50 protein-coding genes are annotated in these 48,177 nt (G+C 62.9%); 17 read left to right on the forward strand and 33 right to left on the reverse strand.

Annotated elements, in window-relative coordinates; translation table 11 throughout:
• The coding region (locus A477_RS22490) for an SLC13 family permease (protein WP_286130201.1) at positions 1-394 on the reverse strand (394 nt) is incomplete at its 3' end.
• Positions 395-510: 116 nt separating this feature from the next.
• Between A477_RS22490 and A477_RS0118585 the strand changes: the two genes are divergently transcribed.
• From A477_RS0118585 to A477_RS0118595, 3 genes are all read left to right on the forward strand, one after another.
• Positions 511-1,131 (forward strand): DM13 domain-containing protein, encoded by a 621-nt coding sequence (locus A477_RS0118585; protein ID WP_044569179.1) that lies wholly within the window; start codon positions 511-513, stop codon positions 1,129-1,131.
• 100 nt (positions 1,132-1,231) lie between these two features.
• Entirely contained in the window at positions 1,232-2,080 is an 849-nt protein-coding gene (locus tag A477_RS0118590; protein WP_017200396.1) for a fumarylacetoacetate hydrolase family protein, read from the forward strand.
• Between the two features lie 18 nt (positions 2,081-2,098).
• A complete protein-coding gene (locus A477_RS0118595) occupies positions 2,099-2,584 on the forward strand; it encodes a GtrA family protein (RefSeq protein WP_017200397.1) in 486 nt (161 codons plus the stop codon).
• An 18-nt stretch (positions 2,585-2,602) separates the two neighbouring features.
• On the opposite strand, the gene A477_RS0118600 is transcribed toward A477_RS0118595, so the two are convergent.
• The 6 genes from A477_RS0118600 to A477_RS0118625 form a co-directional block, all read right to left on the reverse strand.
• Entirely contained in the window at positions 2,603-3,769 is a 1,167-nt protein-coding gene (locus tag A477_RS0118600; protein ID WP_017200398.1) for a cysteine desulfurase family protein, read from the reverse strand.
• Between the two features lie 13 nt (positions 3,770-3,782).
• Positions 3,783-4,661 (reverse strand): carboxylating nicotinate-nucleotide diphosphorylase, encoded by an 879-nt coding sequence (gene nadC / locus A477_RS0118605; protein WP_017200399.1) that lies wholly within the window; start codon positions 4,659-4,661, stop codon positions 3,783-3,785.
• Positions 4,654-6,477: an L-aspartate oxidase gene (locus A477_RS0118610; RefSeq protein WP_017200400.1), complete on the reverse strand. Its 1,824-nt coding sequence runs from the start codon at positions 6,475-6,477 to the stop codon at positions 4,654-4,656. Before A477_RS0118610 ends, nadC begins: the two co-directional genes overlap by 8 nt.
• Positions 6,478-6,534: 57 nt before the next feature.
• Positions 6,535-7,842 (reverse strand): quinolinate synthase NadA, encoded by a 1,308-nt coding sequence (gene nadA / locus A477_RS0118615; RefSeq protein WP_017200401.1) that lies wholly within the window; start codon positions 7,840-7,842, stop codon positions 6,535-6,537.
• On the reverse strand, positions 7,839-8,558 hold the full coding sequence (locus A477_RS0118620; protein ID WP_017200402.1) for an NUDIX hydrolase: 720 nt from the start codon (positions 8,556-8,558) through the stop codon (positions 7,839-7,841). The genes nadA and A477_RS0118620 overlap by 4 nt, the downstream gene beginning before the upstream one ends.
• Positions 8,559-8,670: 112 nt before the next feature.
• On the reverse strand, positions 8,671-9,144 hold the full coding sequence (locus A477_RS0118625) for an Lrp/AsnC family transcriptional regulator (protein ID WP_017200403.1): 474 nt from the start codon (positions 9,142-9,144) through the stop codon (positions 8,671-8,673).
• A 174-nt stretch (positions 9,145-9,318) separates the two neighbouring features.
• On the opposite strand from A477_RS0118625, the gene A477_RS0118630 reads away from it, so the two are divergent.
• From A477_RS0118630 to A477_RS0118650, 5 genes are all read left to right on the forward strand, one after another.
• Entirely contained in the window at positions 9,319-10,704 is a 1,386-nt protein-coding gene (locus A477_RS0118630; protein ID WP_017200404.1) for an amino acid permease, read from the forward strand.
• Positions 10,705-10,842: 138 nt separating this feature from the next.
• On the forward strand, positions 10,843-11,895 hold the full coding sequence (locus A477_RS0118635) for a thiamine pyrophosphate-dependent enzyme (protein WP_044569181.1): 1,053 nt from the start codon (positions 10,843-10,845) through the stop codon (positions 11,893-11,895).
• On the forward strand, positions 11,888-12,973 hold the full coding sequence (locus tag A477_RS0118640) for an alpha-ketoacid dehydrogenase subunit beta (protein WP_017200406.1): 1,086 nt from the start codon (positions 11,888-11,890) through the stop codon (positions 12,971-12,973). The genes A477_RS0118635 and A477_RS0118640 overlap by 8 nt, the downstream gene beginning before the upstream one ends.
• Positions 12,966-13,295, forward strand: a complete 330-nt coding sequence (locus A477_RS0118645) for a biotin/lipoyl-containing protein (protein ID WP_017200407.1) — start codon at positions 12,966-12,968, stop codon at positions 13,293-13,295. The genes A477_RS0118640 and A477_RS0118645 overlap by 8 nt, the downstream gene beginning before the upstream one ends.
• Before the next feature lies 1 nt (position 13,296).
• Positions 13,297-14,127, forward strand: coding sequence for an alpha/beta fold hydrolase (locus tag A477_RS0118650; protein WP_017200408.1), 831 nt, complete (start codon positions 13,297-13,299; stop codon positions 14,125-14,127).
• A 3-nt stretch (positions 14,128-14,130) separates the two neighbouring features.
• On the opposite strand, the gene A477_RS0118655 is transcribed toward A477_RS0118650, so the two are convergent.
• A complete protein-coding gene (locus tag A477_RS0118655; RefSeq protein WP_017200409.1) occupies positions 14,131-14,544 on the reverse strand; it encodes a winged helix DNA-binding protein in 414 nt (137 codons plus the stop codon).
• Positions 14,545-14,630: 86 nt separating this feature from the next.
• Here A477_RS0118655 and A477_RS0118660 point away from each other — a divergent pair, with 86 nt between their 5' ends.
• Positions 14,631-15,299, forward strand: coding sequence for a phosphoribosyltransferase (locus A477_RS0118660; protein WP_044569183.1), 669 nt, complete (start codon positions 14,631-14,633; stop codon positions 15,297-15,299).
• 95 nt (positions 15,300-15,394) lie between these two features.
• On the opposite strand, the gene A477_RS0118665 is transcribed toward A477_RS0118660, so the two are convergent.
• Positions 15,395-16,729 (reverse strand): MFS transporter, encoded by a 1,335-nt coding sequence (locus A477_RS0118665; protein ID WP_017200411.1) that lies wholly within the window; start codon positions 16,727-16,729, stop codon positions 15,395-15,397.
• A gap of 129 nt (positions 16,730-16,858) precedes the next feature.
• Here A477_RS0118665 and A477_RS0118670 point away from each other — a divergent pair, with 129 nt between their 5' ends.
• On the forward strand, positions 16,859-17,605 hold the full coding sequence (locus A477_RS0118670; protein WP_017200412.1) for a helix-turn-helix domain-containing protein: 747 nt from the start codon (positions 16,859-16,861) through the stop codon (positions 17,603-17,605).
• 137 nt (positions 17,606-17,742) lie between these two features.
• Positions 17,743-18,543 carry a MoaF C-terminal domain-containing protein gene (locus A477_RS0118675; RefSeq protein ID WP_017200413.1) on the forward strand — a complete coding sequence of 267 codons (801 nt, stop codon included), beginning with the start codon at positions 17,743-17,745 and terminating at the stop codon, positions 18,541-18,543.
• A 68-nt stretch (positions 18,544-18,611) separates the two neighbouring features.
• Here the strand turns inward: A477_RS0118675 and A477_RS0118680 are convergent, their stop codons facing one another.
• Positions 18,612-20,087: an APC family permease gene (locus A477_RS0118680; protein WP_017200414.1), complete on the reverse strand. Its 1,476-nt coding sequence runs from the start codon at positions 20,085-20,087 to the stop codon at positions 18,612-18,614.
• A 235-nt stretch (positions 20,088-20,322) separates the two neighbouring features.
• Here A477_RS0118680 and A477_RS0118685 point away from each other — a divergent pair, with 235 nt between their 5' ends.
• Entirely contained in the window at positions 20,323-21,297 is a 975-nt protein-coding gene (locus A477_RS0118685; protein WP_017200415.1) for an AraC-like ligand-binding domain-containing protein, read from the forward strand.
• 42 nt (positions 21,298-21,339) lie between these two features.
• Here A477_RS0118685 and A477_RS0118690 read toward each other — a convergent pair whose 3' ends face one another.
• From A477_RS0118690 to A477_RS0118715, 7 genes are read right to left on the reverse strand one after another with little or no spacing between them, the layout of a single operon-like run.
• Positions 21,340-22,932 (reverse strand): sulfatase family protein, encoded by a 1,593-nt coding sequence (locus A477_RS0118690; RefSeq protein ID WP_237715836.1) that lies wholly within the window; start codon positions 22,930-22,932, stop codon positions 21,340-21,342.
• Positions 22,933-22,946: 14 nt separating this feature from the next.
• On the reverse strand, positions 22,947-23,801 hold the full coding sequence (locus tag A477_RS0118695; protein WP_017200417.1) for an ABC transporter ATP-binding protein: 855 nt from the start codon (positions 23,799-23,801) through the stop codon (positions 22,947-22,949).
• On the reverse strand, positions 23,798-24,577 hold the full coding sequence (locus tag A477_RS0118700) for an ABC transporter permease (RefSeq protein ID WP_017200418.1): 780 nt from the start codon (positions 24,575-24,577) through the stop codon (positions 23,798-23,800). The genes A477_RS0118695 and A477_RS0118700 overlap by 4 nt, the downstream gene beginning before the upstream one ends.
• Positions 24,577-25,350, reverse strand: coding sequence for an ABC transporter permease (locus A477_RS0118705; RefSeq protein ID WP_017200419.1), 774 nt, complete (start codon positions 25,348-25,350; stop codon positions 24,577-24,579). Before A477_RS0118705 ends, A477_RS0118700 begins: the two co-directional genes overlap by 1 nt.
• Positions 25,351-25,377: 27 nt before the next feature.
• On the reverse strand, positions 25,378-25,968 hold the full coding sequence (locus A477_RS23900) for an ABC transporter substrate-binding protein (protein ID WP_353579777.1): 591 nt from the start codon (positions 25,966-25,968) through the stop codon (positions 25,378-25,380).
• 10 nt (positions 25,969-25,978) lie between these two features.
• Complete coding sequence (locus A477_RS23905) at positions 25,979-26,371, reverse strand: ABC transporter substrate-binding protein (RefSeq protein WP_017200421.1); 393 nt, start codon at positions 26,369-26,371, stop codon at positions 25,979-25,981.
• 44 nt (positions 26,372-26,415) lie between these two features.
• The gene (locus A477_RS0118715) at positions 26,416-28,116 is read right to left on the reverse strand and encodes an amidohydrolase (RefSeq protein WP_017200422.1); all 1,701 of its coding nucleotides are present in this window, start codon (positions 28,114-28,116) and stop codon (positions 26,416-26,418) included.
• A gap of 248 nt (positions 28,117-28,364) precedes the next feature.
• Here A477_RS0118715 and A477_RS0118720 point away from each other — a divergent pair, with 248 nt between their 5' ends.
• Complete coding sequence (locus A477_RS0118720) at positions 28,365-28,976, forward strand: TetR/AcrR family transcriptional regulator (protein ID WP_017200423.1); 612 nt, start codon at positions 28,365-28,367, stop codon at positions 28,974-28,976.
• On the opposite strand, the gene A477_RS0118725 is transcribed toward A477_RS0118720, so the two are convergent.
• The 6 genes from A477_RS0118725 to A477_RS0118750 all read right to left on the reverse strand — a co-directional run bounded on the left by A477_RS0118725 (position 28,967) and on the right by A477_RS0118750 (position 36,489).
• Positions 28,967-30,346, reverse strand: coding sequence for an MFS transporter (locus A477_RS0118725; protein WP_017200424.1), 1,380 nt, complete (start codon positions 30,344-30,346; stop codon positions 28,967-28,969). The two genes, A477_RS0118720 and A477_RS0118725, sit on opposite strands and share 10 nt — an antisense overlap.
• Before the next feature lie 86 nt (positions 30,347-30,432).
• Entirely contained in the window at positions 30,433-33,444 is a 3,012-nt protein-coding gene (locus tag A477_RS0118730; protein WP_017200425.1) for an AAA family ATPase, read from the reverse strand.
• A complete protein-coding gene (locus tag A477_RS0118735; RefSeq protein ID WP_017200426.1) occupies positions 33,441-34,643 on the reverse strand; it encodes an exonuclease SbcCD subunit D in 1,203 nt (400 codons plus the stop codon). Before A477_RS0118735 ends, A477_RS0118730 begins: the two co-directional genes overlap by 4 nt.
• A 68-nt stretch (positions 34,644-34,711) precedes the next feature.
• Positions 34,712-35,644, reverse strand: a complete 933-nt coding sequence (locus A477_RS0118740; protein ID WP_017200427.1) for an MIP/aquaporin family protein — start codon at positions 35,642-35,644, stop codon at positions 34,712-34,714.
• Positions 35,645-35,785: 141 nt separating this feature from the next.
• Entirely contained in the window at positions 35,786-36,130 is a 345-nt protein-coding gene (locus A477_RS0118745; RefSeq protein WP_017200428.1) for a DUF202 domain-containing protein, read from the reverse strand.
• A 2-nt stretch (positions 36,131-36,132) separates the two neighbouring features.
• Positions 36,133-36,489: a YidH family protein gene (locus tag A477_RS0118750; RefSeq protein ID WP_175538584.1), complete on the reverse strand. Its 357-nt coding sequence runs from the start codon at positions 36,487-36,489 to the stop codon at positions 36,133-36,135.
• Positions 36,490-36,570: 81 nt separating this feature from the next.
• Here A477_RS0118750 and A477_RS0118755 point away from each other — a divergent pair, with 81 nt between their 5' ends.
• Positions 36,571-37,641: an ADP-ribosylglycohydrolase family protein gene (locus A477_RS0118755; protein WP_017200430.1), complete on the forward strand. Its 1,071-nt coding sequence runs from the start codon at positions 36,571-36,573 to the stop codon at positions 37,639-37,641.
• 28 nt (positions 37,642-37,669) lie between these two features.
• Here the strand turns inward: A477_RS0118755 and A477_RS0118760 are convergent, their stop codons facing one another.
• The 4 genes from A477_RS0118760 to A477_RS0118775 form a co-directional block, all read right to left on the reverse strand.
• Positions 37,670-38,680: a 3'-5' exonuclease gene (locus A477_RS0118760; RefSeq protein ID WP_017200431.1), complete on the reverse strand. Its 1,011-nt coding sequence runs from the start codon at positions 38,678-38,680 to the stop codon at positions 37,670-37,672.
• Positions 38,681-38,776: 96 nt separating this feature from the next.
• Positions 38,777-39,463: a hypothetical protein gene (locus A477_RS0118765; protein WP_017200432.1), complete on the reverse strand. Its 687-nt coding sequence runs from the start codon at positions 39,461-39,463 to the stop codon at positions 38,777-38,779.
• Positions 39,460-40,395 (reverse strand): ABC transporter ATP-binding protein, encoded by a 936-nt coding sequence (locus A477_RS0118770; protein ID WP_017200433.1) that lies wholly within the window; start codon positions 40,393-40,395, stop codon positions 39,460-39,462. Before A477_RS0118770 ends, A477_RS0118765 begins: the two co-directional genes overlap by 4 nt.
• On the reverse strand, positions 40,392-40,793 hold the full coding sequence (locus A477_RS0118775) for a GntR family transcriptional regulator (RefSeq protein WP_237715837.1): 402 nt from the start codon (positions 40,791-40,793) through the stop codon (positions 40,392-40,394). Before A477_RS0118775 ends, A477_RS0118770 begins: the two co-directional genes overlap by 4 nt.
• A gap of 130 nt (positions 40,794-40,923) precedes the next feature.
• Between A477_RS0118775 and A477_RS0118780 the strand changes: the two genes are divergently transcribed.
• Positions 40,924-41,685: a DedA family protein gene (locus A477_RS0118780; protein WP_192812027.1), complete on the forward strand. Its 762-nt coding sequence runs from the start codon at positions 40,924-40,926 to the stop codon at positions 41,683-41,685.
• A 73-nt stretch (positions 41,686-41,758) separates the two neighbouring features.
• Here the strand turns inward: A477_RS0118780 and rdgB are convergent, their stop codons facing one another.
• From rdgB to clpS, 6 genes are all read right to left on the reverse strand, one after another.
• The gene (rdgB, locus tag A477_RS0118785) at positions 41,759-42,421 is read right to left on the reverse strand and encodes an RdgB/HAM1 family non-canonical purine NTP pyrophosphatase (RefSeq protein WP_017200435.1); all 663 of its coding nucleotides are present in this window, start codon (positions 42,419-42,421) and stop codon (positions 41,759-41,761) included.
• A complete protein-coding gene (gene rph, locus A477_RS0118790) occupies positions 42,418-43,176 on the reverse strand; it encodes a ribonuclease PH (RefSeq protein WP_011775233.1) in 759 nt (252 codons plus the stop codon). The genes rdgB and rph overlap by 4 nt, the downstream gene beginning before the upstream one ends.
• An 84-nt stretch (positions 43,177-43,260) precedes the next feature.
• On the reverse strand, positions 43,261-44,058 hold the full coding sequence (locus A477_RS0118795) for an MBL fold metallo-hydrolase (protein ID WP_017200436.1): 798 nt from the start codon (positions 44,056-44,058) through the stop codon (positions 43,261-43,263).
• Positions 44,055-45,125 carry a glutamate racemase gene (gene murI, locus A477_RS0118800; protein WP_017200437.1) on the reverse strand — a complete coding sequence of 357 codons (1,071 nt, stop codon included), beginning with the start codon at positions 45,123-45,125 and terminating at the stop codon, positions 44,055-44,057. Before murI ends, A477_RS0118795 begins: the two co-directional genes overlap by 4 nt.
• 84 nt (positions 45,126-45,209) lie before the next feature.
• A complete protein-coding gene (locus tag A477_RS0118805; protein WP_017200438.1) occupies positions 45,210-45,776 on the reverse strand; it encodes a DUF2017 domain-containing protein in 567 nt (188 codons plus the stop codon).
• The gene (gene clpS / locus A477_RS0118810) at positions 45,769-46,131 is read right to left on the reverse strand and encodes an ATP-dependent Clp protease adapter ClpS (RefSeq protein WP_011775237.1); all 363 of its coding nucleotides are present in this window, start codon (positions 46,129-46,131) and stop codon (positions 45,769-45,771) included. Before clpS ends, A477_RS0118805 begins: the two co-directional genes overlap by 8 nt.
• Before the next feature lie 37 nt (positions 46,132-46,168).
• On the opposite strand from clpS, the gene A477_RS0118815 reads away from it, so the two are divergent.
• Both A477_RS0118815 and A477_RS0118820 read left to right on the forward strand, forming a co-directional pair.
• Positions 46,169-47,497 carry a nicotinate phosphoribosyltransferase gene (locus tag A477_RS0118815; protein WP_026005761.1) on the forward strand — a complete coding sequence of 443 codons (1,329 nt, stop codon included), beginning with the start codon at positions 46,169-46,171 and terminating at the stop codon, positions 47,495-47,497.
• Complete coding sequence (locus A477_RS0118820; protein ID WP_017200440.1) at positions 47,497-48,123, forward strand: isochorismatase family protein; 627 nt, start codon at positions 47,497-47,499, stop codon at positions 48,121-48,123. The genes A477_RS0118815 and A477_RS0118820 overlap by 1 nt, the downstream gene beginning before the upstream one ends.
• Positions 48,124-48,177 lie beyond the last annotated feature (54 nt).

A 48,177-nucleotide genomic window follows, 5' to 3' on the forward strand; every position in this document is an offset into this window, starting at 1 on the left:
GCGGGGGGGGGGGGGGGGGGAGCCACACCGTGGTCAGGGCAAAGGGCAGGACAGGCAGGCCCGCTTGGCGGGCAACGGTGACCACCACCGGGGTGAGGAGCACCGCCGTCGTATCCAGCGACAGGAACACCGTGCTCAAGGTGGCAAACGAGGCCAAAAGCAACCATAGGAGGATGCTGCGTCCACGCCCCCAACCGCGCAGATGACGGGCTATCCACTGGAAGGCGCCGGCCTCACTGACGAGTTCTGTCACCACGGTCATGGCAACCACAAAGCCAAGGATGGGTGCCACCCGGTCTACCAGCACCGCCACTTCCTGCCAGGGCAGGACACCCGTGGCCACGGTAATCCCACCAGCCACCAGGAGGACCAACCCAATGATCGCCAAACGCATGGAACGGATTCTAAGCCCGGGCCCTGTGTCCCTCCTCCGCGCCACGGGGGCAACGTGTCATCGGATCGTAAGCAATGGAGCACCCACAACGGTCCTGCGAAGCCTAGCCTTGGAGCATGAACTCACTGTGGAGCATGAACCGATTCCGGAGACTGGTCCGGGCCCACAGGATGCTTGCCGCCGTGGCAGGTTTGGCGATCCTTTCAGCCGTGGTGGTGGGGGCAGCGCTGTTCCAACCGTGGCGCCTCTTCACCAGCAGCAGCCTCAACGAAGCGCTGCCCGCTGCACCGTTTGCCGCGAGCTCGGGACCTGCCGACAAACCCGCGGCCCAAGGCTCACCACCGTCCACGGAGTCCGGACCCGCGGCGCCGATTCCTACATCGCCCGTCCCTGCAGCTCCGGTGATTCTTAGCTCGGGTTCTTTCCAATCCCAGGAGCATGAGACCACCGGCACGGCCCATCTGGTGAAACTCGCCGATGGTAGCCATCTTCTGCGGCTCGAGAATCTGGCCAGCAGCGACGGTCCCGACGTCAAAGTCTGGTTGAGCAGCCTGGAAGCCGGTGGCGACTGGTTCAAGTACCGTTCGGGGCGATATGTGGATCTGGGTGCGATCAAAGCCACGCACGGTAACCACAACTACGCCATCCCTGCCGGGACCGACGTCGCCGGACTGACGTCCGTGGTCCTATGGTGTGACCGCTTCAGCGTTGCGTTCGGATCGGCCCCACTCACCTGACGCGTTGTGAGGCCCGCTCTGCGCGCTTTGGGCGAGTCTTGGGGCGTAAAGCGGGCCTCGTAACGCCGGGGAAGGCTTACGGAGGACGTAGGATGTCATCATGACTTCGCCGCTTCCCCGTCGCATCGCCCGTGTTCGCCCCACCTCGCCGCACGCACCGGACGAGCAGTTCTTCGTAGCCAACGACGCCAGGGATTTCGACTCGGCCGCCGGAACCCAGTGGACCGTGGTGGTCTCCCCTTTCCCGGGATCGAGGGCGAACGCCAACAGCCCTGCCAGGGAGGGGTGGGGGCTTGGCGATGTGGTCAGCCAGGATTCGTTCGCTTTCCTGGCCCCCTCGGTGCCGGTCAACGTCTTGGGCATGGCCCACAACACCGGGCAGCCCGGCAGGGACCTGCCGCCCCAGGCCTTCCACAAAGCAGCATCGAGCGTCATTGGACCCGGCGAAGCAATCCAGCTGAGCTCCACCGTGGGTTACGTGGACCCGGAAGCTGAACTGACCGTCGTCGTCGCGCGTGCCGCGCGAGGTTTGACCCTGGAAACGGCGAGGTCGGCAATCCTTGGCTACACCATCGGCAATGATGTCTCCGCCCGAGACCTCCAGAAGACCGACGAACTCTGGATCAGCGCCAAAAGCCAGGACACGTTCACGCCCGTCGGCCCGTGGATAGTCACGGACCTGGATGCCTCGAACCTTGAAATTGGTATCGTCCACAACGGCCACGCCCTCAGGACCGCCGGCTCAGCTGATCTCGGCTGGAACGTGGCCGAGATCATGGTGTATCTGACCTCGTTCATGACCCTCCAACCCGGCGACCTTGTGCTCTCAGGGTTCCCCGCAGAGTGTGCGCGAATCCAACCCGGCGACACCGTGGTGTGCAGGGTGGAAGGAATCGGCGAGCTTCACAACCCCGTCACAGGTGCTTCCTGGGAGGACCTGCCCGCATAGTGTGTCAGGCTTAACCCCATGGAGATATCAGCGGAGGCCACTGACCTGCGCCCGTCTCCCCGTCACAAGCCACTACGCCAGCTTCATCGTGGCGTCCTGAAGTACCCGGTGGTCCGGCAAATGATCCGCTTCACCGGGGTTGGCGTCGTATGCACGGCGAGTTCCCTGGCCATCTATGCCTTGCTGCGTCCTTGGATTGATCCCCAACTGGCCAACGCTGTGGCCCTGATCCTGACGTCGCTGATGAACACGGCCCTGAACCGCAGGCTGACGTTCAAAATCACGGGCCACAGGAAGCGCACGCAAGATCACCTCAGTGGCGTGGTGGTCATTGCAATTGCGCTGATCATCACCGGGGGAAGCCTTGGCGTGCTGCATCTCCTCCGGCCCGAAGCCACTGTGGCCGAGGAGCTCTGGACCACTACATTGTCCGGGTTCGTGGCCACGGCCGTGCGGTTCACCCTGTTGCGGCACTGGATTTTCCGGCGAGCCAGGCACGTATAGCGAGCCCGGCCACCGGCTCTAGCCCGGCTGCGGTGCCGCCAGATTCCGAACACGTCCGACGGCGGTTTCCACGGCAACGGCTGCCTGTTCCAGTTCGGCGTTCGTGACAGTTGCCGTGAAGCTGAAACGCACCGCAGTCTGCGCCGTTTCAGGGGCGATGCCGACGGCAACCAGCACCGGCGAGGGCGCGTCCGATCCTGCCGCGCAGGCTGAGCCACTTGAACACACCACACCAAGCCGCTCAAGCTCCAGCAGTACCGACTCGCCGCTGGTGCCCGGGAAGCAGAAAGAAGCCACTGAAGGCAGCCGTTGGCTACGGTGACCGGTGAGCAAGGCATCCGGTACGGTGGCGAGGATCTGATCGATGAATTGATTCCGCAGAGCGGAAACCCGCGCAGCCTGTTCGGGTTGCTCAGCGTGGGAGAGCCTGAGCGCCGTGGACAGCGCCACGGCTCCGCCCACGTTCTCTGTGCCCGAGCGCCTTGCCCTCTCCTGGCCCCCACCATGAATCAGGGGTTCCATCCGCAGGCGGCCTTTGGTGAACAGGACTCCGGATCCCTTCGGCGCACCAAGTTTGTGTCCGGACATGCTCAGTGCATCCACGCCAAGTGCCTTGACGTCCAGCGGCAACCATCCGGCGGCTTGCACCGCATCAGTGTGGAAAGGCACGCCGTGCTCCCGCGATACCGCCGCCAAGGCAGCAATCGGTTGGACGGTTCCGATCTCGTTGTTCGCGTACATGATGCTGACCAAAGCGGTTTGGGGCCTTATCGTCGCCCGCAGGTCGTCGATCGATACCAAGCCTTCTCCATCCACCGGCAGCACATCCACGGCGAACCCGTGCACACGCTCCAGGTAGCGTGCCGACTCTTCCACCGCGGGATGCTCGATTGCGCTGATGACCACCCTGTTCAGCGAAGGGTCGCTCGCTTGGCGGGCCAGCGCAATGCCCTTAACAGCAAGATTGTCCGCTTCCGTGCCTCCGGAGGTGAAGGTCACTTCTCCGGCACGGCAGTTCAGGACCTTTGCGACGCCGGACCGGGCCTCTGCGAGCGCAGCTGCTGCCGCTTCGCCCAGGCTGTGATGGCTGGAGGGGTTGCCGAACTCTCCGCTCAGGTACGGCCACATGGCTTCGAGGGCCTCGCGGCGAACCGGAGTGGTGGCGGCGGCGTCAAGGAAGATCATGGCGGAATCGCCTTCAGTTCCGTGTGGCTTTGAGTTCGACGTCGAGGCCGAGGTCGAGGGCGGTCACGCTGTGGGTCAAGCCCCCGATGGAAATGACGTCCACGCCCGTTGAAGCGATTTCGGTGACAGTGTTGATGTTCACGTTGCCGCTGGCCTCCACGATAGCCCGCCCGTCCACCTGCTTGACTCCGGCCCGGAGTTCCTCAAGGGAGAAGTTGTCCAGCATGATGGTGTCCACACCGGCCGCCAGCACCGGTTCGATTTGCTCGGCCCTGTCCACTTCGACTTCGAAGTGCGTGGTGTGGCCAAGCTGGGCTTTGGCGGCAACCAGCAATTCGGTCAGCTTGGTTGGGTCGCCCCCGGTCATGACTGCCAGGTGGTTGTCCTTGGCCAGAACGGCATCGGAAAGGCTGTAGCGGTGGTTCGCTCCCCCACCGCAGCGCACCGCGTAACGTTCCAGAACGCGGAGTCCGGGCGTCGTCTTGCGGGTATCAGTGATCCGTGCACGCGTCCCTTCCACTAGCCTCACGAATTCCGCGGTCTTGGTGGCGATGGCACTCATCCGCTGTACAAGGTTCAGGCCGACTCTTTCGGCAAGCAGCACTGAGCGGGCCCTGCCACTGACCCGGGCGAGGTGGGTTCCGGCGTCGAACGCTTCACCGTCAGCGAGCAGCAGCTCAACCTGGGTGTCCGGGTCCACAAGCTTCATTGCGTCGCGGAAAACGGTACCGCCGCTAAAGACTCCGGGAACGCGCGCGTTCAGCACGGCGGTCGCCCTGGCGTCGGCGGGGATCAGCAGTTGCGAGGTGATATCGCCGCTGGGTGCGTCCTCCGCGAATGCCCGTTCCAGGATGTCCCGGACGGGGGCTGCGGGGAGGGTCAGGTTAGTCATGGACGAGGCTCGCTTTCCGGCTCATGGTGTATCGCATGTCAAAATCCTCGACGGCGGCTGGTTCGCTTACGCTGTCACTGCGGTAGTGTGCTCCCAGCGACTCCCGACGCTCCCGGGCCGCGTGGACGAGCAACTGTGCCGCCAACATCAGATTTGAATCCTCATGCTCCCGGACATCCAGGGAACCCGGAACATTCAACGGCCGGACATCCCGCGCCCAAGCAGCCAAAGAGACACCAGCCTCTCGGAGCAGGCCGCCATGACGCAAAACCCCGGCCTTTGCAGTCATCAACCGCCGCAAAGCCCCCCGCGAAAACACCCCCGCCTGCCCAAAGGACGCCTCACGGGCACCCGGCCCCGGCAAAGACTCAAACTCCCAGGAAACAGGATCCGTCAGGTCTTCGCCCAACTCATCCAGCGGCGCCGGAGGCCCCGACAGCGCCGTTGTCTCGTGAGCGCCCGAACCGGCCGCCGAGCTTGCGAGGCGATCGCCCGTACGAGGCGCGAGCGCAGGCGCCAAGGGGCCTGCGGCGTCGCGGTCAACAGCGAGGAACGCCTCAACAGCCCTGCGCCCGAACACCAGGCCCTCGAGCAGGGAGTTGCTGGCCAGCCGGTTGGCACCTTGCACACCGGTACAGGCAACCTCGCCCGCAGCGAGCAGCCCGGGAACAGAAGTCCGGCCGTGAAGGTCTGTGACCACGCCTCCCATCCAGTAGTGGGCCGCTGGTGCGACGGGAACAAGTTGCCGGGTCCAGTCAACGCCGGCCTGGCGCGTCCGTTTGCTGAGGGTGGGGAAACGCTTGGCCAGGAAGCCTTGGCCCCGCTGCTCTTCGATCACGGTGGCGTCGAGGAAGACGTGGCCGTTGGGGTCGCCGAGTTTTGCCAGGTGCAGGGCGATGCTGCGGGAGACGACGTCCCGTGGCGCGAGTTCTGCGTCAGGGTGGTAATCGGGCATGAACCGGAACCCGTTGGCATCGACCAGGATGGCCCCTTCGCCGCGCACTGCTTCAGAGATGAGCAGGGGGTCGTTGTTCCCTTCTGCTTCCCTGGCCTCCGCCGGGAGCACCATGCATGTTGGGTGGAACTGGAAGAACTCGAGGTCTGCAACTGCAGCTCCAACACGCCATGCGAGCGCCAAACCATCCGCTGTGGCAACCGCCGGGTTGGTGGTTTGCGCGAAAAGCTGCCCGGCTCCGCCCGTGGCGAGGAGGACGGAGTCGCCGTGGACGCCGAGGTGGCGTCCGTCATGGAGGAAATTTGCTCCCACCACCCTGCCACCCTGCGGTCCGCCCAACGAGAGCGACGTGACCTGGGCGTGCCCGATGACTTGGATCCTGCCCGCGGCTTGGAAATCCAGGACTGTCCTGATCAGCGCGGCCGCCACCCCGGCACCGGTGGCGTCGCCGCCGGCGTGCAGGATGCGCGGAGCTGAGTGGGCGGCTTCGAGACCCAAGGCGGGGTCGCCGTCGTCGTCGAGGTCGAACTGCACGCCGAACCGTCCCAGCCCCGCGATGTCCAACCGCGCCTCGGTGCACAACACCTGTACTGCTTCTTCGTCGCAGTGGCCTGCCCCTGCTGTGAGGGTGTCAGCGATGTGCGCAGCCACCGTGTCCCCGGGGGCCGGCTCGTCCAGTACTGCGGAGATCCCACCTTGGGCGTAGTAGGTGTTGCTGTCCGCGAGCGCACACTTGGTCAGCAGTACCACTTCCGCGCCGGCTTCCGCGGCGAGCAGCGCTGAGTACAGCCCTGCAATTCCGCTTCCGACGACGATCAGCCGCTTGGGGGCAGGCCCTCCAGCAACGTTCGCTGTAGTCATGTGAGGCTCGATTCGGCTAGTCCGGGGTGAAGTGCCTGATGGGGTGGGCCGACTGGCTTAGGCCGGCTTGGCGGCCAGCATGCGCTCCAGCGCAATCTTGGCGTTTTCCTGCACGGAGTCGTCCACCGTGATCCGGTTGACAATGCGTCCTTCCACGAGCTCCTCAAGGACCCAGGCGAGATAGCCAGGGTGGATGCGGTACATGGTGGAGCACGGGCAGATGACGGGATCGAGGCAGAAGATGGTGTGCTGCGGGTTTTCGGCGGCGAGCCTGTTCACCATGTTGATCTCGGTGCCGATAGCGAACGTGGTGGGTTCGGTTGCGGCAGCGATGGCCTTCTTGATGAAGTCGGTGGAACCGGCGGAGTCGGCGGCGTCCACTACCTCCATGGGGCACTCGGGGTGGACGATCACGTTGACGCCAGGGAAGTCCAGCCGGGCTTTTTCGATCTGGCCTACGTTGAAGCGCTTGTGGACTGAGCAGAAGCCGTGCCAGAGGATGACGCGGGAGTCCAGGAGCGCTTGTTCGTCGTTGCCGCCGAGTTCCTTGCGCGGGTTCCACATGGGCATCTGTTCCAGCGGGACGCCCAGTGCCTTGGCGGTGTTGCGGCCCAAGTGCTGATCGGGGAAGAACAGGACCCGCTGACCGCGCTCGAAAGCCCATTCCAGGACCACTTTGGCATTGGACGAGGTGCAGACGATCCCACCGTTGCGCCCACAGAACGCCTTGAGCGCAGCGGACGAGTTCATGTACGTGACGGGGATGACGGGTACACGCCCGGATGCGTCAGCCTCAGTGCCGAATATGTCCTCCAACTGCTCCCAGCATTCCTCAACGGAGTCTTCGTCTGCCATGTCCGCCATGGAGCAACCCGCAGCGAGGTTCGGCAGGATCACGGCCTGTTCAGGCGTTGAGAGGATGTCCGCGGTCTCGGCCATGAAGTGGACCCCGCAGAAGATAATTGCTTCGGCGTCCGGCTTGGTCAGTGCTGCGTTGGCGAGCTGGAACGAATCGCCGACGAAGTCCGCGTACTGGATGACTTCGTCTCGCTGGTAGAAGTGGCCCAAGATAACGGCGCGGTCCCCCAGCGTCGCTTTGGCGGCCCGGATGCGGGCGTCAAGTTCGGCGTCGGTGGCTTTCTTGTACTCTTCCGGCAGCTGGCCTTGGCGCGGCGTGGCTTTGGGCGCAACGTCGTCGCTTGAGGCGCCCGGGCCGTAGGCGGGCTCACCGGCGAGGGACTCGGCAAGATCGTACTCCCATGGGCCCCTGGCCAAGGCCGGGCTGCACGTGGACCCTGCGCGGGAGAGGCCTTTCTCGGCTTCTTCGCGAGTGATCAGCTGGACGGCAGTGTTGACGCTGCTCATGGTGTACTCCTGTTGTCTGGCCCGAGGCCGGGCGTGCCGGTGAAGCGGTAGAGGCGTGGTGGGCGGTGCTTTCCGCCTTGGAGGTATTCACCGGTTTCTTCGATTTCCGGTGTTGCCTTGATGTGCCTGCGGAAGTTAGCGGGATCCAGCTGGCGGTCCAGCACAGCTTCGTAGACTTCGCGGACTTGGGCGAGCGTGAAGAACTCTCCCAGCAGGTGGTACGCGATGGACCCGTAAGCCATCTTGTTGCGCAGCCGCCACAGGGCGTAGTCCACGATTGCGTTGTGGTCAAAGGCCAGCTCGCCGAGCCGGTCCGCCCGGAACCAGCGCACATTCTCGGATTCGTCGGCGAGGGCAGCTTCGGTGGGTTGAACCAAAGCCCAGTACACGATGGAGACGACCCGCTGTGTGGGTGACCTGTGGAGGCCTCCAAACGCGTAAAGCTGCTCAAGGTAGTGGGGCGCCAGGCCGGTGGTCTCGCGGAGGTTCCGCGAAGCCGCGTCCTGGAGCGATTCGTCGTGGGCCAACGGCCCGCCCGGGAGAGCCCACATGTCTTTATAGGGCTCGCGAATGCGGCGGACCAGCGGTAGCCACAGCGTGGGACGGCCGGACTTTTCACTGGGGCGGAGGGCGAATATCACCGTTGAAATAGCCAACGACGGCGGCGCGAGCCGCCTCTCGGCGACGTTTGCTGAGTTGGTGTTCACGGCGTTCACCTCGCTTCATCGCCGTCCCGAAATGCTCCCCGTAAAGCAGGAGCGTTAGTTAGAGTCATATTGACTAGAACTAATGGTACGGCTCACGCGGTGGTTAGCAAAATGCTTTACGTCACACCTGCTTCACGGCCGCCTCCATCAGCGGCAAAGTGCGGCCTTGGATGTGGCTGTTCAAGACGATGACCGACGAGCAGCGGACCACCGATTTGGTGGCGATCATGGCATCGAGCACGCGCTGCATATCCGGATTGGACCGCGCCGCGATCCTCACCATGAGGTCCGAGTTTCCCGTGACCGTGTGGACCTCGATAATCTCCGGGATGGCACTCAGGCTTTCGATGATGGCGTCGTGGCCTATCTCCTGCGTGATGGTCACCGAGCAGAACGCCACCACCGGAAAACCGAAATTGGCGGGATCAGGCTGTGGAACCCAGGAGCCAATAACCCCGTTCTCAATCATTCGGTCAATCCGGGACTGCACCGTTGCCCTCGCGACCCTGAGCACGCGGGAGGCCTCCAGCACTGAGGATCGCGGTGAATCAGTGAAGAAACGTACAATTTTTGCATCAAGCGCATCGACCAGCATCAAAGTTCCTGTCCCCGGGGATCCGTACCCATCACATCGCTAAAGCAAAAAGTGATGTATCTTACAAACTGCGAGAATTATTCCACGGCTCTTGCTGCGTCGTCGACGCCTGCGTGCCGAGCCCATGAGGCCAGTACGCCAAACCAGCATGTAATCCATAGAAGGTAGACACGTATGACAACGAAGTCCATCGCGGCTCCCGCCCCAACATCCGGCCTTGGCCATTCACTCAAACCGCGCCAGCTCACCATGATGGGGCTCGGAAGTGCGATCGGCGCGGGCCTCTTCCTCGGCTCAGGAGCGGGCGTCCAGGCCGCCGGTCCGGCAGTGCTTGTTTCCTACCTCGTCGCCGGGACGCTGATCATCCTGGTCATGTGGGCCCTCGGCGAGATGGCAGCTGCCAACCCGAACAGCGGCGCGTTCTCCGTGTATGCGGAGAAAGCCATGGGCAAGACCGCCGGAGGAACCATCGGCTGGCTGTGGTGGCTCCAGTTGGTGGTGGTCATTGCCGCCGAAGCCATCGGAGCAGCCGGACTGCTGTTCTCCATCTGGCCCGTCATTCCTGTCTGGGTCCTTGCGCTGGTCTTCATGGTGGTCTTCACGGGAATCAACCTTGTGGGCGTCCGCAACTTCGGCGAGTTCGAATTCTGGTTCGCCATCCTCAAGGTGGCCGCAATCGTCATCTTCCTGCTGATCGGCGCAGCCCTGCTGCTCGGTTGGCTGCCGAACGTCCCATCCCCCGGATTCTCAGCGTTTGGCGACTTCGCTCCCAACGGCATCGGTGGCATCGCCGCCGCCTTGTTCGTGGTGATCTTCGCATTCGGTGGAACCGAGATCGTCAGCGTTGCTGCTGCCGAAACCGAGAACCCTGCCCACAGCGTGGGGAAGGCCATCCGCACGGTGGTCTGGCGCATCCTGGTCTTCTACATCGGCTCCGTGTTTGTCATCGCGGCCGTTCTTCCCGTGGGTTCCGAGGGACTGAAGTCCCCGTTCGCCGGCGTGCTGGACCTTGCGGGGATCCCCGGCGCCGGTGCGGCCATCACCTTGGTGGCAGTCGTTGCCCTGCTCTCCGCCCTCAACGCCAATCTCTACGGCGCCTCCCGCATGATTTTCTCCCTCTCAGAGCGTGGGGAAGCTCCCCGCTTCCTGTCCCGCCTCAGCGGCTCAAAGGTTCCCGTTGCCGCCGTCGGAATTTCGGTTGCCTTCGGATTCATCGCAACGGTCCTTGAATTGCTGTTCCCGGAGAAGATCCTGCCCGCCTTGCTGAACCTCGTGGGCTCCACCTGCCTGGTGGTCTGGGGTACGGCACTGGTGTCGCAGTTCATCCTGCGCCGCAGGGCAGACCGGGACGGCACAGAGCTGCCGCTGCGCATGAAGGGATTCCCCTTCCTCACCATCGTCGGCCTCATCCTGCTGGGTCTGATCCTGGTGGTGGGCTTCGCCAACCCGGAAAGTGCCGGACAGCTGATCGGGACCTTCATTTTGATCCTGGTCATAGCGGCCGGCTGCTTCCTCAACGCCAAGTCCAAGGCCGCCAAACACTCCGCATCCGTCGAGTAACCAACTGTTTAGCATCACACAGAAGCCCTGCGCAGTTTGTATTGCGCAGGGCTTCTTTGTGTGCCCAAATTGTACAAAGTGTTTCGTTTGAACTGAGCTTATTGCGCACACCCCAATCCGGTGACTAGGGTCACAGCTATGACTACACATCCTGTGCTGGCCGCCGTCGATGATGACGCGGCCCCGCTCACCCACCGGCAGCTACGTGAGCTGTACGCCCTGATGGCAGCCGTCCGGCACCTGGACACGTCGGCTGTGGCCTGGCAGCGCCAAGGCATCATCCCGGGTTACGCACCCGAGCTCGGCCAGGAGGCCGCGCAGGTAGGCAGCGGCTACGCCGTTGACCGGACGAGGGACTTCGTCTTCCCCACCTACCGCGAAATGGGCGTTGCCCGGGCCATGGGCCTGGACATGGTGGGCTACATGTCCACCCACAAGGCAACGTGGCACGGCGGCATGTACAACCCGCTGGAATCCAGGTTCGCACCCATCCAGGCCGTGGTGGCAGGGTCAGTGCTGCACGCTGTGGGTTGGGCCCACGGCCAAACCCTGGCCGGCCACGCCAAGGGTGAAACAGGCGTAGCCATGACGTACTTCGGCGACGGAGCGTCCTCCCAGGGCGACGTCCACGAAGCCATGAACTTCGCCGCAGTCATGAAAGCCCCTGTGGTCTTCTTCATCCAGAACAACGGCTGGGCCATCTCCGTCCCCACGGAACGCCAGGTTGCCGGCGGCTCCGTCGCTGCGCGTGCTGCAGGTTACGGAATACCCTCCTTGCAGGTGGACGGCAATGACGTCGTGGCAGTCTACGAAGCAACTCGTTCGGCCTTCGCGCACTGCCGTGCGGGCAACGGACCCGTAGTCATCGAGGCCATGACCTACCGCCGGGGTCCGCACTCCACCGCGGACGATCCCGGCCGCTACCGCACGCTCGAGGAGGAACGCCTCGACGCCGGTGAGGACCCGCTGGAGCGGTTCAAGCAGCGACTCCTCGCCGAAGGAGTGGCCGACGAGGCCTTCTTCGCGGAGGCGCAGCGCTTGGCTGAAGAAGAGGAAGAAGCCGTCCGGGCAGGCATAGCGGACCTGGGTCCACGGCCCGGCGCCGAAATGTTCAGCCTGGTCTTCCAGGAACCAACACCTGCCCTTCAATCCCAGGCCACCGCCTGGCGCGAGGAGTCCGAACATGCCTAAGACCATCACCGACGCGTCCATGACGGACGACAGCACTGACACCGCTACAGCCGGCGTTCAGCAGATGTCCATGCAGCAAGCACTCAACCGTGCTCTGAACGAGATCCTGGCGGAAAACCCCAAGACCGTCATTTTTGGCGAGGACTGCGGACGGCTGGGCGGCGTCTTCCGCATCACCGACGGCCTCCAGGCAAAACACGGCGAGGAACGCGTCTTCGACACCCCGCTCGCCGAGTCCGGCATCCTCGGCATGTCCGTGGGCCTGGCAATGGCAGGCTTCCACCCCATCCCGGAAGTCCAGTTCGACGGTTTCGCCTACCCGGCCATCAACCAGATCGTCTGCCAAATCGCGCGGATGAACTACCGCAGCCGCGGCACCCTACCCATGCCCATCACACTGCGCGTGCCCAGCTTCGGCGGTATCCGCGCGCCGGAACACCACGGCGAGAGCCTGGAGGCGCTCTTCGCGCACGTGCCCGGGCTGAAGGTGGTCTCCCCCTCCAACCCGCACGACGCCTACCACCTGCTGAAGTACGCTGCCACCCGGCCTGACCCGGTGATCTTCATGGAGCCCAAGTCACGCTACTGGCAAAAGGGTCCGGTGGACGTCAGCAACGCTGCGCTCGGTGGGGCAGCCCACGACGGCGATACGTCCACCGGCGGCAGCCTCACCGGCGCCCGTGTGGCCAGGGAAGGCCGTCACCTCACACTCGTTGCCTGGGGTGCCATGGTCTCCCGTTGCCTGCAGGTTGCTGAGCTGGCGGCCGAGGACGGCATCGACGTAGAGGTCCTGGACCTGCGCTGGCTGAAACCGATAGACGCAGAAGCCTTGGCGAGGTCCGTCGGCAAAACGCGACGCGCCGTCGTCGTCCATGAAGCGCCGCTGACCTCAGGCCTGGGTGCGGAGGTGGCCCAACTCATCACGCAGAGCTGCTTCGCATCGCTCAAGGCGCCGGTTGAACGTGTGACCGGCTTCGACGTGCCCTACCCCTCCGGAGACCTGGAGGACGAGTACATCCCCAACATCGACCGCATCCTCTTTGGGATCCAACGCGTACTGGAGTACCGCCGTGGCTGAAATTTCCTTCCCGCTCCCCGACCTCGGTGAGGGCCTCATTGAGGCAACCGTGCTGGACTGGCTCGTGGAGCCCGGTCAGCAGGTGGAACGCAACCAGCCGATCGTGGAGCTCGAAACCACAAAATCGGCCCTCGAATTGCCGAGCCCACAGGCGGGTAAAGTGGTGCGTATTCACGGGGCGCCCGGTGACACCATCAACGTTGGCGAGCCGCTGATTGTGTTCGAGGTTCCGGACGACACCGCCGGGATCGTGGGCACTGTTCCGAAGGACGAAGCACCCAAGCGCCGGGTCCGCCTGAGCGCCGTACTCGATGAGGACTGACATGATGACCGGCAGGCACACCATGGAGCAGCACAGGCACACGGTAGAGGGCACGGATCCCGGGCTGTTCGTGGAAGTTCACGAGCCGGCCACCGACGCCGGCCTGCGCCCCGTCCTGCTGATTCACGGCTTCTCTTCCTCCACGAAACTGAACTGGGTGGACAGCGGATGGATCACCACGCTTCAGGATGCCGGCCGCCGGGTCATCACCGTTGACCTGCCGGGTCACGGCAGGAGCCACTCACCCGAGGACCTGGACTCGTACACACCCAGCCGCATCCGCGCTGACCTCCTCCAAATAGTGACCGACGCCGGCGCCCGGCCCTTGCGCGACGGCGACCCGTCCACGGGACTCGACGTCATCGGCTACTCATTGGGATCGCGGCTGGCTTGGGAATTTGGCGCCACCCAGCCGGACTTGGTTCACCGCATTGTCCTGGGTGGGCCGAGCTCGGCAGATCCGCTGGCAGCTTTCGACCTCGTTGCTGCCCAGCGGCACCTGGCAGACGGCACACCCATTGAAGATGCGTCCACCGCCGGGCTCCTGAAGATGGCCCAGATGCTTCCAAGCAACAACCTGTTCGCCATGCTGTCACTGATCGAGGCCATCAAGGGCGAGCCCTTTGATCCCGCGGAGGCCGCCCCACACATGCCTCTTTTGCTCGTAGCCGGAGAGAAGGACGAACGGGCGTCCACCATGCCTGAACTGGCCTCGATCGCCGGCAAGCGTGGAGGCATGGTGGAGACCCTGGTGATTCCGGGGCGCACGCATACCAATGTGATAACCAGCCGGGCATTCAAGGAAGCCGCCGTCGAATTCCTCGGGGTGTAGCTGTCAGCGGGCCAGCCGCTCAGCGCTAAGGCTCATGCGTTCCAGCACGCTGAGGGCCATCGCGTACTCGTCAATGCCGATGCCCATGGACAAGTCCTGACGCGCTTCTTCCACCACTCGTTGGGCCTCGTGGTATTTTTCCCGACCGCGTTCGCTCAGCGCCAGCCTATTATCGATCATGGTGATCATTCCCCGCCCCACGAGCGCCGCAAGTTCCCGCTCGCGCAGCCGGACATCGCCGCCCCAGAGCGGTTGCAGGACGTCCTCCAGCTGCTCCGGCAGAAGGGCACCATCCGAAAGAGTGCCCAGGGTGTGCCATTGGCGCTTAGTGAGCTTGATCCTGGCCAAGGAGGCGTCCAGCTGCAATTCCAACGCGGCGTCCAGCCTTTTGATCCAATATCCGATGGGCTTGTTCACAAGGCCATGCTTTCAGCGGGGACGCCACCGGGCAAGGTCTGGACGGTAGGCTTGGGAGTGCAACGAATTACGTGGAAGTGGAGCAGATGGGCATGCGTTTTAAGGACCGCGCGGAAGCCGGTCGACGCCTGGCTGAAGGACTCCCCCAGCTAAGGGAGCGGCCGGATACCATCGTCCTGGGCTTGGCCCGTGGCGGAGTCCCGGTAGCCGCGGCCGCAGCCGCAGAACTGTACTTGCCCTTTGGCGCCGTGCTGGTCCGCAAGCTGGGTATACCGGGGCGTGACGAGACCGCTTTCGGGGCATTGGCCTGGTCCCAGGGGGACGTCCTTCGGATCGTCAACAAGCCCTTGAAGGAGCTTGTCCTCGCCCACGGCATTTCCCAGTCCGCCTTGGATGCAGTGGAAGCGCATGAGCGTGCCGAACTCATCCGTCGTGCCAACCGCTACCCGGGTATCAGCCACGATCTCCGCGGAAAGACCGTGGTGCTGGCCGATGACGGCCTGGCTACGGGAGCCACCATGCGGGCAGCCGTGGAGGCGGTCCGGGCTGGCGGCGCCAGCACCGTCGTCGCCGCAGTACCGGTTGCATCGCTCGAAGCCTCGACGTCGCTTGGCCGGGTTTGCGACTTTGTGATGGCGTTGCACACTCCCGGAAAGTTCCATGCTGTTGGCGCCTTCTACGAGCGCTTCGAGCAGTTGTCCGACGACGACGTCGTAGGACAACTTGAAGCCGCAGAAGCCAGCGGCCGCAAGTAGCCGCCGTCGTCCAACCACGCGAAGAGCCTGCATCGACGCAAAGACGGGCGAGGCCCTCCTGGACCGCGCCCGTCTTTTTTGCTTTGTTGGAGCCTCTAGTGGTGGACGCTGTAACCCAAAGGCCGGCCGCGGGTTTCCTTGGCCAGGATCACGCCAATGGCAGAGATGACGCACAGCACCATGATGTAAATGCCCACTGAGCCGGACCACTTTGTGGTGTCCAGGAGTGCCTGGGCAATGAGCGGAGCGAAAGCACCGCCCAGAATTGCACCCAACGCATACCCGATGGAGATTCCCGAATAGCGGACCTGGGCCGGGAACATCTCCGCGTACATGGCGGACATCGGACCGTAGGACAGACCCAACCCAATGGTAAGGACGAACAATGCGGTTCCGTAGAGCACGATGTCCTTGGAATCGATCAGCACGAACATGGGAATCATCCAGGCAAAGACCAGGCCGTAGCCGATGAGGAAAGTCTTGACACGGCCTATCTTGTCCGACAACCAACCGCCCACCATAGTGAAGATGAGCCAGCCGAAGGAAGCGATGGTGGTGGCCAGCAAAACCTGGGGCGTGGGCATCTTCAACGTACGTGTGGCGTAGGAGATGAAGAAGGCAATCAACAGGTAGCCTGCGGCGTTGTTGGCGATGAAGATCAGCGCGGCCAAGACCACTTCCTTCTTGTTCTTACGGAACAATTCGCCCAGGGGTGCCTTGCTTTCAGCCTTTCGCTGGGCGATCTCCTTGAAGACAGGGCTTTCGCCAACTGCGCGTCGAATCAGGTAGCCCACCACAATGAGGACCACGGACAGCAGGAACGGAACGCGCCATCCCCAAGACGCGAAATCTTCCTTGGACATGCCCGACTGCAGCAGGAACAACAGTCCGGTGGCCAGGATCATGCCGATCGGAACACCGATCTGCGGGTAAGCACCGAAAAGTCCGCGCTTTTTGAGGGGCGCATGCTCCACAGCCATGAGTGCAGCACCACCCCATTCGCCGCCGGCCGAGAATCCTTGGGCAACGCGCAGGGTGATCAGCAGGACGGGGGCCCAGACGCCGATGGTGGCATAAGTGGGCAGCATCCCGATCAACGCGGTGGCAGCACCCATCATGACCAACGTCATAACGAGCACGGCCTTGCGGCCGAGGCGGTCACCGAGGTGCCCGGCCACGAAGGCTCCCAGAGGCCTGAACAAGAAGCTGATGCCGATGGTGGCGAACGACAGGAGCTGGGCGACTCCCGGGTTGGACTTCTCCAAAGGAGAAAGGAACAACGGCGCCAACAGCGTGGCCGTCAGTTGGGCAAAGATGAAGAAGTCGTACCACTCAATGGTGGTGCCCACCAGCGTCCCGGCCAGAACCCGGCGCTCTTCGCGCTTGGTGCTGGGCCCTGACGGTGAATCGACAGTGGAAGTTTCGGTCATTGGAACTCCATGGGGTGAGAGTGACTGGTCGGCACGTGACTTGCATTAACCGACAGAACGGTCAGTTAGGAAAGAATACTACAACCTGTGACTCAAAGCACAGACCCCTGTCGTGTCGGCCACCATAGAATGGTTCGCATGAATCCCCGCAGCGACGTCAAAGGTCCGCCGGAAACGGCAACGCAGGTTCCGCCGTCGCAAACGCTCTCCCGTGGAATCCGCGCGCTGGAAATTCTGGCCGCAGCTGAACGCCCCCTCAGCATTGCCGAACTCACGGAGGCCCTCGGCGTGCACCGGTCCGTGGCCTATCGAATTTTGCGGACGCTGGAGGACCACTCGTTGCTGGTGCGTGACGACTCCGGCCGTGTGCAGCCGGGCCCCGGACTGTCGGTCCTGGCCCGCGGAGTCTCGCGGAACCTGCAAACGGCAGCACTACCCGAGCTCACCCAGTTGGCGAACACACTTCACATGACTGCCTTCGTGGCGGTGTGGGACCACCAGGAATGCGTCAACCTGGTCACCGTTGAGCCTCGACACTCAGGTGCCGCCCTCGCCCAGCACCCGGGCAACCGCCACCCCATCGCCACCGGCGCTCCCGGGATCGCCATTCAATCAACCATGACGGAGGACCGCTGGCAGCAGGTGGGAGCAGGGAACCCCTACCGCGCCGAAGCGCACGAGGCCCGCCGCCTGGGCTACGCAACCAGCCACGACGAAGTCATCGCCGGACTGTCCTCCATCGCAGCCCCCATCCGGGTTCCGGGCGGCCGGCCGGCGGCGATCGCCGTCGTCTATATCCGACTGGACCAGGACGCCGACGCCGTGGGCAAGGCGCTGGCCGCAAGTGCAGCGCGGATCGAAAGCCAGCTCGCCTGAAACCTTCCCGCGAAACCATTCCTTTCAGGTCAAGTGACGTGCCCCACAGCACAAGACCGCAGCCTGGGAATTGCGAATACTCGAAAGAAGGACCGGACACACCGTCCGGTCCTTCTTTCGAGCACGAGAAGGAACCCATGAGCCTGAATCTCCTTGATACCTCCAACTGGCTGCCGCTGGACGGCCTGGCCCCCGGCTTCGATGCCAACAAGGCCCCGACCGTGCAGGACCTGGCGGGACAACAATTTTGCCTCCGCGGGGACGGCGGCCCCATGACGTTCAGCTTCGACGACGAAGAAGTTCAGTGGGCCGCGGCCGGCAACGCCGGAACAGCCACCTATGAGGCCTTCTTGGTGGCAGAGGAACTGTACTACGCCCAATGGCAAAGCCTGCAGGATCCCCATCTCGCGATTTCACTGGTTTTGGACCTCGCACACGGCCGGGCTCTGTACATTGGCGGCACACTGGGTAGGGCCACTCCCTCCAGCGTCGCCGTCCACCACGATTTCCGCCCCGGGACGCTCGATGGATACAGCGCCACCGGGGCGGCTATATCGGAAAGCCGCGCACTTATCGGTCGCCGCGTCGAATGGGTGTACAGCGAATCCCACGCTTACGAACACATCTATCTCAGCCCCACCTGGTACACGTGGCAGTGCCTGGCGGGTCCGGAGCGCGGATTGGCGGACACGGACTCCAACACTGTGTTCCAGGTCCGCCCCGGAATTTTCGTTTTCACCTGGCGCGAGAAAGTCATACCGTGCGGCTCCGTCACCATCGCCGACCATCGTGATCCCCACGCCATCAGGTCCCATGGCAGCCTCTTCGGCTGGGACGAGGCAGGCACGGAACCTGTGCACTTCACCTTCGGTGCACACGGCCGCCTGATCAGCATCACCCAGCACAGCCCCGAACTGAACCCTGCCAGGGGCTTGTAGCCCAACGGCAGAAGCCCCGGCGAGCAGTTCACAACGCCCGCCGGGGCTTCCTTTACGTGGCGAAGGTATCAGTCATCTGCCCCGTGACCGATCCGGGCATAGAGGGCCGGCTGCGAGCGACGGAGGCGCAAGCCCCAGACGACCCCCACAACTCCCGGCAGGAGTACCAGCATCGGCAAGATCAGCGTGGCCGCTGTTGACTCGGCCTGCCCCAACAGGACATTGAAGTTGGCCGTGATGAGCACAAAGACAAGGGCAAGGAGCACGAATCCCAGACCGGGAGCGATGACCCTCACCCACAGGCTTGCCCCGTGCTGCTGCCGACGGAAGAAGCCGATCACAGCCACCGACACCACGGTCATGAGCAGCACCAGCCCCATGGCACCGCTGTTGGTCAGCCACGTGAACATGGTCAATACGGGATACAGTTCCCCGAGTTCGGAACCCGAACCTGCAATGGCGAAGCCAAGCGTCACGACGACGGCGATCACCGTCTGCGCCAGCGAACCGGCGAAGGGTGCCCCACTTTCCGCCCGCACCCTGGCGAGCGCCGACGGCAGGACGCGCTCGCGGCCGAGCGAGAAGAAATAACGGGCTACGGCGTTGTGGAAACTGACGAGTGCGGCGAAGAGGCTGGTGACAAAGAGAATCTGGGCGATGTCGCTGATCAGCACGCCACCGTGGGCGCCAAGGAAGGCGAAGATCATGTCCGGCCCGTTGGTGGTAGCTGCCTCGACGACGGCTGACGGTCCGGCCCCCACGGTCATGGCCCACGCGGAGACGGCATAGAAGACGGCGATGATTCCCACAGCGGCAAACGTTGCCCGTGCGACTGTTCGTTTGGGGTCCTTGGATTCTTCACCGTAGATAGCGGCTGACTCGAAGCCCATGAAGGCGGCGATGCCGAAGGAGAGTACAGCTCCGATGCCGGGAACGAACAAGCTTTCGGGGCTGAAAGTCACTGCGCTGATGCCTTCCGGAGCCACAGCCAGGCTGATGATGTCGTACACAATCACCACCAGGAATTCGAGGGCCACCAGGACACCAAGCACCTTGGCGGACAGGTCCACCCTGTTCACGCCCAGCCACCCCACAACTGCGATACACAGCAGCACGGGAATCCACCACGGAACACTGACGCCAAGCCGCGCGGACAGGAGCGATGAGACCGTAAAGCCGAACAACCCGTAGATGCCCACCTGCATCAGGTTGTAGGCCATGAGCGCTATCAGCGATGCGCCCACACCGGCCGGCCTTGAGATGCCCTGCGCTATGTAGGCGTAGAAGGCACCGGCGTTGGTGACGTAGCGGCTCATCGCCGCGTAGCCCACCGCGAACAGCGCCAGGATTCCACCGAGAACCAGAAAGGACAACGGCACACCGGTCACGCCGGTGACGGCGAAGGTGGTGGTCACGCCTCCGGCGAGCACTGTCAGCGGCGCCGAGGCCGCGATAATCATGAAGGTCACTGCCGGTACGCCGAGCCGCCTTTTGGTACCGACTGTCCCGGCGGTCCTGCCTTTGACGGGGTTGTCCACGCTCATAGTGTGCTCCTGCCTCGGTGCCGGGAGGAATTTCCCGGCACGGTGTCTGTCATTCCGCAATCTTGCACCGCAGGGACCGTGCGTGACTTGTCTCACACGGCAGGGTATTTGTCGCTGCACGCAAGCACGGCGGCACGTGGGCCCCGGTGTAGAATCGTGGGCAAGCTCACGTCCGCGTTATCGGCACTACAGCCCGGAAGCCAACGGCGCCCGCGGGCCATTGAAAGGGAGTTCGATGACCGTCGCGGCTGATACGGGCCCCGCAACCGTGGAAACCATCGTGGCGGAGTCGTTCCAGGAGTGGAGCAAGGCAATCTCCACCTCGTTCGTGCCTTTGTTGGCCACGGGGCCGCGGAGTTCTTCACTCCAAGGCGCAACCTTCCGCGGCATCATGCGAGCCCGGGTGCTGGGGCAGATCTCCGTAGTGGAGATTACTGCCGGACCCCATACCGTTCTGCGCACACCGGAGTTGATTGCCAAATCCACAGGGCGCTTCTTCAAACTCAGCATCCAACTCGCTGGATCGGGTCGACTGGTTCAAGACGAACGCGAAGCCGTGTTGCGCCCCGGTGATCTCTCCATCTACGACACGTCCCGGCCGTATCAATTAACGTTCGACGACGACTTCCGAACCCTGGTGCTCATGTTCCCCCACGTCCTGCTGGACCTCCCGGCCGAAGCCATGGGCCATGTCACCGCCTTGCGGATTCCGGGCGATGAGGGCCTGGGCGAACTCATCAGCCCCTTCCTGGTGAAACTGGCCGATAACCTTGAAGCCCTCTCCGGCACCAATGGCCTCCGTTTGGTCCACAACGCCTTGGACCTGGTGACCACACTCTTCAACGGTGAACTCGATCAGTTGATTGAGACGGGCCGGGATCCACACCTCCTGCTGCTGGGCCGGATCCACGACTACATTGAGGCCAACCTCGGTGACCCGGAGTTGTCCCCCGGAACCATCGCGGCAGCCCACTACATCTCGACGCGGCACCTGCACGACCTCTTCCAGGAAATCGGCACCACGGTGGCTTCCTCTATCCGGCAACGAAGACTCGAACGATGCCGCCGGGACCTCAAAGATCCGGTCCTTGCGGATCGACCGGTCACTGCCATTGCAGCCCGGTGGGGGTTCACCGATGCCGCCCATTTCAGCCGCATCTTCCGTGCGGCGTTTGGGAACTCCCCTACCGGCTACCGCAACAGTCACTGACGGCGCTCCGGGACCGAACCCGGCTGCCGCCGTCGAGCTTGGCTAAGCGGCCGCCGTCGGGGCGGCCCCCTGGTCCGTGAGGGCAGCCATTTCATCCAGCATGGTTCGGAGCAAGCGATCTTCCAATCCGGCGAAAGAGGGATCTCCCGCACGATTGACCAGTTCCCCGGGATCCACGCGGTGATCGTAGAGTTCGGCAATATCCGTGCCGAAGTACCGGGTCAGCCTGCCCTCAGCTGTGATCAGGCTTCGCATGCGGACCGGTCCCGGCAATCCCGCCAAGCCAAACGGTTGTTCTTCCTCCACCAACAGTGCGTCCCGATGGTGGTCGGTATCTCCTTGCAGCAAAGGCACAAGTGACTGGCCTTGGATTCCCCGATACCCTTTGGAGCCAGTGAGCTCAAGGAGCGTCGGGGCCACGTCCGCGCTGGAAACCAAGGCCCCGGTGCGACGCGGCGGGCTGCCGGGAAGGTGCACCAGCAAAGGAACATTGGTTACCGCCCGATAGTGGACAAAGTGCTTAAGCATGAGCCCGTGGTCCCCAAAGAGGTCTCCATGGTCGCTGGTAAACACCACAATGGTGTCCTCCGCCAGTCCTTGCCGATCCAACTCGTCCAGGATCCGGCCAATGTGCTCGTCCATCATCGTGATCAGGCCGTATTGGGCGGCAGCGGCAAACCTGTACTGTTCCTCCGTTGCCGCCCACGTCATGGTCGGGTCTGCGTTTGGCTCACCACGGTGTTCCATCATCTCCCTCACATGGGCCGGCGAGGCCGAGTGGTCCTGCTCAAAGCCGAGCGGGAGTGGCACGTCGCCGGGATCGTAGAGGTCCGAATAGCCCGCGGGCGGCGAGAACGGATGATGGGGGTCCGGGAAGGACACGAACATGAAGAACGGCTGGTCATGGCCGGCAGCATCCTTCAGGTGCTCGATTGCTTTCTCGCTTACATAGCTGGTGGGGTGCACCTCAGCGGGAATAGCCGTCTGGTACACCTGGTCCCACCCGCCGTACTTGCTGGACGAATTTACCGGGCCTCCCAGCGATTCCGGGTCAATGCCCCGTTCGCGCGCCCAGTGCACATAATGGCCACCGGGACGGTCCCCGTGGCCGATAACGAGGTCCACGTGCTGGTAGCCGTAGTAGTCGGAGGGGAGGGCAATAAAACGGTCATCATGCGCGTCGCGGTTCTCCCATTGATCCCACCCTGGGGCAAAATCCTGGCGGCGGGCGTCGCCTACCTCTGTGTCCAGCAGCAGGGGGTCAGTGGCCCGTATCTCTTCGGCCTGGTGCGGCTCAAACTCCCACCCCATGTTTTGGTGGTGCAGCTTTCCCACACCCACGGTGCGGTAGCCGCCCGCTCCCAAGGACCCGGGAACGGTCTGGGTCAGCGGATCAAGGGTGATGCCATTGCAACGCGTCCCGTGCGCAGAAGGCCACCTGCCGGTCATCAGGCTGGCGCGATTGGGCATGCACGTGGGGTTGGCCACTGTCGCATTCTCGAAAACAATGCTCTTGGCCGCAAGCGCGTCCAGGTTTGGCGTCTTGACAGTGGCATTGCCGCCGAAACCCAGATGGTCGGCCCGGAGCTGGTCGGCGATGATGAACAGCACGTTGGGCCGGCGGTTCGCGGCCACCCTGCGCCGCCCCATCATGCGGGCCTCTTGATAAGGGACAGCACTTCGGTGCGTTGCCTGGCGAAGTCCGGCAACGAACGTGTGCTGATTTGATCACGCGGAGCCGGTAGGTCCACGTCCACTACCCTGAGGACGCGGGCAGGCCTTGAACCAAGGACCACCACGCGATCTGCAAGGTAGACGGCTTCGTCGATGTCGTGCGTCACCACCAAAATGGTCATGTTGAAGTCCTTCCGGATCTTCAAGCACAGGTCCTCCAGGTCAAACCGGGTCTGCGCGTCCACGGAGGCGAACGGCTCGTCCATGATGAGGATCTCCGGCCGGTACGCCAGCGCCCGGGCGATCGCCACGCGCTGCTGCATTCCGCCGGACAACTGCCAGGGATATTGGTTGTCGGCATGGGACAGGCCGACGGCGGACAGGGCACTATCGCAGCGTTCCTTCAGTTCCGCCGCGGGCAACTTGAGGTGCCGCAAAGGAAGGATCAGGTTCTTTCGGACTGTGAGCCACGGCATCAGGGAGCGGTTGTAGTCCTGGAAGACCAGGGCCATTTCGGGAGGAGGGCCGCTGATGGTTCGTCCGTCAATGGCTGCCCGTCCGCTGCTGGCCGGATGAAGCCCGGCCAAGCATTTCAGGAGTGTCGTCTTGCCAACACCTGAAGGGCCTACGATGCAGACAACTTCGCCGGCATCGACGGTGAAGGTGAGGTCTTCAATAACTGTGCGTGATTTTTCGCCGCTGCCATAGGTTTTGGCAAGATGCGCCACGTCCAGCCGCGGAGTGGTCGCACTGATGCGGGTTTCTGGTTGCTGTGCCATGGTGGACTTTCTGTTTCGGATGGGAAGAGCCGGGGCCTGCCGGGCGCTCATGCTGCACGCGCCATGCGACGGGACCCGATGTACCAAGACAAAACCTTGTGCTTAAGCAGGCTGAACAGGATGTTGACCAGGAATCCAATGACACCCAGGAGCAGGATCCCGGCCCACATGTCAGCGGTCATGAAACTCTGCTGCGCAAGCAAGGTCATGGCTCCGATGCCCTGCGAACTACCCAGCATCTCGCTCGCGATCATCACAATGAAGGCCACCTGGAGGCTCACCTGCAGTCCGGAAAAGATGTGGGGCATCGCCGCCGGCAGCAAGACATTGAGCACCCGTTCCTTTCGGCTGAGCCGGTACACCCGGGCGACGTCCATGAGGTCGTTGCTGACCCCGCGGATGCCGTCCACCGTGGCGATCATTGTCGGAAACAATGCCGCCAGGGCAATGCTGGTCACCCGCATCCCGGTTCCGAAGCCGATGAGGGAGATAAAGATCGGAACCAAAGCCACCGGAGGGATACCACGGAGGAAATGGATCAACGGATCGATCATCCACCGGACCGGAGGAACCAAGGCCGTGACGAAGCCGAGGGCGACACCGGCCACTCCTGCGATGGCGAAGCCCAGGAACAGGTTTCCCAAGCTAAGAAGGACATCGGACTGGAAGTGGTCAAACAGCCACAGCTCCTGGAAACGCACAATGATGGTTTCCAACGGCGGGAAGAAGGGATCGCTGGAGTTCGCGGAAAGAAGCCACCACGCCGCCAACAGCAGCACAGGTGTGCCACCACCGATCACCCAGTTTCGTATTTTGACGTTTCTCATCAGGGCACCACTTCCCGGTAGGACTCATGCCAGTGCAGAACCCGGCGCTCGGCCAGCCGGGTAGCACCTTGGAACAACAGACCCAGGACACCGAGGACAATCACCAGTCCGTAAAGACTGGCGTAGTCGCCCGCCGCTTGTGCCTGGTAAATGCTTTGGCCCAGGCCCGGGCCGCCACCAAGGAGTCCTGCCACGACCGTGACTACCAAGGCGGCAGGAGCTGCCACCCGCATCGCAGTACCGATGTACGGCATGGCGCTGGGCAGGACCACCCTGGCCAGAATCTCTCCCTCACCCATGCCATAGGAGCGGGCTGTATCCCGCGCTACGGGATCGGTGCCCTGAACACCGTCCACGGTCTGCATGACGATGGGGAGCAAGCACCCGAACACCACCAGGAAAAGGGACATCTCTGCAGTGGGACCCAGGACCAATACCGCGAGGGGAAGTATGACGATCGGCGGGACCGGCTTCAGGAATTCCAGCACTGCCAAGGTGGCGTAACGGACGGGTTCGAAGCTGCCAACGAGCAATCCGATGGCCACTCCAGCCAAGGCCGCTACAGCCAACGCGAGCAACGCGATTCCAAGGGTGGCGCCCAAGGCCGACCAGAACATGCCCGTCCCAAGAATGCTTGCGAGTGTGGTGAACACCATTGTGGCTGGCGGGAGCGCGTTTCCTGCCACGTTGGCCGCCGCCAGGACCTGCCAGATGGCAAGGGCTCCGGCGATGCCCAAGGCGCTGAACGCATAGGGGCGGATGGATGCTTTCATGACGAATCTCCCATGTCGCTTTACGGCCTACTTGCCGAAAATTACGTCAGCCGGCAGCTTCACAGGTGCACTCAGGAAGCCGAGGTCAGCGAGGTTTTTGTTGGCGCGTTCGATGTCTTCGAGGCGTACCTCTTCGGGCCAGTAATTCACTGCACCTGATTTCACGACCTCCAGCGGAGTCTTGGTGATTTCGGCGCTGAGCTGCTGTGCTTCATCGATGTGGCCGTTGGCGTAGGCGTTCGCCTTGTAGATGGCCGCCTTGAAACCCTCCAACGCCTTCTCCTTGGACTTCACCGTGTTCGCCCCTGACACCCAGAGGCCAATCGCGCCCTGTTCAAAGAACTCGACGCCGGGCGAGGCCAGAAGCCTGTTGCCCTCTGATGCGGCCTTGGACGTGAACGGGGCAATCAGGGATGCGGCATCGACTCGTCCGGAATTCAGTGATTGGAGTGCCGATGACGGATCGAGGACCATCCAGTTCACCTTGGCGGGGTCGCCGCCGTCGTCCTTGACGAGCTTGCTGACCGTAACCTCCAGCTGTGCCTTGCGGGCTGGAACACTGACGCTCTTTCCTTCCAGGTCCTTCGGCCGGTTGATGGTGGACGCCTGCTGGACCAGGAGTCCGGTGTCATCTACGCGGTTGAGGTCCGCCCCCTCGCTGGCCCCGTCCTTGTAGCCATCGGCTGCGGCGAATGATCTTGAGTGGTACGTTCTGGCTCAGTGCGTTCAAAAGCGGGATGGATGGCGTGTAGGTGACGTCAATCTGGCCACTCTGGGCAGCTGCAATACCGGCCGGCGGATTAGCTATGACAGAAATCTCGACGTTGAGACCCTGCTCTTTGAAGTAGCCTTTGTCAGCCGCGAGGCGGATACCGGCATCGGAACCGATGCCGATGGTTCCCACCTTGAGTGTGGTGGTACCGTCGGCGGCGGGGGCCGCGGCCGGGCCCGCCCCGCCGCCGCAGGCTGCCAACGTCATGGACAAAACTGCGGCCAGGGCCAAGGGAATAGTGCGTCGCATGGTGCTCCTTGAATCACGAATGGTTGGAACGGAAGGGAATGGTTCTAGCTGATGGATTGGTGGACTGCGCGGCCACCGCTCAGAGTGAGCCTGACCTCTGTGTCGAGGAGCTTTTCGATCTCCTCGTCCACGGGCCAAGGGTTGGAGAGAAGGCACAGATCTGCTGCCATGCCTGGTGTCAGGGCACCTTTGAAGTGCTCGGCGTGGTCCTGCCACGCGGCGTGGATGGTCATTGCAGCCAAGGCCTGCAGGCCGGTGATCCGCTCGGGATCCCGCGGTTTGCCCGGTCTGGAACGTGTGGCCCGGCGGACGGCTGCCACTACTGTGCGCCGCCAATCAGCACTGGTCACGGGGGCGTCGGAAGCGAGGTTGAGATGAACGCCGGCCTCCAATGCTGACTGTAGGGGCTGGTGTCGGGAGAAACGGTCCTCACCCAACACTTGACGCATGATGTCGCCGGCTTCCTGGCGGATCAACGGGTTGGTGCTGTACCCGATGCCGTTGGATGCCATCGTGCCCAACGCGCCGGGATCGCCGAACGCCCCATGGATGATGTAGTGGCGGTTCCCCGATGACCCTGGACGCTCCTTGGGACCGTCAGTCGCCGCAACAATGGCCTCCACGGCCGCGGCTGTGGCAGCGTCCCCTGTGGCGTGGACCCCGGCTTGCAGCCCCGCGTCGTTGATCAGCGCCAGTATCCTGCGCAGCTCTGCCACCCTGTCAGCGTCGTTGGCCCCCTGGATCACCAGGCTGCCGTGCGTACAAGCTGTGCCGTAAGGTTCACTCATCCACGCGGTGCCGCTGCGGGGAATGCCATCCGCGAAGATCTTGACGCCGGCGATTCGCAACTGTTCAGGATTGATGCCGCGGTTCAAGTACGTCCGGGCCAGTCCACTTCCCAACCCCATCTCAACTGCATGGGCATTGGCTCCCCCGGTTCCGGCGAAGAGCATCAGGACGTTGATTCTCAAGGTAAGTTCATCCTCCGCGGCGAGGTCGCCCAGCAACTCAAGTGCGGCCGTCGAACCGCTACCGTCCATGAGCCCTGCACTTGCGGGGCCCAGGCCAGGATCAGTGAGTGAAGTGATACCGAGCGAGTGCAGGTGCTCCTGCAATGCCAGCAGGGCCGGCCGCAGGGTGGAGGACGGCACGGGCGGCATCGCCCGCGAAAGAAGTTCCATGGCTCCGTCCTGGAGCAGACCTGTGGGATTGCCGACGGCGGTTCTAGCCACAACGCCGCCATGGACGTCCGCTGTTGCGGCGTCAATCCCGGCCCTTCTCAGCGCTTCCCTGTTGGCCAGCAACTGATGCCCGGTGCTATCGAACGCCACCACGGGAGTGTCGGGTCGGGATTCGAGCAAGAAGCCCTTCGCCGGTCCCAGCAACGCCTCGTCCCAGCCATGGGCCCGGACCCAGCCGTCCTCCCCCGGCATGGCCGACTCAACGACGTCGACGACGGCCGCCCAGTTCGGCGCCGCTGCCGGCCCTAGGCGCACATACCCAAAGGCGGCCATGGCGGCGGATACGAAATGTAGATGGGCATCGTTGATGCCGGGGATGACCGCACCGCCGGCGGCATCGACAACCTGCGTGTCGGGGCCAATCGACTGGGTCACATCTTCGTGGCCCAGTGCTGCAACACGTCCACCCTTGACGGCCACGGCGTCGCTCATCCGAGACTGCTTCGCCGGGTCCATGGTGTGGACCGAGGCGTTCACGATCACCAAGTCAGCGAAATCTTCCATCGGTTCTCCTCAAGTCACCGCATCCAAATGTGATGCAGACAACGTTTCCTGAAAGAAGTATGTCGCTTGACTGGGTCACTTGACTAGGTTTTGTCGTAAAATTTCTTTGGAAGGACTTTTCCGCCCCCGGCACGGCCGAAAGCACGGCGCGGCGGATAGCGCCTACTATCGATGAGACTGCTGGGTTGGTGAACCCGATCACAGGTGATGGAACGAGTCACAGGTGACTTGAAGAGAGAGGTGAATGAATGGCCAGGGTTCCCGCAGAGGAAAGGCGGCTGCAATTCGTCGAGGCCGCAGCTAGGGTGATCGCCCAGGACGGCCTGGCCTCTGCGACGACGCGTCGGATCGCCAGCGAAGCCGAAGCCCCGCTGGCCGCCCTGCACTACTGTTTCCGGAGCAAGGACGAACTCCTCGAAGAGGTGTACAACTTCCTCAGCAGGGACTATGCCAAGGCCCTGGAGCCCGTGGCCGATCCAGGTATGGGATTGCGCCACATGGTGGGCGCCCACGCGCGACGCATCTGGAGCCGCATGTCGGAGAACCCGCATGAGCAGGTCACAACGTTCGAACTGCTGCTCCGGCGCTTCCGCGTAGAGGCCGAAGACCAACCACAGGCTTTGCTCATGAACCGTTCCATGTACGACGGCTGGGTCAACTCAACCCTGGAGCTGTTCCGTGCGGCTGCCGAGGCCGCCGGCGAACCCGTCCCCGACAACCTGGAGGACATCACCCGCTTGTTCATTTCGGGGATCGACGGCATCAGTATGCAGCATTTGGCTGACCCCGACGAAGAACGCTCACTGCGGTTGGTGGAACTCATGGCCGCGTCCCTCGCCGGAGCGCTCAGCTACGCCTGAGGCTGTCGCTTCATCACCAAGGACGTGACAACACCCAATAGCAAAAGACCGGCCGCAGCCGCCATCGAAACCACGAATGCAGCACCTGCCCCGTCCGTTTCAGCCAATTGCCCGGCCAGGTAGGAGCCCAATGCTGTTCCGGCCACGATTCCGCTGGCGAGTGCAGTCATCACCGTTGCCATGCGCCCGGCCGGTGCCACCACGCCGCCGATGCTGAAGACGGTCACCATCACGGGCCCCACTGGAATGCCCAGTATCAGCAGGACGAAGACCATGGACCATATGCCCGACGGGAGAAGGAGCAAAAGGGACAAAACGGACATTGCCAGTGCTGCGGCAACCCAACGGGAAGCCAAGCTGAACCGTTGCGGCCAGAACGCCACGGACAGCGCAGCTACGGCGGAGCTGAGCCCCATTACTGCATACAGGAGTCCAGCGATCTCGGCCGTAGCGTATTGCGCTGAGAAGGCACTCAGCGCGTTTTGCGTCGCACCAAAGAATGTCCCCATGCATACCATCGCCACCACTGGAACGGCCACCACAGCCCCCGCCCAACGGTTGCGCCGCTGTGCGGCCATGTGGGTGGCTTGCCCTCCGGAAGGCTCCCGTCCGTTGGAAGGCCCGACGCCGTGACCCGGCTTCCGAGGTGCGGGCACCACGGCCTGTTGGCTGGGGTGGACCGCAAAAGCCGGCACCAACGTGATGGTCATGACGGCAGCCAAGGCGAGCGGCAACCATGGTGCCACCATGCTGGCCAGGACACCCACCAGGGCAGGACCCAGGACGAAGGTGATTTCGTCCGCGGTGCCTTCGTATGACAATGCTGTGTCCAGGTCAGCCCGATTGGCGGCAACGCTTCTGCCTCCGTTGGCTGGGGACGGAGATAGGTTGCGGGTAGTCAGTGCCATCCATCGGACACGCGCCATGGGACCTACCTGGGGACAGCTGGCTCCCGCGAGGAAAGCTGCTACGAGGACCCCAACGGCGTCGCCCACCGAGCCGTAGCCGGGAGTGAGGTACGCCGCAGCAAGGACCCCCGCAACGGCAAGGGTGTTGATGACCGCTGCCACGAGAAGCACAATCCGTTGTCCGGCCCTGTCAGCCAGCGAGCCGAGGACAGGAGCACCCAAGGCTGAGCCGATACCAACCGCTCCGGCCGCCATTCCCCCGATCGCGTAGGAGTGGCTGACTGCCGTCACCAATGTCAGGGTGCCGACGGTCAGCATGGCCAGGGGAAGCCTGGCGAACAGGCCCAAGGGCAGGAAGCCAGGCCCCGCCAATTCGGGAAGCCGCGCGAAGCGGCCCGGCAGGCGTGACGGGCGTGGGGCTGCCGCTGGCAAAGACTGTGAAGCTACAGAAGATTTTTCCATTAATCCGGGTTCGCTAAAGTGTGCGCATCGTCCCTCCTCCCGATGCGCGCGACCCGGTGTAACGGGTTAAGTCTATCGGATAGCTGTCAGACCGGAACGGCTTCGGCAATCCGCACGGTTGAACCATGCCGGCCCTTAATCACCTGCAGCTGGTTGGTGATGCGTTGCTTCATCTCGCCGACGTGACTGACGAGGCCAACTACACGGCCGCCGTCGCGCAGCCCCTCCAAGGCGTCCATCACCTGTTCCAAAGCTTGCTCATCGAGGCTGCCGAAGCCTTCGTCAACAAAGAGTGTCTCGATATCCACCCCGCCTGCCTCCAGCTGGACGACATCGGCGAGGCCAAGTGCCAAGGACAAGGACGCCATGAATGATTCGCCGCCCGACAACGTGGAAGTGTCCCGGCGCTGGCCAGTCCACTCGTCTACGACTTCAAGCCCGAGGCCGGACTTTGCACCCCTGGCAGCCCTGGCGTCAGTATGTTGCAGCGTGTATCTGCCGTCGCTCATGGCGACGAGCCGCTCGGAGGCGGCGATCGCCACTTGTTCAAGGCGTGCAGCAAGGACGTAGGTGTTCAGGCTCATACGGTAGTTGTTGTCGCCCGATCCCCTCACGGTGTCGGCCAGCTCAGCCAGCATTTGCGCCCGGTTTCGCGGCCCGCTTCCTGCTTGCGCCAAGGCTTGGTACTCCCTCCGGAACCGGGTAACAGCGTCGGCCGATTTTCCAGCCAGGCCCGCAGACAATGCCTTGGCCCGCGCGGTATCTGCGGCATTGGAAGCAATCAGCTTCGATTCAGCAAGTTCAGCTTCTCCCAAAGGAAGCTCGCCTATGCTGGCTTCCTTGGCGGCAAGGACCAGGTCCTCACTGGCAAACAACTCATCCAAGCGGGATGACTCAGCGTCGAAATCCGCAAGGTCTTTCTCAAGGCCCACAACATCGGCCGGTGAGAGGATTTCCCGGCGAACGTCCTCAGCGGAGGTGAATCCGGATACCGGCAAGGCTTTCTCAAGCGACGCGGCGGCTTCTTCCCGGGCTTGTTCTGCTCGCTCCAGTTCGCGGTCTGCATCCGCCGCCGCTTGCAGAAGCTCCTGCTCAACCATGAGTGCTTGCAACCGCTCGCGCAGGCTCGGGAAGTCGCCTTTCAGTCCAGCCAGATCCTTTTCAAGGGCATCACTCTGCTCCTGAAGCAGGTGAACAGCGGACGACTCCTGAGCAGATGCGCTCACGGAAGCTTCGTGTTCTTCCTGCACCAGGGCGATGCGCCTGGTGAGGCCCTCCTGCCGGCCACGAAGCTTCTCCAGCGAGCCTGCCGCCTTCCGCGCCGCCGAGGCAGCTTCCTGGGCAGACGCCCGTTTGGCCTCTGCTTCAGCAGCATCGGTTGCACCTCCTTGGGCAACCAGACCTGCAACCACCTGGGCTGCGGAGGAAACTTGTTCGGCGAGCAGCCCCAGGGCTTTTTCGCTGGCCTCGAACCGTTCCTTGGCTTCTTCCTCTTCCTGGGCAAGGGAAAGTGCCGATCGCACGGCCTCGGCGGGGTTGGGGTGCTCTTCGCTTCCACACACAGCACAGGGCTTACCGTTTTCCAGTGCCGCCGCCAGCTCCCCCGCTGCGTTGGCTAATCGCAGTTCGCGGACGTCGAGCCACTTCTGCCGGAGATCCTGCGATGCGGACCGGGCTTGGAGGTGCTTTCCCGTAATCTCGTCCAACTCGTTGGCAGCCGTTTCATGCCGGGCCACGATTCGGACAAGCTCTGCCGCAGCTTCGGCGTCCCTTTCCATTTCTGTCAGTTGGCCCGCCAAAGGCTCGAGGGGCTGAATCTGCGACTCCACGGCGGACACGTCTTCGCGCAGCTGCTCCAGAAGGGACACCGAAGCCTCGGCAGCGGCTTGGTGTTCCGCCAACAGACCACGCTTGGCCGCGAGGCGCGCCGTCATTTCTTCCAAGCGCTGCTCGTCGGGCAGCCGGGCCCCAAGGACTGCGCTGCTTGCCTTGACGTCTTCCAAGGCAGCGGCAGTGTTTGCTGACTCCAAGCCGGCCGTAACAAGCTTCCCGCGTAGGCCTTCCGAGCGCGCAGCTGCGGCTTCGAGTTTGCGCGCTGCAGAATCAACGGCTTCAAGGTGACCACTGAGAACAGCGGCTCGTCGGTGCTTTCCGAGCATCTCCTTGTTCTCCAGTGCCCGGGGAGCGGCCAGTTCAAGTAGTACACGCCGCTGCATCGCAGCGCCGAGCCGTCCATGCCGGTGCGCCTTCTCCTGCGCCTCCTGGAATTGTTCCATGAGGCGGTTGGACAATGACTCTGCCTCGGCAGACTCGTCCAGCCGGCGCGTCCATTCAGCTTTGACGTCTGCTTCCACGCCGGAGAGCCAGGCCTCAGGCTCCCGTCCCGGCTCCTTGCCGTCAGTTGGAGCGGCTGCGGCAAGACCCAACTGTTCCTGCTCCGATGTAACCCGGTCTAGCAGCAACCTAAGTTCTGACGCGTTCTCCTGTACGGCACGGGTGGCTTCGGCTGCTTGCTGAACGAGTTGGCGTTCAACAGCTTCAAATCGTTGCGTGCCGAACAACTTTTGCAGCAGTTCCAAGCGGTCGTTGGCCTTGGACCTCAGGAAAGCCGCGAAATCGCCCTGTGGCAGCATCACCACACGGGTGAACTGCTCCCGATCCATTCCAAGGACGTCCGAGAGCTCGGCACCTACCTCGTCATTCCTGGAAGATTTCTCTTCCCAGTTCCCGGCAACCCGTTCCCTGAGGAGGGTCTTGGCCTGCTGGGTGGTGAATCCGTTGCGGCCGCGGGCGCTGGGCCGGTCCCACGCCGGCGATCTCGTTACTTCAAAACGGCGTCCCCGTGCTGAGAACTCACAGACCACGCGCGGCTCCGCACCTGGCGCCGCATGGTCGCTTCGTAGCCGTTTCCCTTCCTGGCGGGCACCGGGAACGGAGCCGTACAGGGCGAAACAGATGGCATCGAGAATGCTGGTCTTGCCTGCCCCCGTAGCGCCATTGAGGAGGAACAACCCTTGTGCGCTCAAATGGTCGAAGTCAATGTGCTGGGGCGTTGCAAAAGGACCGAAGGCTTCGATGTCCAAACGATGAATTCTCACAGCTCAGCCTCCTGCAACCGGACAGCTTCAAGCGCTTCCTGCAGCGCCGCTTCCTCTGCATCGCTGGCACCGCGATCCCTGACGTGTTCCAGGAATCCACAGCAGACGCCGAGGTCGTCTTCGGCGGCAGCGAGCCGATTGCTGTAACTGGTGGAAGTCCGCGCCTCCACACCTTGGGGATCGAAGGAGAGAACCAGCGTGTCAGGGAAGCGCGTGCGCACCCTCTCCATGGCCTGCGCAGGGCGTTGTGCGTCCGTCAACGTGATCTGGCAGTAAGCACTCTCTGCCCACGCGTGCTCCTCGGCGCCGAGCAGATCATCCAGCGATCCGCGCAAGGTGGCGAGGGACTTAGGGGCGTCCCACACCACTTCCTCAACAGCGACCGCTCCGTGGGCGTCAAGGTCCACGAGCCAGGCACCTTTGTGGTGCTTGGCCTCCGAGAATGAATAGGCCAAGGGAGAACCGGAGTACCGGACATTGGGTGCCAACTCCTGCCGCCCATGGAGGTGACCCAGTGCGGTGTAGGCGAAGTCTTCAAAGAGATCCAGTGGAACTGCGCCCAGGCCACCGATGCTCAGGTCCCGTTCGCTTTCCGAAGTAATACCCCCGCTGGCAAAGGTGTGCGCGAGGACCACAGGATAAACCGGTCCTGATGCGCGGCGGGCTTCAACATCCTGCCGGATCCGATCCACTGCCGCCAAGGTGACATCAAAGTGGTTGGCGTTTTCAGCGCCCAGGCGCTCGGCCACGAGCCGGGGTTCAAGATAGGGGATGCCGTAGACGGCGACGTAGCCGTTTTCTGTGCCGGACTCGCCATGTCCATCGGCGACATGTCCATCCCCGAAAGGGAAGAGGATTGGCACATCAAGGTCTTCCACGCGCGTCCTCAGGTGCACTCCCCCGCGTTCCAGCAGGCGCGAGGCAAAACCCAACCTGATGGCGGAGTCGTGGTTGCCACTGGTCAAGACCACTCCGGCCCCTGCTTGGGAGATGCGCACCAAGGCGTCATCAAGCAGTTTGACCACGTCCAGCCCGGGAAGGGCGCGATCGTAGACGTCTCCTGCTATGAGCACCACGTCAACTGACTTGGATTCAACCAGCGATACCAACTGGTCCACGAAATTGCGTTGGGCTTCAAGCATGCCAACACCATGGAATGACCGGCCAAGGTGCCAATCGGAAGTATGAAGTAACCGCATGATCTCAAGTTAACCGGGGGCACCGACAATAAAGCGCAGGCGAGCCGTCCGCCGTCGATCCCGCGAGGTTATTTGCCCTTTTTACCGTCGAAGAAGTCACGGGCGTCATCATCGACCGGCGCAGCCGGAACACGTCGGGAAGCGTCCTCGTCAGATTTCGCAGGAGCTTCCTTGCCCTCGGCGTCCTCAACCGGCTCGTCGCTGGCATCGAAAGAGTCGTTCACCCCATCACTGCCGGCTTGGACGTCCTCGGTCACGGGGACGGTGGCGTGGGAGAGGCCTTGGAAGCCACGGAAAGCGAGGCCGGCAAGCGCGGCACCCATCAGCGGGGCCACCCAGAAGAGCCACAGCCCCTCCATTGCCCACGGCGAGCTGAAGAACGCCTGGGCTGTTGCCCGCGCGGGGTTGAAGGGAAGGTTTCCCAGGACCTGTCCAAGCTGAAGCAAAACAGCCATGGCAAGGCCTACGGCGAAGGGAGCCATGGCGGGAAGGGCCCTGCGGCCGGCGGTCGCGCCAAGGAACACTGCCACGATAAGGGCCGAACCAAGGACTTCAACCAGCAGAACTCCTGCCATCTGTGTTTGCGCGGAAGCGTGCTCACCAAAACCCGGCGCAACCACGTCAAACGCTGCCCGGGCATCCGTGAGGACCGGCACGGTGGTCACCACAAAGTAGATCAGCGCAGCGCCAACTACGCTGCCGATGATCTGCGCAGCCACGTAGGCTACGGCTGCCACAGCCCGGATCCTGCCGGCAATCAGGTTGCCCAAGGTGATCCCCGGGTTGAAGTGCCCTCCGGAGACATACCCGAAGGCCAGCATTGCCACTGTCACCGCCAGGCCTGTCGCAAGGGCTACCGGTAGGGGAGCACCGCCAGGATTTGAAAAAATCCCGACTCCCACCGCGGCAACCACAATGAACATCGATCCCAAAGCTTCAGCCGACAGCCGGGCAAGAAGTCCGGGTTGGTGTTCGGGTGTCGCTTGTACAGGAGAGGTCATGTCGAATGAGTCCTTACGGTTTGGTATGGATGCCGGAGTGACCGGGCCGCACGCTGGTATTGGCAGGGGTTAATGCAAGTTCAAAGCCACTGGGTATCTTGCCAGCCGAGTCTGGGCGGTTGCTGAATCCCGCCCTTGAGCTTATCCGCCCAGGGCGATCGCTGCGATGGCGGTGGCACCGAGACCCATCACAGCCAGCGTGCTGACCAGGACAAGCCGGGCTGATGCCGCCGCGTTCCCGATGTGGAGTTGGCGCGAGCGAACCCACACCACAGAGGCCAGCACGATGGTGGCCACGGCTGCCATGAGCGCACAGATCCCTTGGTAATCAAGTCCCGGAAGGCCGGCCACGAGGTTCCCGGTGGAGGGCTCGGAAGTCAGCCAACTCCGCCAAATGAACAGGTCCACCACGACCAGGGAGATCAACGTTCGCCGCCATGCCAGGGTGGTGCGCTCGGGCTGCAACCCGGGGTCGCGGACTTCCATGCTTACCGCGCCACCAATATGAGCACCGCAAAAGCGAACGCCGCTACGGCCACCACAATGGTCATGAACAGCATGACCCGGGAGAACGGGAGCGCCTGATCGTTGCGCATCGCCGCTTCCATCTGCCCCCAACGGCGGTAAGAAAGCGCTGCCAGCCCCGCCCCTACCAGAGCAAGCAAGACGCAAAGTACCAGGCGGACGGGTGTCGGCGCGATGTTTGGAGCCAGTTGGTCAACGGCGACCGCGCCGGCGAGCAAGGCCAGGGATGTGCGGATCCACGCGAGGAAGGTACGTTCATTGGCGAGGGAAAACCTGTAATCGGGTGTCTTGCCTGTCCGTCGCCAAGCAGGTTCACGCAAAGTGTCTCTCCAAATTTTGTCAGTGCCGGGCAGCTTCCCCACCATACCAGCGGTGGTCCACGGGCGCGGTAAGTTACTGGCATGAGTGTTGAGCCTAAGCCCCCCGCTGTTCCTTCCTTCGAGTCCCGTGTCCACGGGTCGCTTTTGGGAGGGGCGCTGGGTGATTCCCTTGGTTATGCAGTGGAGTTCGACTCCATTGCGGCAATTCGCGCCCGCTATGGTTCCGCCGGCCTGACTACCTTCGGGCAGCTCGACGGCGCCAGCCACTTTTCGGACGACACGCAAATGACGTTATATACCGTTGACGGCCTGGTGGAAGCCCTCGAATGGGCCAACGACGGCGTAGCGGCTGACGAGATCGCCTGCCTTTGGCTGGCTTACCTGCGCTGGCTCGCCACCCAGGATGTTGCTGTCGCCTCGGCCGCTCCCGTGCCGCAACCGCGCTGGATAGACGCCCAAGAGGTCCTGCGTCACCGCCGTGCACCCGGAAACGCCTGCCTCAGTGGTTTGGCAACGGGGGAAATGGGAACAGTTGCACGTCCGGTCAATGCCGACTCCAAAGGCTGCGGCACAGTGATGCGTTCAGCCCCGTTCGGGCTCATCCCCCACATTTCACGTGAAGCCGTCTACAAGCTCAGCTCCGACGCCGCTTCGTTGACACACGGACACCCTTCGGCGCGGCTCAGCGCTGCCGCCTTTGGCCTGATGATCCACAACATCGTGGCCGGAAGCGACATTCGCACCTCCGCTACCGAGGCCCTCAGCTATGTCAACGGTGTCCCCACCAAAGCACCCGAGCTGGCGGAACGGATGGAAGCAGCCCTGCAGTTGTCATTGCAGCCTGCCCCACTGGACCCGGAAGGACTGACCACAGCGCTCGGTGAGGGCTGGATTGCCGAGGAGGCACTCGCCGTCGGGCTCTACGCCGTGTTGGCAACCAGCGGCGGCACGCCGGCAGAGCACTTCCGCGAGGCAATAGCCGTGGCCATCAACCACAGTGGCGACAGCGACTCCACGGGCTCCATAGCCGGTAACATCCTGGGGGCCTACTACGGCGAAGACTGTCTTCCATCCGACTGGCTCGAGGTCTTGGAAGCGCCGGAAGTCATTCGCGGCATGGCGGACAGATTGCTTGCGGTCACCACCGGCTAAACAGAGGACCACATGACGGGATGGGGCGCTACACGCCGCCCACCATCTGCAGGAACTCGCCCTCAGACACAACCTCGATTTGCTGGCCCTTGGCATGCAGTTCCAGGACCCGCTTGGCTTTGCCTGTGAGGCGCCCGGCACGAAGGTCGCCTGCGACAAAGCCATCACCCACGATCAGCACAGTGGTACGTGCTGTGACCCGGCTCTCCGGACGTGCACCCATGTCCGCGGCGCGGGACTTCGCCTCTGGCCTGGTGATGGCGAGGTCGCCCGTAAATACCACTGTCTGGCCGAAGAGCGGATGTCCGGGTTCCGCAGCCGGGTTCGGCAGGGGGTTGGGCCCCTCCTCCGGCCAGCTCGAGAAACCGTTGGGTACGCCAAGTGCTCGTTCCACTGTTGGTCCTGCGAAGCTGCCGGTTCTGGCAGCCAATGCGGACATGGTCGCTTTGGACAGACCTTGGGCTGGATCGAACGCCGGTTGCTTCGGCAGGTTGAGACCCAAAGAAAGGTAGAGCTCGGCGATGCTGTTGGCGTTGTTCCGCCGGGCGATATCCACAAGGATTCCGGCGCAGGCGCGGGCGTCTTCCGCGGCGTCGTGGTGGTTGACCAGGGGAACGCCTGCTTCCTCGGCGGCATAGGGCAAGGAGTTGGACACGAGCGAGTAGCAACGGCGGGAGAGCATCACGGTGCATACGTAATCGTAGGCTGGCCCGGCAAGACCGGACACTTCCAGGCCTGACCGGATAACGCCGAGGTCGAAGGCTGCGTTGTGGGCAGCGAGTACGTCATCACCGATGAAGGCGCCAATTTCCGGGAAGAGCTCCCCGAACCGCGGGCGATCAGCGACGTCTTCGGCGCGAATACCGTGGATGCGCGTGTTGTGGAACTCGAAGTGATCGTGGTTTTCGGGCGGGCGCATGAGCCAGGAGGCTTCCTCCACTACCACTCCGCCACGGACTTTACTGAGGCCTACCGAACACGGAGACCCCCGGAAGCCGTTGGCTGTTTCAAAGTCGATCGCCGTAAAGTCCAATGCCACTGGACAAGGTTACAGCCGGAAAAGGCCGCCCTTGCCGATTTCCGCGGCGGGGCGGCCCTTCCGGCCTGCATTGTGGCCAACGCTACATTCGGGCGCCTAGGGGGTGGCCCTGCGAAGGGTTGCGTAGGAACCGGCCGCCAGGATGACGCACAACAGCGCAGCCCACCCGCTGATGCTAAGCGGTGTCTGCTGGGCAAACCAGCTTCCAACACTTTCCCATCCCTGCAAGAACGTCGTGAGGGCAGCGGCACCGATCAGGGCGACTGCTGTACCCAAGGTTGAGACCAGCGTTCCAGTAGTGCCCCAACGCTTGAAGATGGTGGCGAACCAGAAGCCGATGATGAACATAAACATCATCAGCACAAAGAAGAATGCTGCCGTCGAGTACCAAGGACCATCCGTGACCCAAGGGATATTGAAGAAGTATCCATAGACACCCCAGCCGTTGGTTGCCCGTTCGATGACGCCACCCAGCATGTAGAGCACTGTCATCCCGACCGCAATCAGCGAGAAGAGGCCCAGGGTTCCCAGATAGAAGGCACGTCGGCTGATGCTGAGGCCCTGGGAGAAGGGAAAGACCAAGGTCATACTCTGGATTCCCAGGACCAGGAAGTACCAAAGGGGTGCTTGGCTACCGCCACCATTTTTCGCCTCAGTGACGGGAATGAGCGCGAAGATCGCGAGCGATATGAGGAAAGATGCGGCCAGGATGGTCAATGGCCATCCAATGTACGTCCATTTGTTGATCAGCTGCATCCGGGCAACTGCCAGCGTCCTGCTCATCGCTTTGCCTCCATCGTTTCATCGGCGAAATCTCCGGTAATTGGCAAGAGGCCGGCTTCGGTACCGGCCATGGTCTTCCGTACCACCAGCTGCTGCAATGAAACCGGCGATAGTTCGAGGCCCAACTCCCGGGCTTCGGTGCGTTCGCTGCCGCTGAGAACCTCGTCCACCGTCACGGAGGCCAAGGACCCCAGCGTTTCGCGGTGCAGGATCCTGCGGCCGGCCAGGAAGGCGTCCACCTTTTCCGCGGAGCCTGAAACAGTGACAGCGGAACCCCGGATCTCGTCGGCATCAGCGTCCATGATGATCCGCCCCCGGTCGATCACGATGACGTGTTCAAGGAGGTTCGCTACCTCGTCGATCAGGTGTGAGGAAAGGATGATGGTGCGGGGGTGCTCGGCGTAGTCCTCCACCAGGCGGTCGTAGAACAGTTGCCGGGCGACGGCGTCGAGACCCAGGTACGGCTCATCGAAGAACGTCAGTTCCGCGCGCGAGGCGAGGCCAATGATGACTCCGACGGCGGATAGCTGACCGCGTGAGAGCTTTTTGATCCGGCGCTTGACGGGAAGCTGGAAGTCTTCGGCCAGGCGGTCCGCGAAGCCTTGGTCCCAATTTTTGTAGAAGAGCGCCGCGGAGCGGAAGGCGTGCTGCGGTTGGAAATCGTCCGGGTATTTCTGCGATTCACGGATGAAGCAGATCCGGGACAATACGGCATCGTTCTCGTAGGCGCCGGCACCAAAAACCAGGGCTTCGCCGGACGTGGCGAAGGCTTGGGCGGTGAGGATGGACATCAAAGTGGTTTTGCCCGCACCGTTGCGTCCCAGCAAGCCGTAAATGCGGTTCGCCGAAAGGCTGAGGTTAACGTTGTCCAGAGCGTTGAGGTCTTTGTAATGCTTGATCAGGTTACGGGCCTCGACGATGGTGTCATTCACAGGGCCGCGCTCCTTTCCTTGTCTGTCCCGGTTTCCGGTGCAAGCCCGGAGCTGCGTTCAATCATCGTGTTCAGCTGCTCTGTTGAGATGCCCAGCTTTCGGGCCTCCATTGCCAGCGGCTTGACGTACTGCTCAAAGAATTCCTCGGTGCGGCGTGCTACCAGCTGGGCGCGCGCTCCTGTCGCGACGAACATCCCTATCCCCCTGCGCTTATAGAGAATTCCTGAATCCACCAGCAGATTGACGCCCTTGGCGGCAGTCGCGGGGTTGATGCGGTGAAAAGCGGCGAACTCATTGGTTGAAGGAACCTGTGACTCTTCAGCCATGGTGCCGTCCACGATTCCGTTCTCGATGAGTTCGGCGATCTGCATGAAGATCGGTTTGCTGTCATCGATCATGAGCACCACCGGCTCACTGGTTCATTACTCATGTAACTAACCATACAACCAGCAAAGCAGCAGTCAAGGGATAGCCGGGAAAATTTCGACGACAGCCGTCAAGTAGGCTTGATGGGTGATCTTTTCTGCGATAAGCGACCTTGCCGTATCCACATTCGGGGGCGCGGGACCGGTTTCGCCGCCTATGGCTTCGTTCCTGCCGGACTGGCTGAACCCCGACGTCTTCCTCCGCGATTCACCTTTGGGACCGTGGGTGGTCCTCCTGGTCTGCGCCATTGTGTTCGCAGAAACAGGCCTCTTGGTGGGGTTCTTCCTGCCCGGTGACTCCATGCTGTTTACGGCGGGACTTCTGGTCTCCACCGGCGCCATCGAGTTCAACCTGTGGGCCATGTGCGCCATGATCATCGTGGCTGCCATCATCGGCAACCAAACCGGGTACCTCATCGGGTCCAAGGCCGGCCCGGCAATCTTCAATAAGCCGGATTCACGGCTGTTCAAGAAGGAAAACGTGGAGAGCGCCCACGCGTTCTTCGAAAAACACGGCGGCAAGGCCCTGATCCTGGCGCGGTTCGTTCCCATCATCCGCACGTTCGTGCCGGTGATCGTGGGTGTTGCGCAGATGGACAAGCGCAAGTTCTTCCTTTTCAACGTCATCGGCGCAGTCCTCTGGGGCGGCGGCGTGACCTTGCTCGGCGCATGGCTTGGCCAGTTCGAGTGGGTTGGCAACAACATCGACATCATCTTCATCGTCATCGTCCTGATCTCCGTTATCCCGATCTTCATTGAGATCGGCCGGGGATTCATGGCAAAGCGCAGGGCCGCGGCCGAAGGCACCGACCCCGTGGAAGAGTTCATCGAGGAGCACGAGGGCGGCAAGCACGGCGAGCACTAAGGCTCCCCCACTTCCCCAAAGCGCAGCAAAAGGCACCCCGCACAGCGGGGTGCCTTTTGCGTCTGCGAAGGAACTAGTTCGAACCGGTCCCGGACAAGGCCGACACAATCGAGGGTAGCAACGCGCGGAACGCCTGCCCCCGGTGGCTGATGGCGTTCTTCTCCTCAGAGCCAAGCTCGGCACAGCTTCGATCCATCCCGGCAGGTTGCAGCACGGGGTCGTAGCCGAAGCCACCCTCCCCGCGCGGCTCACGCAGGAGCGTCCCTTCCAACTGACCATACTCCACGGTCTCGTGGGCAATGCCGTCGGGACCCGGGACCGCCAGCGCGGCCGCACACACGAATGCAGCGCCGCGGAACGAGTCCGGAACGTCAGAGAGCTGTGCCAGCAACAGATTCAGGTTGGCGACGTCATCGCCGTGCGTGCCGGACCAACGTGCCGAAAAAATACCGGGGGCCCCGCCCAGGACATCAACAGCCAATCCGGAGTCGTCAGCGATGGCCGGCAGGCCAGTCGCTTCCGCCACGGCCCTGGCCTTGAGGAGGGAGTTCTCAGCAAACGTGACACCGGTTTCGGCAACGTCCGGGGCACCTGCCGCAGCGGCGTCCACAACCTGGGTGTCGACGTCGAGCCCTGGAACCTGGCCCCGGAGCAGTTCACGGAGTTCCCTCAGCTTGCCCTTGTTGTGTGTCGCCAGGACGAGGCGGGGAGCCCCGGAGACAGGCGTGCCGCTCACGGAGCTTCCGCCAGCGTCTCGCGCTGGATTGCGGACAGCTGGGTGGTGCCGAGGAGGGCGAGATCAAGAAGCGCGTTGAGCTCGTCGCGGTCGAACGGGGCACCTTCTGCAGTTCCCTGAACTTCCACAAATTTGCCCGAACCGGTGACCACTACATTCATGTCCGTCTCCGCGCGGACGTCTTCCACATACGGGAGGTCCAGCATCGGAACGCCATCGATGATGCCCACGGAGACTGCCGCGATGGTGTCCACCAAGGGCTCTGCGTTGCGGGCGATCAGCTTGTTCTCACGGGCAAAACGGATGGCTTCCGCCAGCGCCACGTAGGCGCCGGTGATCGCGGCCGTACGTGTACCGCCGTCGGCCTGGAGGACATCGCAGTCCAGGACAATCGTGTTTTCGCCAAGCGCCTTCGTGTCGATGATGGAGCGCAGCGAGCGGCCAATGAGGCGGGAGATCTCGTGGGTGCGTCCACCAATCTTGCCCTTGACTGACTCGCGGTCGGACCGGGTGTTCGTGGCCCGGGGAAGCATGGCGTACTCGGCCGTTACCCAGCCGCGGCCCTCACCCTTGAGCCAGCGGGGCACACCCTCGGTCAGCGAAGCTGTGCACAGAACCCGGGTGTTCCCGAACTCGATCAGCGCCGAGCCCTCCGCCTGCTTGGACCAGCCGCGGGTAATGCTAATGGGTCGCAGTTGGTCAGGGGTCCGGCCATCGGCGCGGATGACGGGAGTGGCTGTAGCTTCAGAAGTCATGGTTCAAGCTTAGCCAAGCTGAGGGCGTCAACCCGACGCCCTGCAAAGTTGGGCCACCGTAAACAGCCGGACCGAAGCGGACAGCTAAATCGTGTAGTGGACTCCGGCAACGGCAACAGCCACGTCACCGGTGAAGACCGGTTTGGCCTCGGACAGTACTTTGGTCTGTGAGGTCCACACCGGGATGTGTGTCAGGAGGAGGCGCTTGGCACCTGCATTCCTGGCCGCCTCCCCCGCACGCTTGCCGGTGAGGTGGACGTCCTTGATGCCGTCATCGCGGCCTTCCTCGAACGCCGCCTCACAAAGGAACAAGTCTGAGTCCCTCGCGGCGTCCTCGAGTCCCTGGCAGGAATCGGTGTCTCCCGAATACGTCAGGATTTTGGTAACGGACACACCGTCCTTACCCGGTTCCGTGGCAGTGACCCGCAAGGCATAAGCCTCTTCAACGGGGTGATTAACGGCGAAGGGGGTCACTGTGAACGGCCCCACTGTGACCGGTTTGAGCTCAGTCCAGTTGGTGAAGTCGAATTCCTCATGCATGCCCGGATCCAGGTCCAGCCCATAAGCCGTGGCCATTCTGTCCGCGGTAGCCGCGGGACCCCAAACCGGCAGGCGATCCCGGCCCCATCCACCGGGCTTCCACCGGACCGCGACATGCAGGCCGCAGAGGTCCATGCAGTGATCGGGGTGCAAGTGGGTAAGGAAGATCGCGTCGATGTCTTCCAAGTCCGTATAGCGCTGGATGGCCCCCAAGGCACCGCTGCCCAGGTCCATCACGATCTTCCACTCGCGCTCACCGTCGTGGGCCGTCACCAGATAGCATGACGCCGGCGAACCCGGACCGGGGAACGAGCCTGTGCAGCCCACGATGGTCAGTTTCACAGACCACGCCCCATGGTTTTGCCGGTGCCGCTGGTGAGGGCATCCTCAGGCTGGACGAAGTACGAGCGGCGGGACAAGCCGGCTCCCGATCGTGCCGCTTCCAGCATCTCGGGGGTAATGCGGGCAAGGCTGCCTGTTGGGTACTGGGCGGCGACATGGTCCACATGCTTCACGGAGAGGACCTCCGGGCCCAGGAAGCGGCGGGCGAGGATCTCGAACTGGGTGGCATCACCAGTGGCTATGAATTCGTGGCGGGGTGCTTGGGACCCTGTCCGCTGGATGCCGTGGTTGGCCAAGGCGCGGTAGACGTCCTTGGCAGTCTCTTCAGCACTGGAGACAAGCGTGACGTCCTCGCCCATGACGAATGAGATGACGCCGGTCAGCAGTGGATAGTGGGTGCACCCCAGGACCACAGTGTCCACTCCGGCGTCCTTAAGGGGCTCCAGATATTCATTGGCGGCGGCCAGGAGATCCGGACCGGTGGTGATTCCGGCCTCCACGAAGTTCACGAAAGCCGGGCAGGCCACGGACGTAATCGCCAAGTCCGGAGCGGCAGCAAACGTGTCTTCATAAGCTCTGGACCCTACAGTGGCCGAGGTTCCGATGACACCGATCTTCCCGGAACGGGTAGCAGAGACCGCACGCCGGACTGCCGGTTGGATAACCTCGATGACCGGTATGCCATACCGCGCCGTGTAGCGTTCCCTGGCGTCACGGAGCACGGCGGCGGAGGCCGAGTTGCAGGCGATAGTCAGCAACTTCACCCCTGAATCCACCAGCTCATCCATAACGCCCAGCGCATTCGCCCGGACCTCGGCAATGGGAAGCGGACCATAGGGGCCATTTGCGGTGTCGCCCACGTAGAGGATGGATTCGTTGGGGAGTTGGTCGATGATCGAGCGCGCCACCGTCAAACCACCCACGCCTGAATCAAAAATGCCGATGGGACGCGTCCCTATGAGTTCCCCGTTGCCGATGGGGGCGCCACTGCCCAACGCGGCGCTTGGTGAACCCGATGCTGAAGTCATAATTATTCGAGAATAAGGCTTCCCGTGGCGTGCGGCCATTACCTGTGCTCTCCGCCTCGTGTCTGATTTGTCACAGGACAGTCGCATTTGTTTCGGGGCAGGAGCAGCAACCCACCACCCGGATCAGGATTTCGCCTGCCTTGCGGCCAGCATCGCCTGCACCAAAGACTCCTGGAGCCACGTAGTGAAGTTGTAGACAAGGGCCAGATAGCTCTCTACATCCTCCGCCTGGCTCCAATCCTGCATGCTGTGGATATGCTCGGCGTCCGCTTCATCACGGATGTCCAGGCGTTCGGCCAATACCAGCCGGACATCGTTCAACGCCATCGACCAACGGGTGGCGTCCTCCGGCGTCAGAACGAGCTCGTTCTTGTCCAGGCCTAAAGCTGCGGCCCTCAAGGCCCCGATCTTGTTTTCCCGAACAGAGCGTTCGGTGAGCTGGCGGAACTCCAGCGAGCCGCCGTCGTCGTCCTTCATGACGTTCGGCAGGAGACGAAGCAGGGCACGGTCGCTGGGCTGCTTCACGTCCATATCCAAGCCGATCAGCGCTGCGAGCGGGTCTTCGTTCTCCCGGGCATCCGATTCCAGCATGGAAATGACGTCGTCCAGCAATCCGCGCAGGAGGTCCCGCTCCGCCGGCTCGAGGTATCCACTGATGCCCTTGAGACCGTATTTGAATGCCTTAGCCACGCTGGCGGCCGCCCTTTCCCGGTGTTTCGTTGCCGCTCGCGGCTTTCTCCACAGTGGCCCAGAGACCAAAACCGTGCATGGCCACCGCGTGCTGTTCCACTTGTTCCTTACTGCCGTGGGCCACAATGGACCGACCCTTCTTATGGACCTCCATCATCAGCTTGTGGGCTTTGGACTCGGAGTAGCCGAAGTAACTCTGGAACACATAGCTCACGTAGCTCATCAGATTCACGGGATCATTCCAGATCACAAGGTTCCACGGGATATCAGGGGCTGTCAGGACATCGGTGGACGATTGCTCTGCAGCTTTCGTTCGCTCGTCGATGTCCGTGCCATACGCAACGCTAGGGCTCATCTGTCCATTCTATGGCGGCTCGCACTAGAGTGAATCCGTGAGTAGAGCCTCGTCGTGGGACCACCCCGCAACTTCCTTGTACACAGACCACTACGAACTGACCATGCTTCAGGCGGCCTTACACTCGGGCGCCGCGCACCGCCGCTCAGTGTTCGAAGCATTCGCCCGCCGGTTGCCGGACGGCCGCCGCTACGGCGTGGTGGGCGGCACCGGACGCCTGTTGGAAGGCATAGCTGACTTCCGGTTCGGCGACGACGAACTTGCCTTCCTCGAGCAAAACAAAGTGGTCAACCAGGAAACGCTGGACTACCTCGCCGACTACAAGTTCAGCGGCGACATCTGGGGCTACGCTGAAGGTGACGCCTACTTCCCCAACTCCCCCATCCTCATCGTCGAGTCGACGTTCGCCGAGGCCTGCATCCTGGAAACCTTCATCCTTTCGGTCCTCAACCACGACAGCGCCATTGCTTCCGCGGCGTCGAGGATGACCTCGGCGGCCGGCACACGGCCCTGCATCGAGATGGGGTCCCGGCGCACCCAGGAGGAATCTGCGACGGCGGCAGCCCGCGCAGCCGTGATTGCCGGCTTCGCCAGCACCTCCAACCTGGAAGCGGGCCGGCGCTATGGCATCAAAACCGTTGGAACAGCAGCGCACTCCTTCACGCTCCTTCATGACACAGAGCGGGAGGCGTTCGAGGCGCAGATCGCGGCCTTCGGTCCAGGCACTTCCCTGCTGGTGGATACCTACGACGTCGAGACGGCGGTGCGTACCGCCGTCGAGCTGGCCGGTGACAAACTCGGCGCAGTCCGGCTGGACTCCGGCGACCTCATTGCCCAGGCGCAGTGGGTACGCCAACTGCTCGATGACCTCGGCAACGTGAACACCCGCATCGTGGTCACCTCGGACCTCGACGAATTCGCCATCGCGGCGCTCCAGTCCGCCCCGGTGGACTCCTACGGAGTTGGTACCTCCCTGGTCACCGGCTCCGGGGCCCCGACTGCCAGCATGGTCTACAAGCTGGTCAGCCGCACCAACGACGCCGGCGAATTCATCTCAGTTGCCAAGGCCGCCAAAAACAAGGCCAGCGTGGGCGGACGCAAGTACGCCCTCCGCAAGCTCAACGAACGAGGCCGCGCCACCCAGGAAATCGTGGGAATTGGCCACCGCCCCGAAGACGACGGCAACGACCGCGTCCTGCTTCACCAGTTCGTCAAGAACGGCGAGGTGCTGCCCGGATGGACCGGACCTGAAGGGGTCATCCGTGCCCGTGAACGGCACGCGGCCACCATGGCCGAGCTGCCCGCCGTCGTGAACCGCCTGCAGCGGGGCGAGGCTGCCATCCCCACCATCTACGAGGAGAACTGATGTCCAGGGCCCTGATCATCGTCGATGTACAAAATGACTTCTGCGAGGGTGGAACGCTTGCTGTCGAAGGTGGCGCCGCCGTCGCGGGTGCCATCACCGAGTACGTGGACGCCAACCAGCAACACTTTGACCACATCGTGGCCACCCAGGATTGGCACATCGAACCCGGCGACCACTTTTCAGACGACCCGGACATGGTTGACTCCTGGCCTCCGCACTGCAGGGCCCGAAGCAAAGGCGCTGAACTCCACGAAGACCTGGATCCCGAGTACATCCAGGCGTACTTCCGAAAAGGACAGTTCACCGCGGCTTACTCAGGCTTCGAGGGCGTCCTGGCCCCTGAAGACGACGTTCCCACCGGTGACCTGAAGGCAGGCACCGCCGTAGCGGAAGTCCTCGATGAAGACGCGATAGGGCTCGACGACTGGCTACAGAGCCACGACGTCGAGGAAGTGGTGGTGGTGGGACTGGCAACGGACTACTGCGTCAAGGCCACAGCACTGGATGCCGTCCAGGCCGGTTACACCACCACAGTCATCGCTGAACTCACGGCCGGAATCGCCGAGGACCTTTCGGCCGCCTACGACGAAATGGAAGCCGCCGGCGTCGAAGTTGAACGGGACTAAGACTGCTCTTCATCAGCTGGAAACACCGGAGGGCGCCGCAACCGCGGCGCCCTC

Source organism: Arthrobacter sp. M2012083, from assembly GCF_000281065.1.
Lineage (GTDB): Bacteria > Actinomycetota > Actinomycetes > Actinomycetales > Micrococcaceae > Arthrobacter.

Bases quoted from the DNA above. Each gene is read 5' to 3' on its own strand.
- A477_RS0118585 (WP_044569179.1), top strand. From the start codon at position 511: ATGAACTCACTGTGGAGCATGAACCGATTCCGGAGACTGGTCCGGGCC.
- A477_RS0118590 (WP_017200396.1), top strand. From the start codon at position 1,232: ATGACTTCGCCGCTTCCCCGTCGCATCGCCCGTGTTCGCCCCACCTCG.
- A477_RS0118595 (WP_017200397.1), top strand. From the start codon at position 2,099: ATGGAGATATCAGCGGAGGCCACTGACCTGCGCCCGTCTCCCCGTCAC.
- A477_RS0118600 (WP_017200398.1), bottom strand. From the start codon at position 3,769: ATGATCTTCCTTGACGCCGCCGCCACCACTCCGGTTCGCCGCGAGGCC.
- nadC (WP_017200399.1), bottom strand. From the start codon at position 4,661: ATGACTAACCTGACCCTCCCCGCAGCCCCCGTCCGGGACATCCTGGAA.
- A477_RS0118610 (WP_017200400.1), bottom strand. From the start codon at position 6,477: ATGACTACAGCGAACGTTGCTGGAGGGCCTGCCCCCAAGCGGCTGATC.
- nadA (WP_017200401.1), bottom strand. From the start codon at position 7,842: ATGAGCAGCGTCAACACTGCCGTCCAGCTGATCACTCGCGAAGAAGCC.
- A477_RS0118625 (WP_017200403.1), bottom strand. From the start codon at position 9,144: ATGCTGGTCGATGCGCTTGATGCAAAAATTGTACGTTTCTTCACTGAT.
- A477_RS0118630 (WP_017200404.1), top strand. From the start codon at position 9,319: ATGACAACGAAGTCCATCGCGGCTCCCGCCCCAACATCCGGCCTTGGC.
- A477_RS0118635 (WP_044569181.1), top strand. From the start codon at position 10,843: ATGACTACACATCCTGTGCTGGCCGCCGTCGATGATGACGCGGCCCCG.
- A477_RS0118640 (WP_017200406.1), top strand. From the start codon at position 11,888: ATGCCTAAGACCATCACCGACGCGTCCATGACGGACGACAGCACTGAC.
- A477_RS0118650 (WP_017200408.1), top strand. From the start codon at position 13,297: ATGATGACCGGCAGGCACACCATGGAGCAGCACAGGCACACGGTAGAG.
- A477_RS0118660 (WP_044569183.1), top strand. From the start codon at position 14,631: ATGGGCATGCGTTTTAAGGACCGCGCGGAAGCCGGTCGACGCCTGGCT.
- A477_RS0118665 (WP_017200411.1), bottom strand. From the start codon at position 16,729: ATGACCGAAACTTCCACTGTCGATTCACCGTCAGGGCCCAGCACCAAG.
- A477_RS0118670 (WP_017200412.1), top strand. From the start codon at position 16,859: ATGGTTCGCATGAATCCCCGCAGCGACGTCAAAGGTCCGCCGGAAACG.
- A477_RS0118675 (WP_017200413.1), top strand. From the start codon at position 17,743: ATGAGCCTGAATCTCCTTGATACCTCCAACTGGCTGCCGCTGGACGGC.
- A477_RS0118680 (WP_017200414.1), bottom strand. From the start codon at position 20,087: ATGAGCGTGGACAACCCCGTCAAAGGCAGGACCGCCGGGACAGTCGGT.
- A477_RS0118685 (WP_017200415.1), top strand. From the start codon at position 20,323: ATGACCGTCGCGGCTGATACGGGCCCCGCAACCGTGGAAACCATCGTG.
- A477_RS0118695 (WP_017200417.1), bottom strand. From the start codon at position 23,801: ATGAGCGCCCGGCAGGCCCCGGCTCTTCCCATCCGAAACAGAAAGTCC.
- A477_RS0118700 (WP_017200418.1), bottom strand. From the start codon at position 24,577: ATGAGAAACGTCAAAATACGAAACTGGGTGATCGGTGGTGGCACACCT.
- A477_RS0118705 (WP_017200419.1), bottom strand. From the start codon at position 25,350: ATGAAAGCATCCATCCGCCCCTATGCGTTCAGCGCCTTGGGCATCGCC.
- A477_RS23905 (WP_017200421.1), bottom strand. From the start codon at position 26,371: ATGCGACGCACTATTCCCTTGGCCCTGGCCGCAGTTTTGTCCATGACG.
- A477_RS0118715 (WP_017200422.1), bottom strand. From the start codon at position 28,116: ATGGAAGATTTCGCTGACTTGGTGATCGTGAACGCCTCGGTCCACACC.
- A477_RS0118720 (WP_017200423.1), top strand. From the start codon at position 28,365: ATGGCCAGGGTTCCCGCAGAGGAAAGGCGGCTGCAATTCGTCGAGGCC.
- A477_RS0118725 (WP_017200424.1), bottom strand. From the start codon at position 30,346: ATGGAAAAATCTTCTGTAGCTTCACAGTCTTTGCCAGCGGCAGCCCCA.
- A477_RS0118735 (WP_017200426.1), bottom strand. From the start codon at position 34,643: ATGCGGTTACTTCATACTTCCGATTGGCACCTTGGCCGGTCATTCCAT.
- A477_RS0118740 (WP_017200427.1), bottom strand. From the start codon at position 35,644: ATGACCTCTCCTGTACAAGCGACACCCGAACACCAACCCGGACTTCTT.
- A477_RS0118745 (WP_017200428.1), bottom strand. From the start codon at position 36,130: ATGGAAGTCCGCGACCCCGGGTTGCAGCCCGAGCGCACCACCCTGGCA.
- A477_RS0118755 (WP_017200430.1), top strand. From the start codon at position 36,571: ATGAGTGTTGAGCCTAAGCCCCCCGCTGTTCCTTCCTTCGAGTCCCGT.
- A477_RS0118765 (WP_017200432.1), bottom strand. From the start codon at position 39,463: ATGAGCAGGACGCTGGCAGTTGCCCGGATGCAGCTGATCAACAAATGG.
- A477_RS0118775 (WP_237715837.1), bottom strand. From the start codon at position 40,793: ATGATCGATGACAGCAAACCGATCTTCATGCAGATCGCCGAACTCATC.
- rph (WP_011775233.1), bottom strand. From the start codon at position 43,176: ATGACTTCTGAAGCTACAGCCACTCCCGTCATCCGCGCCGATGGCCGG.
- murI (WP_017200437.1), bottom strand. From the start codon at position 45,125: ATGGCCGCACGCCACGGGAAGCCTTATTCTCGAATAATTATGACTTCA.
- clpS (WP_011775237.1), bottom strand. From the start codon at position 46,131: ATGAGCCCTAGCGTTGCGTATGGCACGGACATCGACGAGCGAACGAAA.
- A477_RS0118820 (WP_017200440.1), top strand. From the start codon at position 47,497: ATGTCCAGGGCCCTGATCATCGTCGATGTACAAAATGACTTCTGCGAG.